At 73.8% G+C, this 53,544-nt stretch carries 62 protein-coding genes and 1 tRNA gene (2 of these 63 running past the window's edge); 19 read left to right on the top strand and 44 right to left on the bottom strand.

Annotation, left to right across the window (positions count from 1 at the left end; translation table 11 throughout):
- Positions 1-577 carry the 5' portion of a LacI family DNA-binding transcriptional regulator gene (locus D1781_RS01435; RefSeq protein WP_119480508.1) on the bottom strand. 467 nt of this gene lie to the left of the window's left edge, so only the first 577 of its 1,044 coding nucleotides appear in the window; its start codon is at positions 575-577; its stop codon lies off the left edge, out of view.
- Between the two features lie 125 nt (positions 578-702).
- On the opposite strand from D1781_RS01435, the gene D1781_RS01430 reads away from it, so the two are divergent.
- Positions 703-1,071, top strand: a complete 369-nt coding sequence (locus D1781_RS01430) for a hypothetical protein (protein ID WP_119480507.1) — start codon at positions 703-705, stop codon at positions 1,069-1,071.
- Positions 1,072-1,177: 106 nt separating this feature from the next.
- Positions 1,178-2,539 (top strand): DUF6421 family protein, encoded by a 1,362-nt coding sequence (locus D1781_RS01425; protein WP_119480506.1) that lies wholly within the window; start codon positions 1,178-1,180, stop codon positions 2,537-2,539.
- Positions 2,540-2,599: 60 nt separating this feature from the next.
- Here D1781_RS01425 and D1781_RS01420 read toward each other — a convergent pair whose 3' ends face one another.
- From D1781_RS01420 to D1781_RS01410, 3 genes are all read right to left on the bottom strand, one after another.
- Positions 2,600-2,890, bottom strand: coding sequence for a DUF1540 domain-containing protein (locus tag D1781_RS01420; protein WP_119481666.1), 291 nt, complete (start codon positions 2,888-2,890; stop codon positions 2,600-2,602).
- Positions 2,891-3,019: 129 nt separating this feature from the next.
- The gene (locus D1781_RS01415; protein WP_119480505.1) at positions 3,020-3,769 is read right to left on the bottom strand and encodes an ABC transporter permease; all 750 of its coding nucleotides are present in this window, start codon (positions 3,767-3,769) and stop codon (positions 3,020-3,022) included.
- Positions 3,769-4,734 (bottom strand): ATP-binding cassette domain-containing protein, encoded by a 966-nt coding sequence (locus tag D1781_RS01410; RefSeq protein ID WP_119480504.1) that lies wholly within the window; start codon positions 4,732-4,734, stop codon positions 3,769-3,771. The genes D1781_RS01415 and D1781_RS01410 overlap by 1 nt, the downstream gene beginning before the upstream one ends.
- Before the next feature lie 105 nt (positions 4,735-4,839).
- Here D1781_RS01410 and D1781_RS01405 point away from each other — a divergent pair, with 105 nt between their 5' ends.
- The 3 genes from D1781_RS01405 to D1781_RS01395 all read left to right on the top strand — a co-directional run bounded on the left by D1781_RS01405 (position 4,840) and on the right by D1781_RS01395 (position 8,230).
- Complete coding sequence (locus D1781_RS01405; RefSeq protein ID WP_119480503.1) at positions 4,840-5,886, top strand: threonine aldolase family protein; 1,047 nt, start codon at positions 4,840-4,842, stop codon at positions 5,884-5,886.
- A 44-nt stretch (positions 5,887-5,930) separates the two neighbouring features.
- Positions 5,931-6,725 (top strand): metal-dependent hydrolase, encoded by a 795-nt coding sequence (locus D1781_RS01400; RefSeq protein WP_119480502.1) that lies wholly within the window; start codon positions 5,931-5,933, stop codon positions 6,723-6,725.
- A 134-nt stretch (positions 6,726-6,859) separates the two neighbouring features.
- The gene (locus D1781_RS01395; protein WP_233550906.1) at positions 6,860-8,230 is read left to right on the top strand and encodes a flavin monoamine oxidase family protein; all 1,371 of its coding nucleotides are present in this window, start codon (positions 6,860-6,862) and stop codon (positions 8,228-8,230) included.
- 21 nt (positions 8,231-8,251) lie between these two features.
- Here D1781_RS01395 and D1781_RS01390 read toward each other — a convergent pair whose 3' ends face one another.
- Positions 8,252-8,731: a GNAT family N-acetyltransferase gene (locus D1781_RS01390; RefSeq protein WP_119480500.1), complete on the bottom strand. Its 480-nt coding sequence runs from the start codon at positions 8,729-8,731 to the stop codon at positions 8,252-8,254.
- A 39-nt stretch (positions 8,732-8,770) separates the two neighbouring features.
- Between D1781_RS01390 and folP the strand changes: the two genes are divergently transcribed.
- The 4 genes from folP (at position 8,771) to D1781_RS01370 (ending at position 11,659) form a co-directional block, all read left to right on the top strand.
- On the top strand, positions 8,771-9,568 hold the full coding sequence (gene folP, locus D1781_RS01385; RefSeq protein ID WP_199706334.1) for a dihydropteroate synthase: 798 nt from the start codon (positions 8,771-8,773) through the stop codon (positions 9,566-9,568).
- Positions 9,565-10,404, top strand: a complete 840-nt coding sequence (folK, locus tag D1781_RS01380; protein WP_119480499.1) for a 2-amino-4-hydroxy-6-hydroxymethyldihydropteridine diphosphokinase — start codon at positions 9,565-9,567, stop codon at positions 10,402-10,404. Before folP ends, folK begins: the two co-directional genes overlap by 4 nt.
- Positions 10,401-10,988: a GTP cyclohydrolase I gene (gene folE, locus D1781_RS01375; RefSeq protein WP_119480498.1), complete on the top strand. Its 588-nt coding sequence runs from the start codon at positions 10,401-10,403 to the stop codon at positions 10,986-10,988. The genes folK and folE overlap by 4 nt, the downstream gene beginning before the upstream one ends.
- A 74-nt stretch (positions 10,989-11,062) precedes the next feature.
- Positions 11,063-11,659: a nitroreductase family protein gene (locus tag D1781_RS01370; protein ID WP_119480497.1), complete on the top strand. Its 597-nt coding sequence runs from the start codon at positions 11,063-11,065 to the stop codon at positions 11,657-11,659.
- A gap of 6 nt (positions 11,660-11,665) precedes the next feature.
- Here D1781_RS01370 and D1781_RS01365 read toward each other — a convergent pair whose 3' ends face one another.
- From D1781_RS01365 to D1781_RS01335, 7 genes are all read right to left on the bottom strand, one after another.
- On the bottom strand, positions 11,666-12,469 hold the full coding sequence (locus tag D1781_RS01365) for an alkaline phosphatase family protein (RefSeq protein WP_119480496.1): 804 nt from the start codon (positions 12,467-12,469) through the stop codon (positions 11,666-11,668).
- Positions 12,470-12,591: 122 nt separating this feature from the next.
- Positions 12,592-14,760, bottom strand: a complete 2,169-nt coding sequence (locus D1781_RS01360) for an ATP-dependent Clp protease ATP-binding subunit (RefSeq protein ID WP_119480495.1) — start codon at positions 14,758-14,760, stop codon at positions 12,592-12,594.
- A 59-nt stretch (positions 14,761-14,819) separates the two neighbouring features.
- On the bottom strand, positions 14,820-15,266 hold the full coding sequence (locus D1781_RS01355; RefSeq protein WP_119480494.1) for a heat shock protein transcriptional repressor HspR: 447 nt from the start codon (positions 15,264-15,266) through the stop codon (positions 14,820-14,822).
- 73 nt (positions 15,267-15,339) lie between these two features.
- Positions 15,340-16,326 carry a DnaJ C-terminal domain-containing protein gene (locus D1781_RS01350; RefSeq protein ID WP_119480493.1) on the bottom strand — a complete coding sequence of 329 codons (987 nt, stop codon included), beginning with the start codon at positions 16,324-16,326 and terminating at the stop codon, positions 15,340-15,342.
- Positions 16,327-16,329: 3 nt separating this feature from the next.
- Entirely contained in the window at positions 16,330-16,935 is a 606-nt protein-coding gene (locus D1781_RS01345; RefSeq protein WP_119480492.1) for a nucleotide exchange factor GrpE, read from the bottom strand.
- Entirely contained in the window at positions 16,932-18,791 is a 1,860-nt protein-coding gene (gene dnaK / locus D1781_RS01340; RefSeq protein ID WP_119480491.1) for a molecular chaperone DnaK, read from the bottom strand. The genes D1781_RS01345 and dnaK overlap by 4 nt, the downstream gene beginning before the upstream one ends.
- A gap of 162 nt (positions 18,792-18,953) precedes the next feature.
- Entirely contained in the window at positions 18,954-19,859 is a 906-nt protein-coding gene (locus D1781_RS01335) for a rhomboid family intramembrane serine protease (protein ID WP_119480490.1), read from the bottom strand.
- Positions 19,860-20,106: 247 nt separating this feature from the next.
- Between D1781_RS01335 and D1781_RS01330 the strand changes: the two genes are divergently transcribed.
- Positions 20,107-21,474, top strand: coding sequence for an MFS transporter (locus D1781_RS01330; RefSeq protein ID WP_119480489.1), 1,368 nt, complete (start codon positions 20,107-20,109; stop codon positions 21,472-21,474).
- On the opposite strand, the gene D1781_RS01325 is transcribed toward D1781_RS01330, so the two are convergent.
- Genes D1781_RS01325 through D1781_RS17390 form a run of 6 tightly spaced genes read right to left on the bottom strand, consistent with a single transcriptional unit; the run spans position 21,424 to position 25,902 of the window.
- Positions 21,424-21,924, bottom strand: a complete 501-nt coding sequence (locus D1781_RS01325; protein ID WP_119480488.1) for a DUF427 domain-containing protein — start codon at positions 21,922-21,924, stop codon at positions 21,424-21,426. The genes D1781_RS01330 and D1781_RS01325 overlap by 51 nt on opposite strands.
- A gap of 17 nt (positions 21,925-21,941) precedes the next feature.
- Positions 21,942-22,805 (bottom strand): prenyltransferase, encoded by an 864-nt coding sequence (locus D1781_RS01320; protein WP_119480487.1) that lies wholly within the window; start codon positions 22,803-22,805, stop codon positions 21,942-21,944.
- Positions 22,802-23,107: a lycopene cyclase domain-containing protein gene (locus tag D1781_RS01315; protein WP_233550905.1), complete on the bottom strand. Its 306-nt coding sequence runs from the start codon at positions 23,105-23,107 to the stop codon at positions 22,802-22,804. The genes D1781_RS01320 and D1781_RS01315 overlap by 4 nt, the downstream gene beginning before the upstream one ends.
- Positions 23,104-23,436 carry a lycopene cyclase domain-containing protein gene (locus D1781_RS01310; protein WP_119480486.1) on the bottom strand — a complete coding sequence of 111 codons (333 nt, stop codon included), beginning with the start codon at positions 23,434-23,436 and terminating at the stop codon, positions 23,104-23,106. Before D1781_RS01310 ends, D1781_RS01315 begins: the two co-directional genes overlap by 4 nt.
- A 13-nt stretch (positions 23,437-23,449) precedes the next feature.
- Positions 23,450-25,027, bottom strand: a complete 1,578-nt coding sequence (crtI, locus tag D1781_RS17395) for a phytoene desaturase family protein (protein ID WP_158589954.1) — start codon at positions 25,025-25,027, stop codon at positions 23,450-23,452.
- The gene (locus D1781_RS17390) at positions 25,024-25,902 is read right to left on the bottom strand and encodes a phytoene/squalene synthase family protein (protein ID WP_158589953.1); all 879 of its coding nucleotides are present in this window, start codon (positions 25,900-25,902) and stop codon (positions 25,024-25,026) included. Before D1781_RS17390 ends, crtI begins: the two co-directional genes overlap by 4 nt.
- 115 nt (positions 25,903-26,017) lie before the next feature.
- On the opposite strand from D1781_RS17390, the gene idi reads away from it, so the two are divergent.
- Complete coding sequence (gene idi / locus D1781_RS01300) at positions 26,018-26,548, top strand: isopentenyl-diphosphate Delta-isomerase (RefSeq protein WP_119480485.1); 531 nt, start codon at positions 26,018-26,020, stop codon at positions 26,546-26,548.
- Between the two features lie 12 nt (positions 26,549-26,560).
- Here the strand turns inward: idi and dcd are convergent, their stop codons facing one another.
- Positions 26,561-27,166: a dCTP deaminase gene (gene dcd, locus D1781_RS01295; RefSeq protein ID WP_119480484.1), complete on the bottom strand. Its 606-nt coding sequence runs from the start codon at positions 27,164-27,166 to the stop codon at positions 26,561-26,563.
- Positions 27,167-27,240: 74 nt separating this feature from the next.
- On the opposite strand from dcd, the gene D1781_RS01290 reads away from it, so the two are divergent.
- Positions 27,241-27,311: transfer RNA gene (locus D1781_RS01290), tRNA-Gly, on the top strand.
- A 51-nt stretch (positions 27,312-27,362) separates the two neighbouring features.
- On the opposite strand, the gene D1781_RS01285 is transcribed toward D1781_RS01290, so the two are convergent.
- A complete protein-coding gene (locus D1781_RS01285; RefSeq protein ID WP_119480483.1) occupies positions 27,363-27,881 on the bottom strand; it encodes a hypothetical protein in 519 nt (172 codons plus the stop codon).
- Positions 27,882-27,972: 91 nt separating this feature from the next.
- Positions 27,973-28,299 carry a DUF3467 domain-containing protein gene (locus tag D1781_RS01280; RefSeq protein ID WP_119480482.1) on the bottom strand — a complete coding sequence of 109 codons (327 nt, stop codon included), beginning with the start codon at positions 28,297-28,299 and terminating at the stop codon, positions 27,973-27,975.
- 35 nt (positions 28,300-28,334) lie between these two features.
- Here D1781_RS01280 and D1781_RS01275 point away from each other — a divergent pair, with 35 nt between their 5' ends.
- The 3 genes from D1781_RS01275 (at position 28,335) to D1781_RS01265 (ending at position 29,816) form a co-directional block, all read left to right on the top strand.
- A complete protein-coding gene (locus tag D1781_RS01275) occupies positions 28,335-28,748 on the top strand; it encodes an SRPBCC family protein (RefSeq protein ID WP_119480481.1) in 414 nt (137 codons plus the stop codon).
- Positions 28,749-28,841: 93 nt separating this feature from the next.
- Complete coding sequence (locus D1781_RS01270; protein ID WP_233550904.1) at positions 28,842-29,330, top strand: DUF4383 domain-containing protein; 489 nt, start codon at positions 28,842-28,844, stop codon at positions 29,328-29,330.
- A gap of 9 nt (positions 29,331-29,339) precedes the next feature.
- Entirely contained in the window at positions 29,340-29,816 is a 477-nt protein-coding gene (locus D1781_RS01265; RefSeq protein ID WP_119480480.1) for a hypothetical protein, read from the top strand.
- 10 nt (positions 29,817-29,826) lie between these two features.
- Here D1781_RS01265 and D1781_RS18105 read toward each other — a convergent pair whose 3' ends face one another.
- From D1781_RS18105 to D1781_RS01200, 13 genes are all read right to left on the bottom strand, one after another.
- Positions 29,827-31,137, bottom strand: coding sequence for an ATP-dependent DNA helicase (locus tag D1781_RS18105; protein ID WP_119480479.1), 1,311 nt, complete (start codon positions 31,135-31,137; stop codon positions 29,827-29,829).
- Positions 31,134-32,813, bottom strand: coding sequence for a cytochrome c oxidase assembly protein (locus tag D1781_RS01255; RefSeq protein ID WP_119480478.1), 1,680 nt, complete (start codon positions 32,811-32,813; stop codon positions 31,134-31,136). Before D1781_RS01255 ends, D1781_RS18105 begins: the two co-directional genes overlap by 4 nt.
- A gap of 107 nt (positions 32,814-32,920) precedes the next feature.
- Complete coding sequence (locus D1781_RS01250) at positions 32,921-33,205, bottom strand: HU family DNA-binding protein (protein ID WP_119480477.1); 285 nt, start codon at positions 33,203-33,205, stop codon at positions 32,921-32,923.
- 106 nt (positions 33,206-33,311) lie between these two features.
- Positions 33,312-33,617 carry a 30S ribosomal protein S14 gene (gene rpsN, locus D1781_RS01245; RefSeq protein ID WP_119480476.1) on the bottom strand — a complete coding sequence of 102 codons (306 nt, stop codon included), beginning with the start codon at positions 33,615-33,617 and terminating at the stop codon, positions 33,312-33,314.
- Between the two features lie 2 nt (positions 33,618-33,619).
- Positions 33,620-33,787 carry a 50S ribosomal protein L33 gene (rpmG, locus tag D1781_RS01240; RefSeq protein WP_119480475.1) on the bottom strand — a complete coding sequence of 56 codons (168 nt, stop codon included), beginning with the start codon at positions 33,785-33,787 and terminating at the stop codon, positions 33,620-33,622.
- A complete protein-coding gene (gene rpmB, locus D1781_RS01235) occupies positions 33,787-34,023 on the bottom strand; it encodes a 50S ribosomal protein L28 (protein WP_119480474.1) in 237 nt (78 codons plus the stop codon). The genes rpmG and rpmB overlap by 1 nt, the downstream gene beginning before the upstream one ends.
- 272 nt (positions 34,024-34,295) lie before the next feature.
- Complete coding sequence (locus D1781_RS01230; RefSeq protein ID WP_119481662.1) at positions 34,296-34,679, bottom strand: Fur family transcriptional regulator; 384 nt, start codon at positions 34,677-34,679, stop codon at positions 34,296-34,298.
- Positions 34,676-35,515 carry a metal ABC transporter permease gene (locus D1781_RS01225; RefSeq protein WP_119480473.1) on the bottom strand — a complete coding sequence of 280 codons (840 nt, stop codon included), beginning with the start codon at positions 35,513-35,515 and terminating at the stop codon, positions 34,676-34,678. The genes D1781_RS01230 and D1781_RS01225 overlap by 4 nt, the downstream gene beginning before the upstream one ends.
- Positions 35,512-36,306, bottom strand: a complete 795-nt coding sequence (locus D1781_RS01220; RefSeq protein WP_119480472.1) for a metal ABC transporter ATP-binding protein — start codon at positions 36,304-36,306, stop codon at positions 35,512-35,514. Before D1781_RS01220 ends, D1781_RS01225 begins: the two co-directional genes overlap by 4 nt.
- On the bottom strand, positions 36,303-37,205 hold the full coding sequence (locus D1781_RS01215; protein ID WP_119480471.1) for a metal ABC transporter solute-binding protein, Zn/Mn family: 903 nt from the start codon (positions 37,203-37,205) through the stop codon (positions 36,303-36,305). Before D1781_RS01215 ends, D1781_RS01220 begins: the two co-directional genes overlap by 4 nt.
- A 55-nt stretch (positions 37,206-37,260) precedes the next feature.
- The gene (locus D1781_RS01210; RefSeq protein WP_119480470.1) at positions 37,261-38,562 is read right to left on the bottom strand and encodes a dihydrolipoamide acetyltransferase family protein; all 1,302 of its coding nucleotides are present in this window, start codon (positions 38,560-38,562) and stop codon (positions 37,261-37,263) included.
- A gap of 7 nt (positions 38,563-38,569) precedes the next feature.
- The gene (locus D1781_RS01205; protein ID WP_119481660.1) at positions 38,570-39,535 is read right to left on the bottom strand and encodes an alpha-ketoacid dehydrogenase subunit beta; all 966 of its coding nucleotides are present in this window, start codon (positions 39,533-39,535) and stop codon (positions 38,570-38,572) included.
- Positions 39,536-39,540: 5 nt separating this feature from the next.
- Positions 39,541-40,656: a thiamine pyrophosphate-dependent dehydrogenase E1 component subunit alpha gene (locus tag D1781_RS01200; RefSeq protein ID WP_233550903.1), complete on the bottom strand. Its 1,116-nt coding sequence runs from the start codon at positions 40,654-40,656 to the stop codon at positions 39,541-39,543.
- Between the two features lie 225 nt (positions 40,657-40,881).
- Here D1781_RS01200 and D1781_RS01195 point away from each other — a divergent pair, with 225 nt between their 5' ends.
- Complete coding sequence (locus D1781_RS01195; protein WP_119480469.1) at positions 40,882-41,301, top strand: phage holin family protein; 420 nt, start codon at positions 40,882-40,884, stop codon at positions 41,299-41,301.
- Positions 41,302-41,376: 75 nt separating this feature from the next.
- On the opposite strand, the gene D1781_RS01190 is transcribed toward D1781_RS01195, so the two are convergent.
- Both D1781_RS01190 and D1781_RS01185 read right to left on the bottom strand, forming a co-directional pair.
- The gene (locus D1781_RS01190; protein ID WP_147392005.1) at positions 41,377-42,708 is read right to left on the bottom strand and encodes an alpha/beta fold hydrolase; all 1,332 of its coding nucleotides are present in this window, start codon (positions 42,706-42,708) and stop codon (positions 41,377-41,379) included.
- Positions 42,705-42,917, bottom strand: a complete 213-nt coding sequence (locus D1781_RS01185; protein WP_119480467.1) for a hypothetical protein — start codon at positions 42,915-42,917, stop codon at positions 42,705-42,707. The genes D1781_RS01190 and D1781_RS01185 overlap by 4 nt, the downstream gene beginning before the upstream one ends.
- Positions 42,918-43,030: 113 nt before the next feature.
- Here D1781_RS01185 and purB point away from each other — a divergent pair, with 113 nt between their 5' ends.
- Both purB and D1781_RS01175 read left to right on the top strand, forming a co-directional pair.
- Complete coding sequence (gene purB / locus D1781_RS01180; protein ID WP_119480466.1) at positions 43,031-44,413, top strand: adenylosuccinate lyase; 1,383 nt, start codon at positions 43,031-43,033, stop codon at positions 44,411-44,413.
- Between the two features lie 104 nt (positions 44,414-44,517).
- Positions 44,518-45,723: a GAF domain-containing protein gene (locus D1781_RS01175; RefSeq protein ID WP_119480465.1), complete on the top strand. Its 1,206-nt coding sequence runs from the start codon at positions 44,518-44,520 to the stop codon at positions 45,721-45,723.
- A gap of 12 nt (positions 45,724-45,735) precedes the next feature.
- On the opposite strand, the gene D1781_RS01170 is transcribed toward D1781_RS01175, so the two are convergent.
- The 8 genes from D1781_RS01170 to D1781_RS01135 all read right to left on the bottom strand — a co-directional run bounded on the left by D1781_RS01170 (position 45,736) and on the right by D1781_RS01135 (position 51,857).
- Entirely contained in the window at positions 45,736-46,011 is a 276-nt protein-coding gene (locus tag D1781_RS01170) for a hypothetical protein (protein WP_119480464.1), read from the bottom strand.
- A complete protein-coding gene (locus D1781_RS01165) occupies positions 46,008-46,568 on the bottom strand; it encodes a hypothetical protein (protein WP_119480463.1) in 561 nt (186 codons plus the stop codon). The genes D1781_RS01170 and D1781_RS01165 overlap by 4 nt, the downstream gene beginning before the upstream one ends.
- Before the next feature lie 142 nt (positions 46,569-46,710).
- The gene (dnaB, locus tag D1781_RS01160; protein ID WP_199706332.1) at positions 46,711-48,090 is read right to left on the bottom strand and encodes a replicative DNA helicase; all 1,380 of its coding nucleotides are present in this window, start codon (positions 48,088-48,090) and stop codon (positions 46,711-46,713) included.
- Positions 48,091-48,543: 453 nt separating this feature from the next.
- On the bottom strand, positions 48,544-49,002 hold the full coding sequence (gene rplI, locus D1781_RS01155) for a 50S ribosomal protein L9 (protein ID WP_119480462.1): 459 nt from the start codon (positions 49,000-49,002) through the stop codon (positions 48,544-48,546).
- 13 nt (positions 49,003-49,015) lie between these two features.
- Positions 49,016-49,273: a 30S ribosomal protein S18 gene (gene rpsR, locus D1781_RS01150; protein ID WP_119480461.1), complete on the bottom strand. Its 258-nt coding sequence runs from the start codon at positions 49,271-49,273 to the stop codon at positions 49,016-49,018.
- Positions 49,274-49,319: 46 nt separating this feature from the next.
- Positions 49,320-49,874 (bottom strand): single-stranded DNA-binding protein, encoded by a 555-nt coding sequence (locus D1781_RS01145; RefSeq protein WP_119480460.1) that lies wholly within the window; start codon positions 49,872-49,874, stop codon positions 49,320-49,322.
- A 6-nt stretch (positions 49,875-49,880) separates the two neighbouring features.
- Positions 49,881-50,288, bottom strand: coding sequence for a 30S ribosomal protein S6 (gene rpsF, locus D1781_RS01140; protein WP_119480459.1), 408 nt, complete (start codon positions 50,286-50,288; stop codon positions 49,881-49,883).
- A gap of 138 nt (positions 50,289-50,426) precedes the next feature.
- Entirely contained in the window at positions 50,427-51,857 is a 1,431-nt protein-coding gene (locus D1781_RS01135) for a CCA tRNA nucleotidyltransferase (protein ID WP_119480458.1), read from the bottom strand.
- Between the two features lie 11 nt (positions 51,858-51,868).
- On the opposite strand from D1781_RS01135, the gene D1781_RS01130 reads away from it, so the two are divergent.
- Positions 51,869-53,544: the 5' portion of a DUF6049 family protein gene (locus D1781_RS01130; protein WP_267899773.1), read on the top strand. The gene runs 436 nt beyond the window's last position; only the first 1,676 of its 2,112 coding nucleotides appear in the window; it begins with the start codon at positions 51,869-51,871; the stop codon falls past the right edge of the window.

Genomic DNA, 53,544 nt, shown 5'->3' with positions numbered 1-53,544 from the left:
GAGGCCCGGCGACGAGCGCGATCCGCCGGTGCCCGAGCTCGACGAGGTGGCGAGCCGTCGCGACGACGCCGGCCGCGTCGTCGAGCAGCACGGCGGGGAAGCGGGGGTCGCCGGTGCGGCCGAGGGTCACGGCCGGCAGACCGAGCTCGGCGAGGAGGTCGAGGCGCGGGTCCTCGGGCCGGAGGTCGCCGACGATGACGCCGTCGACCCGGCGGTCCGCGGCGAGCGCGCGGTAGTGCGCCTCCTCGTCCCGTTCGGGGCCGAGCACCGAGAGGGTGAGGGTGCGCCCGGCGGCGACCAGCACCCGCTCGGCCCCGGCGAGGAACGGCGGGTAGAAGGGTTCCGCGGCGACGAGGTCCGCGTCGCGGGCGATGACGAGACCGATCGAGTAGGCGAGGCGCGTCGAGAGCGAGCGGCCCTGCACGCTGGGCCGCCAGCCGAGCTCGGCGGCGACCTCGAGGATGCGCTGCTTCGTGCCGGGGGCCACGCCGGGCCGGTCGTTGAGGGCGAAGGAGACGAGCCCCTTGCTCACGCCGGCCGCCCTGGCGACGTCGGCGATCGTCGGCTTCGCGGTCATCGTCCACCTCCCGTCGTCACTGAACCGGTTTAGGCAGCGTACTCCTCTCCGGACGACCCATGTCCAGCGGAGCCCTCGAACATCCAGGCGGCGCTCAGGTCCGCGGCTGAAGTACGGTGTGCGCCATGACGGCGCCCGCGGTCCCCGCGCGGTCCGGCGGCACGCGCCGCACCTGGGACCTCGTGCTCGCGATCGTCCTGGCGGTCCTGCTCCTCGCCGCCGCCGCGGTCCTGGGGTTCGCGGGCGCGTTCCTCGTGATGGCGAGCGACTCCTGCGGGGCCTCGGTGACCTGCAGCACAGGACGGCTCACCGTCGGGGTGCTCGTCGCGATGATCGGCCCCGCCGTCGTCGCGGTGGCGACGATCGTCGCGCTCGTCGTGCGGATCGTGCGCGCCCGCCTCGCCTTCTGGGCGCCGCTCGTCGGCCTCGTGGTGGCCGTCCTCGTCTGGGCCGGCGGCGCTGCGCTCGTGTTCGGCTCCGTCCCGTCCTCGTAGGGGCGCCACGCAACGATCGTGCGCGAGCGGCACATCCGTGCACGTCCTGCGCACGGAACCGGCGCGGCGCGCGCCGTAGCTTCGGCGGGTACGAAGGAGGCGCTCCATGTCGCTGCTCGAGACGACCCGCCCGTCCGTGACCGCCGAGTCCGCCGGATGGCGCCGCCTGGAGGCCGCCGTCACCGCGTTCCGGCCGCTGCAGCAGAAGGACGGGGCCCTCGCGGAGGGCGCCGACCGGGACGAGGCGCTGCGCCTCCTCGACGAGGTCCGCGCCGCCGTCCGGGAGCTCGCACCCGCGTTCCCGCACGACGCCGCCTACCTCGCGGCGCTCGACGAGGACCTCGCGGCATGGGCGGCGAGCGGCGTCGACGTGCCCGACTTCCGCGCCTCCCTCGGCGCCTTCCACCCCCAGCGCGACCGGGTCGACGGCCTGCGCCACCTCGTCGTCTTCCCGATGACGACGCAGAACGGCTCGCCGGACCGGCTGCTCGAGGCCCTGCTCGTCGACGTGATCTGGCCGGACTTCATCGCCGACCTCGAGCGCGAGCACTACACGAACGCGCTCTTCGTGCCGATCCGCTTCGTCGACTTCACGGGCGGCTACGACACCGACTCCGCGGTGCTCTTCCCCGAGACGGTCGCGATGAAGGAGCTCATCCCCTTCACCTGGGGCGCGATCCTCCAGGACCGGGAGGCGGCGCGGTTCCGCCGCGTGCTCCGCGAGGCCGCCGCGATCACCAAGCTCGACCTGCCGGAGGACGCGCGGCGCCTGCTCGACGACCAGGCCCTCACCGAGCGCACCTTCGTGCTCTGGGACCTCATCCACGACCGCACCCACATGCGGGGCGACCTGCCGTTCGACCCGTTCATGATCAAGCAGCGGATGCCGTACTTCCTCTACTCGCTGGAGGAGCTGCGCTGCGACCTCACCGCGTTCCGCGAGGCCGTGCGGCTGGTCCGCGCGGAGGACACCGACGCGACGACCCGGGAGCACGCGGCGCTCGCGCAGTACGCGATCCTCTTCGACCGGATCTTCCGCTTCCCGCTGACCGGCTCCCGGGTGCGCAACTACGACGGGCTCGGCGGTCAGCTGCTGTTCGCGTGGCTGCACCAGCACCACGTGCTGCACTGGACCGACACGAGCCTCGCCATCGACTGGGAGCAGCTGCCGGACACGGTCGTCGCGCTGTCGGACGCGATCAACGAGCTCTACTGGGCGTCGATCGACCGGCCGAAGACCGCGCACTGGCTGGCGGCCTACGACCTGGTCCGGGCGACGCTGACCCCGAACCCGGCCTCGCGCTGGGCGCGCGGCCTGCCGGACGAGATCCTCGCCGGCGCGCCGAAGGGGTTCACCGACGCGGTGCTCGACGACGAGTTCCCGCTGTCGATGTTCTACGAGGCCCTGGGCAAGAAGCTCCGCCCCACCATCGAGTCGACGGCGGGCATCACGGGCGCCGACGCCTGACGTTCTTCCGTTCTGAAGGAGTTCTCGCGCGCTCGGTGCGAGAACTCCTTCAGAACGGGATCAGGCGGGGGCGTAGGTGAGGCAGTCGGCCGGGTCGCCGGCCCTCCCGCCCACCTGCACCGCGGAGGCGGCGCACTCGAGGTGGTCGTTGTGGCTGCAGTCGGTGCGGTGGCAGGCGCCCACGACGCCCGTCCGCTCCAGGCCGGCGCGGAACGAGATCTGGACGAACGTGCCGCACTGCGCGTGGTCGCCGCCGATCGTGATGGCACCGGCGTGGCAGCCGGCGTCGTGGTTGTAGGAACAGCCCGTCGCCGAGCAGTCGTGCACCGAGGGGAGCCGCGTGATCGTCATGACGGAACTGTCCTCCTCGACCCGACGCCGCACCAGGTAGGGAAGGCTCTCCTGAGCCCGCCCCTCGCGCGCCGTTCCGGGCATCGGCGCGGTCCTGCGCCCCGAACCGGGAGGGGATCCCCAGGTCCGTCAGGCGTTCTCGCGCCGGAAGACCCGGGTCCCCCAGATCGCGGCGGCGGCGAAGACCACGACCGCCCAGAACGAGCCCCACCACACGGTCGAGTCGAACGTGCCGGTGAAGACGGCGCGGATGCCGTCGACGATGTGCTTCGTCGGCACGACGTCGGCGACCGTCTGCAGCCACTGCGGCTGCGTGATCGGCAGCAGGATGCCGGAGAGCAGCAGCACGGGCAGCGAGACGCTGTTCAGCAGCGGCGCGAGCACGTTCTCGCTCTTCGACAGCAGGCCGACCGCGTCGGAGAAGCAGGCGCACGCGGCGCCGAGCAGCACGGTGAGCGCGATGCCGAACACGATGCCGCCGGCGGAGGCCTGCAGCCCGAACAGGAAGCTGAGCAGGACCAGCACGATCGACTGCACGAGCAGCTGCACCGCGTTCAGCGCGACCCGGCCGAAGAGCAGCGCGGTGCGGGAGGCCGGCGTCACCCGCTCCGCCTCGATCACGCCTGCGCGCCACTCCGCGACGAGGCCGAAGCCGGCGAACAGCGTGCCGAAGAGGCCGAGCTGCACCAGCAGGCCGGGCACGAACAGCGTGTACGCGTTGTCGGCGCCGAACGTGCCGGCGAGCGGCACGAGCAGCGGCCCGAACAGCGCGAGGTAGAGGATCGGCTGGACCAGGCCGATGATGACCCACGCCGGGTTGCGGAGCGCGATCCGCAGCTGGCGCCGGAAGACGATGAAGGTCTGGCGGAGGAAGAGCATCAGGCGTCCTCTCGGAGCGAGCGGCCGGTCACGGTGAGGAAGACGTCGTCGAGGGTGGGGCGTCGCACCTCGACGCCGTCGAGGACCACCCCCTCCTCGTCGAGGCGGCGGATCAGCGCGGGCAGGCGCGCCGCGCTGCCGCGGACTCGGGCGGAGACCCGCGTGCCGTCCACCAGGGGCGCCTCCTCGGGCTCGGCGGCGGCGAGCGCCGCTCGAGCGGCGTCCACGCGGGCCGGGTCGGCGACGACGAGCTCGACGAGGTCGCCCGCGACCTGCCGCTTCAGCGCGTCCGGGGTGTCCGAGGCGACGATGCGCCCGTGGTCGATGACGAGGATGCGGTCGCAGAGCGCGTCGGCCTCGTCGAGGTAGTGCGTCGTGAGGAAGACGGTCATGCCCCGACCGGAGCGCAGGCCGGCGATGTGCTCCCAGAGGTTCGCCCGCGCCTGCGGGTCGAGCCCCGTCGTCGGCTCGTCCAGGAAGACGAGGCGCGGGTCGTGCACGAGGCCCATGGCGATGTCGAGCCGCCGGCGCTGCCCGCCGCTCATCGCCGCCGGCTTCCGCTCCCACAGCCCGTCGAGCTCGAGCTGCGCGAACAGCTCCCGTGCCCGGGCGGTCGCGGCGGCGCGGCTGACGCCGTACAGCTGCCCGTGGTCGACGACCTCCTCCCCCGCCCTGGCCTCCGGGGAGGTGGAGCCGCTCTGCGAGACGTAGCCGATGGAGCGCCGTACGCCCACCGGGTCCGCGGCCACGTCGTGGCCGGCGACCACCGCCCGGCCGGACGTCGGCCGGATCAGCGTCGTCAGCATCCGCAGGGTCGTCGTCTTGCCCGCGCCGTTCGGCCCGAGGAAGCCGACGATCTCCCCCTCGGCGACGGCGAGGTCGACGCCGTCGACCGCCGTCACCTCGACCCGCTCCCGGCCCCGCCGGGACGGGAAGGTCTTCGTCAGCCCCTCGACCTCGATCATGTGCGCTCCTCGCTCGGCGAGCAGTATCGCGGGGACCGGGGACGGTGATCCAGAGGCGGGACGACGGCGGACCGGGGCACCCGCCGCACCCGCGAGGATGGGGGCGTGAGACTGCACGATCCCGACCGCCGCACCTTCGCCTCCGACAACTACGCGGGGGTGCTGCCCGAGGTGCTCGCCGCGATCGCCGACGCGAACGGCGGCCACCAGATCGCGTACGGCGAGGACGCCTACACGGCGCGGCTCGGCGAGGTCGTCAAGCAGGAGTTCGGCGAGCGCGCCGAGGTCTTCCCGGTCTTCAACGGCACCGGCGCGAACGTGACCGCCCTCACGGCGATGCTGCCCCGGTGGGGCGCCGTGATCGCGACGGGCTCCGCCCACATCCACACCGACGAGGGCGGCGCCCCGGAGCGGGTGAGCGGGCTCAAGCTGCTCGTGGTCCCGGCGGAGCACGGCCGCCTCACCCCGGCCGCCGCCGAGACGGAGGCGTGGGGCTGGGGCGACGAGCACCGCCCGCAGCCGCTCGCGGTGTCGATCACGCAGTCGACCGAGCTCGGCACGGTCTACACGCCCGAGCAGGTGAAGGCGGTCGCCGACTTCGCGCACGAGCGCGACATGGCCGTGCACATGGACGGCGCCCGCATCTGGAACGCCGCTGCGGCCCTCGGCGTCCCGTTCGCCGCCTTCACGAAGGACGCCGGCGTGGACGTGCTCAGCCTCGGCGGCACGAAGAACGGGCTGCTCGGCGCGGAGGCGATCGTCGTGCTCGACCCCGAGCGGGTGGCAGGCCTGCACTTCCTCCGGAAGCTGAACATGCAGCTCGCGAGCAAGATGCGCTTCGCGAGCGCGCAGCTGCTCGCGCTGTTCGAGGACGGGCTCGGCGTGCGCACGGCCGCGCATGCGAACGCGATGGCCGCACGCCTCCGGGCCGGGCTCGAGCAGATCGAGGGCGTCGGGTTCAGCCACGCGACCGAGGCGAACGCGGTGTTCGCGGAGCTCGACCTCGACGCGGCCGACCGGGTCCGCGAGCGCTACCGCTTCTACGACTGGGACCGCGCGAACCGGCAGGTCCGGTGGATGTGCGCCTGGGACACCACGGAGGCGGACGTCGACGACTTCGTCGCCACCGTGCGCAGCGCCCTGCACCCCTAGCTCCACGGCGCGGCGCGGGGTCGCGGCCGGGAGCCGGCGGGAGCATGGGCGCCGTGATGGGGGTCAACCACGCGACGAGCGGCGCAGCCGTGTGGTTCGCGGCGACCGCGGCGCTGCCGTCGTTCGGCACCAACGCCTACCCGCTCTCCCCCGCCGGCGTGCTGTCCGGCGCCGTGGTGTGCGCGGGCGCGGCGCTGCTCCCCGACGCCGACCACCACAGCGGGACGATCGCCCACTCGGTGCCCGTCGTCGGCAGGCTCGTGACCGCCGGGATCGGGGACGCCAGCGGCGGCCACCGCCACGGGTTCCACACGATCCTGGCCGGCGCGCTCGTCACCCTGCTCGCCGTGCTCGTCGGGCGCTTCCTGATCGACGTGCCGAGCCTCGGGGCCACCCCGGTCGGTCCCGCGATCGCGACGATCGCGCTGATCGCCTTCGCGGTCAAGGCGCGCGAGCTCGTGCGCACCTGGAGCGCGGCCTGGGGCATCGGCGTCCTCGCGGCGGCCGCGGTGGTCGTCTTCGCGCCGGACAACCCCACCTGGTTCCCGATCGCCGTCGGCCTCGGCTTCCTCACCCACATCGCGGGCGACCTGCTCACCGTGGAGGGCGTCCCCTCCCCCACCTGGCCCGTGCAGATCACGCCGCCGAAGCTCTGGGCGCGGACGCCGGTGCTGAACGCGATCTGGAAGCGGAACGGCTACATCGCCGTGCCGGTGCTCGGCCACGCGGGCAGCTGGCGGGAGACCGCCCTCGGTGCCGCACTCGGCCTGTACTGCATCTACGCGATCGTGATCGTGGTCGCCCGCGCCGCGCACGTCTCGCTCACCGCGCTCGGCTGACCCCGCGATCGGGGGCCTTCGCTCTTCGGATCCGCTCGCCGTGACACGAAATGGGTACGGGATCCGTGCACTTCTCGTCGATCGACCACCGTGATCGGCACGAGCGGGGCGGAGCGCGTCCTTATGCTTCCAGCATGGTCAGGATCGATCGGGACGTCGTCGTCGTCGGGGCCGGCGCCTGCGGGCTCACCGCCGCGAACCGCCTTCGGGAGGCCGGCGCCTCCGTGATCGTGCTGGAGGCGCGCGACCGGGTCGGCGGGCGGCTGCACACCGACGCGTCGTCGGGCGCGCTCCTCGAGCTCGGCGGCCAGTGGGTGTCGCCGGACCAGACCGCGCTCCGCGAGACGCTCGACGAGCTCGGGCTGCCGACGTTCGAGCGCTACCGGGACGGCGAGAGCGTCTACGTGGGCCCGGACGGCACCGCGCACCGCTTCACCGGTGACATCTTCCCGGCGTCGCCAGAGACCCAGGCCGAGATCGAGCGGCTCATCGAGGTGCTCGACGGGCTGACGGCGGAGATCGACCCCGACCGTCCCTGGGCGCATCCGCGCGCCCGCGAGCTCGACGGCATCACCTGGCGCGCGTTCCTCGAGCAGCTCTCCGACGACGACGAGGCCCGGGCGAACGTCGCCATGTTCACCGCGGAGGCGATGCTGACGAAGCCGTCGCACGCGTTCTCCGCGTTGCAGTCCCTGCTGATGGCGGCGTCCGCGGGCAGCTTCTCCCACCTGGTCGACGCCGACTTCATCCTCGACCGCCGCGTCGTCGGCGGTCTCCAGCAGGTGCCGCTCCGGCTCGCGGAGGCGCTCGGCGACGACGTGCGGCTCTCCTCGCCGGTGCGCCGCATCGAGTGGAGCGACGACGGCGTCCTGGTCACGGCCGACGGCGACCTGGAGGTCGCGGCCCGCCGGGTCGTGCTCGCCGTGCCGCCGAACCTGTACGACCGGATCGACTACGCGCCGACCCTGCCGCTGCGCCGCCACGTGCTGCACCAGCACCTGTCGCTCGGGCTCGTCATCAAGATCCACGCCGTCTACGACGAGCCGTTCTGGCGTGCGGACGGCCTCTCCGGCACCGCGTTCAGCCCGTACCGGTCGGTGCACGAGGCCTACGACAACTCGAACCACGGGGACCCGCGCGGCGTGCTGGTCGGCTTCGCGTCGGACGCCCGCGCCGACCGGCTGCTCGCGCTGGAGCCGGAGGCGCGGAAGGCCGCGATCCTCGACGACCTCGCGAGCTACTACGGGGAGCGGGCCAAGCACCCGACGATCTACGTCGAGAGCGACTGGGGCAGCGAGGAGTGGACCCGCGGCGCGTACGCGGCCAGCTTCGACATGGGCGGTCTCGAGCGCTTCGGCGCGGACGTCCGCACGCCCGTCGGGCCGATCCACTGGGCGTCGAGCGACCTCGCGGGCGCCGGGTACCAGCACGTGGACGGCGCGATCCGGATGGGCCGCTGGGTGGCCGCGGAGGTCCTCCAGGCCCTCGCCCCGACCCCGGCCTGAGGCCTCCCCTCCACGTCGTCCCTAGAGGGCTCGGTGCATGACGTGGAGGCCGACGAGGCCGTGCCGGCGGCTGTCGAACGCCTCCGGGACCGTGCCGATGATGCGGAAGCCGAGCGACCGCCACAGCGCCACCGCGGCCGTGTTCGTCTCCACGACCGCGTTGAACTGCACCGCGCGGAAGCCCGCCTCCTTCGACCACGCCAGCACGTGCTCGCCGAGCGCGCGGCCGACGCCCCTGCCGCGGGCGGCGCCGTCGACCATGAAGCTCGCCGTGCCGACGTGCGCGCCGCGACCCGGCCGGTTCGGCCCCATCGTCGCGGAGCCGAGCACGCGGCCGTCGTCCTCCGCCACGACGACGCGGTGCTGCCCCATCCAGAGCGCCCGCGCCTCGTCGGAGGAGAGCCCGGACGGGTACGCGTACGTCTCGCCGTCCTCGACGATCGCGGTGAAGAAGGGGAGGATCGCGGGCCAGTCGGCGTCGGTCGCGGGGCGGATGCGCACGCTCCACGGTAGCGGCGCGCCGATAGCCTGAACGGGCCCATGCCGCAGCCGCAGACCGCTCCCGTCATGTTCGGCGTCCTCAACACGACGCCGGACTCCTTCAGCGACGGCGGCCGCTTCGTCGACCCCGAGCGGGCGATCGCGCACGGCCTCGAGCTCGTGCGCCAGGGCGCCGACGTCGTCGACGTGGGCGGCGAGTCGACGCGCCCCGGGGCGGAGCCCGTGCCGCCGGAGGAAGAGCTGCGCCGGGTCGTCCCCGTCGTGCGCGGCCTCGTGGAGGCGGGCGCCGCGGTGAGCATCGACACCCGGCGCGGGGTCGTGGCCGAGGCGGCGCTCGACGCGGGCGCCCGGACCGTCAACGACGTCGACGGCGGCCGGGACCCCGAGCTCCTCCGCGTCGCGGCGGCGTCCGGCGCGGACCTCGTGCTGATGCACTCCCGCGGCCCGGCGGCGTCCTCCGGCGGGTACGGCGACGTGGTCGCCGACGTCGCCGTCGACCTGCGCCGGCGGGTGGACGCGGCGCTCGCGGCGGGCGTCGCGCCGGAGCGGGTCGTGCTCGACCCGGGCATCGGCTTCAGCAAGACCGCGGCGGAGAACTGGTCGCTGCTCGCCGCGATCGAGGCCCTGCGGGTGGACGACCTCCGGATGCTGGTCGGCGTCTCGCGCAAGCGCTTCCTCGGGGAGCTCGTGCCGGGCGCTCCGGAGACGCGGGACGGCGTCACCGCCGTCCTCTCGGCCCTCCTCGCCGAGCGGGGCGTCTGGGGCCTGCGCGTGCACGACCCGGCGTCGACGCGCGCCGCGCTCGAGGTCGCGCAGCGCATGCGGGTGGCGGCATGAACGATCGGATCGTGCTCACCGGCGTCCGCGCCTTCGGCCGGCACGGCGTGCTGCCCGAGGAGCGGGAGGCGGGGCAGGAGTTCGTCGCCGACCTCGAGCTGACCCTCGACCTCGGCGTCGCCGCCGCGACCGACCGCGTCGCGGCGACCGTCCACTACGGCGAGCTGGCGGAGCGGGTCGTCGCGGAGATCGCTGGCGAGCCCGTCGACCTGATCGAGACGCTCGCGCAGCGCATCGCCGACGCGGCGCTCGAGCACGACCTCGTGGAGCGCGTGGTCGTCACCGTGCACAAGCCGTCCGCGCCGATCCCCGTGCCGTTCGCCGACGTCGCCGTCCGTCTCGAGCGCGCGCGGAGCCGGCCCGCGGAGCACGTCGTCGTCGCGCTCGGCACGAACCTCGGCGACCGCGCGACGACGCTCGCGCATGCCGTGGCCGCGCTCCGCCGCCTCCCGGGGCTCGAGGTCGACGCGGTGTCCGGCGTGCACGAGACCGTCGCCGTGACCCTCGCGGGCCCCGACCCCGACCGGCCGCGCTACGGCAACCAGGTCGTCGTCGGCCGCACCGACCTGCCGCCGCACGCGCTGCTCGACGCCCTGCTGCGGATCGAGCGGGCGTTCGGCCGCGTGCGGACCGAGCGCTGGGGCGACCGCACGCTCGACCTCGACCTCGTCGCGCAGGGCGACCGCGTGCTCGAGGAGCCGGAGCTCGTGCTCCCCCACCCGAGGGCGCACGAGCGGGACTTCGTGCTGCGCCCGTGGCTCGAGGCGGAGCCCGACGCCGTGCTGCCGGGCCGCGGCCGGGTCCGACACCTCCTCGCCGCGCTGGAGGGCTCGTGACCCCGGACCTGGAGCGCGCCCGGCGGGCCGTCGAGGAGTACCTGCGCGCCTACGGCCTCGACCCGGAGGACCCGACCCTCGAGCGGACGCCGGACCGGGTGGCCCGGCTCGGCGGCGAGCTCTTCGGCGGCGTCGGGGTGGATCCCCTGCCCGCGCTCGCCGCGTCGGCGGTGGCCGAGGTCGCGGCCCGCGGCCCCGTCGCCTTCCTCGACGTGCCGTTCCGCTCGATCTGCGAGCACCACCTGCTGAAGTTCGCCGGCACCGTCTCGGTCGTCTACCTGCCGGGTCGCGCCGTCGCGGGGCTCGGCGCGATCGTCGGCCTCATCGAGACCGTCTCCTCCCGGCCCCAGGTGCAGGAGCGGCTCACCGACGAGATCGCCCTCGCGCTCGAGCAGGCCCTCGGCGCGACCGGGGTGCTCGTCTCGGCGACCGCGGAGCACGACTGCGTCGCGATGCGGGGGCCGCGCATCCGCGGCGCCGCCGTGCGCACCCTCGCCGCCCGCGGCGCGTACGCCGTCGAGCCTGCAGCGGCCGAGGCGCGGGCCCTCCTCCGGCTCGGCCCGACCGGCGTCCCGGGGGAATAGTGCCGTCGGGGCGAGCGCTGCACACTCCGGCCCGAGGACGTGCCGCAGCTCACGCCGCCCGCCAGGAGGACCCCATGCCCGCCGTCGCCACCGACCGTCGCGCCGTCACCGAGGCGCCCATCGAGGAGTTCCTCGCCGAGCGCTGGTCCCCCCGGTCGTTCGACCCGGAGGCGGTGGTGACGGACGAGCAGGTCGCGTCGCTGCTCGAGGCCGCCCGCTGGGCCGCGTCCGCGTCGAACGTGCAGGCCCGCCGCTTCGTCGTCGGCCGCCGGGATACGGAGACGTTCGCCCGCATCGAGCGGCACCTCATGGGCTTCAACCGCATCTGGGCGCCGAACGCCTCCCTCCTGGTCCTCGCGATCGCGGTCGTCGAGCCGGAGGGCGAGCACCCGCAGGGCGCGCACCGCTGGGCCGAGTACGACACCGGCCAGGCGATCGCGAACCTCTCCAGCCAGGCCCACGCGCTCGGCCTGCACACCCATCAGATGGGCGGCATCGAGGTCGACGCGATGCGCCAGGAGTTCGACCTGCCCGAGCGCTTCGTGCCGATCACCGTCACCGCGATCGGCACCGTCGCCTCTCCCGACCTGCTGCCGGAGAAGTACCGCCTGCGGGAGACCGCCGAGCGCTCGCGCCTCCCGATCTCCGAGCTGGTGCTCGCGCAGGACTGACCCCGCTCAGCCGAGCGCGGCGAGCAGCCTCGGCGTGAGCTCGGTCGGGTCGATGACGTCCGGCCACTCGTCGAGCTCCGCGTTCCACGCGGCACGGGCCACGAAGGACGCCGACACCTGCGGCTCCTCCCCGCCGTGGCCGCCGCCGTCGAGGTGCCCGTGGTCCGTCGTGACCGCGACGAGCCACCGCTCGCCCCACAGCGTCCGCTGGTCGATCACGGCGAGCATGCGGCCGAGATGGGCGTCCGCCCGCTGGATCGCCTCCACGTACTGGCGGCTGACCGCGCCGTAGACGTGCCCCGCCTCGTCGACGCCGGAGCAGTAGACGAAGGAGACGTCCGGCCCCGCCCCCGCCAGGGCGGCGACCGCCACGTCGACGACCTCGGCGTCGCTCGTGCGGTAGCCGTACGTCTCGCCGTCGCGCACGATCACCCGGTGCCGCTCGGCCCGGCGCTGCTCGTCCCGCGCGTGGATCACCGGCCCGACGCCCGCGGGGTCGACGAGCGGCGGCCAGGCCGCGGCGGCGAAGGTGGTGCGGGCCGGGTCGGCGTAGTAGGCGCGACTGAGCAGGTCGGGCAGCGCCGTGAGCCGGCTGCCGACGAACGTGTTGTCGTGCACGCCGTGCTCCTCCACCGACGCACCGGTGAGCAGGGTCGCCCAGCAGGGCCCCGAGATCGTCGGCGCGGGCATCGTCATCCGCGAGGAGGCGCCGCGGGCGATGAGGCCCCGGAGGTGCGGCGCCCGGTCGGAGGTCGCGAGGTCGAGCCGGAGCCCGTCGATGCCGACGAGGAGCAGGTGCAGGCGGTCCATCCGTCGTCTGTACCGACGGCAGGTGGCCGGGAGGTGTCCAAGCGCTCGACCCTCGAACCTCCCGCTGATCGAGGTGCGAGCGGAGCGCTCGGACCTCGACCGACGGGTGGTGGGTCGAAGGGCTACCCGACCGGGACCTCGAAGCGGCCCACCGCGAGGCCGTCGCTCTCGAGGTCGACGTCGACCCGCACGGTGTCGCCGTCCTTGACCTCGCCCGCGAGCAGCGCCCGCGCGAGGCGGTCGTCGATCTCGCGCTGCATGAGCCGGCGGAGCGGCCGGGCGCCGTACAGCGGGTCGTAGCCGCGCTCGGCGAGCCAGCTGCGCGCCGCCGGCGTGACCGCGAGCTGCAGCCGACGGTCCGCGAGGCGCTTGCCGAGCCGGTCGATGTAGAGCTCCACGATCTGGCCGAGGTCCTCCTCGGTCAGCGCCTGGAACACGACGATGTCGTCGAGGCGGTTCACGAACTCCGGCTTGAAGGCCTGGCGGACGAGCGCCTGGACGGCCTCCTCCTTCTGCTCGGCCGTCGTCGACGGGTCGACCAGGTACTGGCTGCCGAGGTTCGACGTGAGGATGAGGATCGTGTTGCGGAAGTCGACCGTGCGGCCCTGCCCGTCGGTCAGGCGGCCGTCGTCGAGCACCTGCAGCAGGATGTCGAAGACCTCGGGGTGCGCCTTCTCGACCTCGTCGAGCAGGATCACCGAGTACGGCCGGCGGCGGACCGCCTCCGTCAGCTGGCCGCCCTGCTCGTAGCCGACGTACCCCGGAGGGGCGCCGACGAGGCGGGAGACGGAGAACTTCTCGCCGTACTCGCTCATGTCGATCCGGACCATGGCGCGCTCGTCGTCGAAGAGGAACTCCGCGAGCGCCCGGGCCAGCTCGGTCTTGCCGACGCCGGTCGGGCCGAGGAACAGGAAGGAGCCGGTCGGCCGGCTGCCGTCGGCGATGCCGGCACGCGTGCGGCGCACCGCGTCCGCGACCGCGCGCACGGCGGCGCGCTGGCCGATGAGGCGCTTGCCGAGCTCGCTCTCGAGCCGCAGCAGCTTCTGCGTCTCGCCCTGGAGCAGGCGGCCCATCGGGATGCCGGTCCACTGCGCGACGACCGCCGCGATGTCCTCGTCCGTCACCTGGTCGTTCACCATGCGCGGCTCGTCCGAGTGCTCCTCCGCCTGCTCGGCGGCGGCGAGCTCGCGCTCGATGACCGGGATCTCGCCGTAGAGCAGCCGCGAGGCCTCCTCGAGGTTGCCCTCGCGCTGGGCCCGCTCCGCGCGCATGCGCAGGGCGTCGACCTTCTCCTTCAGGTTCCCGACGCGGTTGAGGTCGGCGCGCTCGCGCTCCCACCGGGCCTGGAGCTCCTGCAGCTTCGCCTCGCGGTTCGCGAGGTCGGTGCGCAGCTTCTCCAGCCGGTCGCGGGAGGCGTCGTCCTTCTCGCGCTTGAGGGCGAGCTCCTCGAGCTTCAACCGGTCGACGGACCGGCGCAGCTCGTCGATCTCGACGGGCGCGGAGTCGATCTCCATGCGCAGCCGGCTCGCGGCCTCGTCGATGAGGTCGATCGCCTTGTCCGGCAGCTGCCGGGAGGAGATGTACCGGTTCGACAGCGAGGCGGCGGCGACGAGCGCGGAGTCCGCGATGGCGACCTTGTGGTGCGCCTCGTAGCGCTCCTTCAGGCCGCGGAGGATCGCGACGGAGTCCTCGACGGAGGGCTCGCCGACGAAGACCTGCTGGAAGCGGCGCTCGAGCGCCGCGTCCTTCTCGATGTACTCGCGGTACTCGTTGAGGGTCGTCGCGCCGATCATCCGCAGCTCGCCGCGGGCGAGCATCGGCTTCAGCATGTTCGACGCCGCGACGCTGCCCTCGCCGCCGCCGGCGCCCATGAGGGTGTGGAGCTCGTCGATGAAGGTGATGATCCGGCCGTCGGAGTCGTTGATCTCCTTCAGCACGGCCTTCAACCGCTCCTCGAACTCGCCCCGGTACTTCGCGCCGGCCACGAGGGCGGCGAGGTCGAGGGAGACCAGCTGCTTGTTCTTCAGCGAGTCGGCGACGTCGCCGGCGACGATCCGCTGGGCGAGCCCCTCGACGACGGCGGTCTTGCCGACGCCGGGTTCGCCGATGAGGACAGGGTTGTTCTTCGTGCGCCGGGTCAGCACCTGGCTGACGCGGCGGATCTCGGCGTCGCGGCCGATGACGGGGTCGAGCTTGCCCGCACGGGCGATCTCGGTGAGGTTGATGCCGTACTGCTCGAGGGCGCTCTTCGCGTTCTCCTGAGGAGCGGCCGCACCACGCATGTTGGCCATGGAACCTGCCTTCGGAGGAAGTGGGTGGAGGAAGTCCTACAGGGTTGAGCGCACCGGGCTCAGGGGTATTCCGCGTCCTCGATCTCGTCCGGGTCGAGCGGCCGCGGGCGCCAGACGACGAGCTCGGTGCGGCGGGCGGCCCGGGTGCCGTGCCGGAGCGGCACGACGTCGCCCTGCGGCGTCGACGCGAAGACGCGGGCGCCGGGCCGGGTCAGCAGCTCGTTGGCGAGCGCCGCCTCCAGCTGCCGGACGCGGTCGCGGAGGGAGACCACCTCGTTCTCGAGCTCGAGCACGCGCTTGATGCCCTCGAGCGAGACGCCCTCGCCGGAGAGGCGCTGCACCTCCCGCAGCTGCGCGACCTCGCGCAGGGAGTAGCGGCGCGACTTGCCGGCGGTGCGCCGCGGCACCACCAGTCCGAGGCGGTCGTACTGGCGGAGGGTCTGCGGGTGCATGCCCGCGAGCTCCGCGGCCGCGGCGATGGGGAAGATCGGGTCGTCGGCGTCCATCACTGCTCCTGCATTCCGTTTTGAAGGAGTTCTCGGCGCCGAACGCCGAGAACTCCTTCAAAACGGAAAGGGGTCATCCGCGGGACTTCGCCAGGAGGTCGTCGCGGGGGTTCTCGTCGCCGGAGGCGGCGGCGAAGGCCTCGAGGGCCTCCTGCTGCGCCGCGGTGAGGTGACCCGGGACGGCCACCTCCACGCGGGCGAGGAGGTCGCCCGCGCCCTTCGGGGTCTCGACGCCCCGGCCCTTCACGCGGAGGACGCGGCCGCTGGAGGTGCCGGCCGGCACCTTCATGCGGACGGGCTCGCCGCCGAGGGTCGGGACCTCGATCGTCGCGCCGAGGGCCGCCTCCGTGAAGGTCACGGGGACGTTCACCCTCAGGTTGAGACCGTCGCGCTCGAACACCGGGTGCTTGTCGACGTGGACCGTGAGGACCAGGTCGCCCGCCTCCCCGCCGTCCGGGCTCGGCTCGCCCTTGCCGCGCAGCTTGAGCTTCTGCCCGTCCGTCACCCCGGCGGGGATCCGGACGGTGATCGGCTTGCCGTTGCCGCCCGAGAGGGTGACCGTGTCGCCCTTCGTCGCGGTGACGAAGTCGATGCTCGTCGTCGCCGTGACGTCCCGGCCCGGGGTCGGTCCCCCGAACCCGCGGAAGCCGCCCGACGTCTGGCCGAAGCCGCCGCCGTTGCCGAACATCCCGCCGAGGATGTCCTCGAACCCGCCGCCCCGGGTCGTGGTGCGGGTCCTGGCGCCCTGACCGAACAGGCCGCCGAACACGTCCTCGAAGCCGCCGCCCTGGCCGCCGGCGCCGCCCGCGGTGAAGCGGGCGCCCGAGCCCATGGCGCGGATCTGGTCGTACTCCTGCCGCTGCTCCTCGTCGGAGAGGACGCTGTAGGCCTCGGAGATCTCCTTGAACCGCGCCTCCGCCTTCGCGTCGCCGGGGTTGGAATCGGGGTGGTACTGCCGCGCGAGCCTGCGGTACGCCTTCTTCAGATCGGCCTGCGAGACGGACTTGTCGACGCCGAGGACCGCGTAGAAGTCCTTCTCGAACCAGTCCTGACTCGCCACGGCTCAGCTCCCGGAAGGGGTGTCGACGACGACCTTCGCGACGCGGAGGGTCGTGTCACCGATGCGGTAGCCGCGCTCCACGACGTCGGACACGGTCGGGGCCTGCACGTCCGGGCTCTCCCGCTGGAAGATCGCGTCGTGCTGGTGGGGGTCGAAGAGCTCGCCCTTCTCCCCGTACGGCGTGATCCCGAGCTTCGTCACGGCGCCGCGCAGCTTCTGCGCGATCGCGGTGAGCGGGCCGCCCTCGGCGAGGTCGCCGTGGGACTCCGCCCGATCGAGGTCGTCGAGCACGGGCAGGATCGCCCGCGCCGCGTCACCCGTCGCGCGGTCCTTGATGGCCTCGCGCTCCCGCTCCGTGCGGCGACGGTAGTTGGCGTACTCCGCCGTCACCCGCCGCAGGTCGGCGAGGTGCTCGCTCTCCGGCTGCGGGGTGCCGTCGGGCCCGTCGGGCAGCTCGCCCTCGCCGTTCAGGAACGCCTGGTCGGCGTCCGTCAGCGAGGTCTCGACGTCCGGGCCCTCGGCCTGGATCCAGCTCTCGTCGTTCCCGGCCCCGCCCCGGGGGGCGCCCTCCTCGGGCGCCCCCTCCGGCTGGTTCTTGTCGTCCGTCATCGCTTCGGCTCGTCCTCGTCCACGACCTCGGCGTCCACCACGTCCTCGTCGTCGGACGAGGAGGAGGACCCGGTCGCGTCCGCGGTCGGTGCCGCCTGCTCGTTCTGCGAGCTCGCGTAGATCGCCTGGCCGAGCTTGGTCTGGCTCTCGTTCAGCTTGTCGAACGCGGTCTTCACCGCGTCGTCGTCGTCTCCGGCGAGCGCGCTCTTCAGCGCGTCGACGTCGCCCTGCACCTCGTCCTTGACGTCCGCGGGCAGCTTGTCGTCGTTCTCCTTGATGAGCTTCTCGATCGAGTAGACGAGCTGCTCGCCGGAGTTGCGGACCTCGGCGGCCTCGCGGCGCCGCTTGTCCTCGGCGGCGTGCTCCTCCGCCTCGCGGACCATGCGCTCGATGTCCTCCTTCGGGAGGCTCGAGCCGCCCGTGATGGTCATCGACTGCTCCTTGCCGGTGCCCTTGTCCTTGGCGGACACGTGCACGATGCCGTTCGCGTCGATGTCGAAGGTGACCTCGACCTGCGGGATGCCGCGGGGCGCCGGCGCGATGCCGGTCAGCTCGAAGGTGCCCAGGTTCTTGTTGTCCCGGGTGAACTCGCGCTCGCCCTGGAAGACCTGGATCGCGACGGACGGCTGGTTGTCGTCCGCGGTGGTGAACGTCTCGCTGCGCTTGGTGGGGATGGCCGTGTTGCGCTCGATGAGCTTGGTCATGATCCCGCCCTTGGTCTCGATGCCGAGGGACAGCGGGGTGACGTCGATGAGGAGGACGTCCTTGCGCTCGCCCTTCAGGACACCGGCCTGCAGCGCGGCGCCGACGGCGACGACCTCGTCCGGGTTGACGCCCTTGTTGGGCTCCTTGCCGCCGGTGAGCTTCTTCACGAGCTCGGACACGGCGGGCATGCGGGTCGAACCGCCGACGAGCACGACGTGCGCGATGTCGGCGACCTTGACGCCCGCCTCCTTGATGACGTCCTCGAACGGCTTGCGGGTGCGCTCGAGCAGGTCGCTCGTCAGGTTCTCGAACTGGGCGCGGGTCAGCGTCTCGTCGAGGTTCGCGGGGCCGTTCTCCGTCAGGGAGAGGTACGGGAGGGTGATCGAGGTCGAGGTGGAGCTCGAGAGCTCCTTCTTCGCCTGCTCCGCGGCCTCCTTGAGGCGCTGGAGGGCGATCTTGTCCTTCGAGACGTCGACGCCGGTCGAGTCCTTGAAGCGCTTGATGAGGTGGTCGACGATCCGCTGGTCCCAGTCGTCGCCGCCGAGGCGGTTGTCGCCCGCGGTCGAGCGGACCTGGATGGTCGAGAAGCCCTCGTCCTTGCCCACCTCGAGGAGGGACACGTCGAAGGTGCCGCCGCCGAGGTCGAAGACGAGGATGAGCTCGTCCTCCTTGCCCTTGTCGAGGCCGTAGGCGAGCGCGGCCGCGGTGGGCTCGTTGATGATGCGCAGCACGTTGAGGCCGGCGATCTCGCCGGCGTCCTTCGTCGCCTGGCGCTCGGCGTCGTTGAAGTACGCCGGGACGGTGATGACGGCGTCCGTGACGGTGTCGCCGAGGTACTGCTCCGCGTCGCGCTTCAGCTTGCCGAGGATGCGGGCCGAGATCTCCTGCGGCGTGTACTTCTTGCCGTCGATCTCGGTCGTCCACGAGGTGCCCATGTGGCGCTTGACGGAGGAGATGGTGCGGTCGACGTTCGTGACGGCCTGGCGCTTCGCGGTCTCGCCGACGAGGACGTCGCCGTCCTTCGTGAACGCGACGACCGACGGGGTGGTCCGGAAGCCCTCCGCGTTGGCGATGACCGTGGGGTCGCCGCCCTCGAGGACCGCGACCACCGAGTTCGTGGTGCCGAGGTCGATTCCGACGGCACGAGCCATGGGGTTACTCCTTGCGTTGTTCGCAGTGCTGATGTCTGTGGTCACGACTTGCGTCGTGATGACTCAACCCTAGGAACCCGTCGCGGCGATGTCCAATCGCGCGGAGCGGAGTTGAGTCGTTGATGCTCAACTCTCAGGAGCGCCGGGCATTCCCGGCCCGGCTCACATCAGGATGCCGAAGCGCACCACCGACAGCACGATCAGGAGGGCGCACACCCCGGCGACGATGAGCACCGGCGTGCGCGGCTTCCAGCCGCGGTCCGGGCCGACGCGGAGCAGGTACATCGTCCCGGCGCCGCCGATCATCCCGCCGACGAGCGCGGGCAGGCCGGCGCCGCCCATCGTCAGCGAGAGCAGCAGGTTGATGCCCGTGATGATCAGGATCTGGCTGCGCAGCCGCGGGTCGCCCCACACCTCCACGAGCAGCGCGGCGAAGAGGCCGAACAGCAGCGAGGTGAGCCCGTACGCGGTCGTGCCGGACAGCATCGTGCCGGCCGTGCCGACGATCGAGGACGCGAGCAGCACGCCGATGAAGCGGTGGGTGCCGAGCATCCGCTCCAGCTGCGGGGCGGTGAGCCAGAAGAAGACGCCGGAGAGCAGCGCGAAGAGGATCGAGAGGTCCGGCGTCGCGTAGTAGGAGACCGGCGCGGTGACGAAGCGCCAGACCTGCCAGCCGTACCCGCGCGCGCCCGCGAGCCACTGGAACGGCAGGTTCTGGGTCAGCAGGCCCACGAGGAACAGCGCGGCGTAGACGACGAGGACGCCCTGCGACACCGGCGAGCCGCCGCTGCCGCCCGCGCCGGCGAGCATCGAGCGCACGCGGCCGGGCTGCCGGGTGCGGCGCCGCTTCGGCTTCTCGAGCGGCACGACGTTGTTCGCGGGCCGCCAGGAGACGCCGCCGGAGGTCTCGGCCACGCAGTCGGGGCAGTGCACGCCGACCGGCGCGAGGATCTGGCACTCGGGGCAGACGGTCCGCCCGCAGCGCTGGCAGAGGACCCAGCTCTGCCGCCCCGGGTGCCGGTAGCAGACGGAGGGGTCGGTCTCGATGGCGCGCGTCCCGTCGGTCACGAACAGGGATTCTCCCTGATCGCGGGCCTCCCGCCGCGTGCATCGCGTACCCCGTCCGGGCGCGGGCGCGCTTCCGCCGCCGCGGGGAGCTCCGCGGATCCGCACTTCCGTCGCGGATCCGCAGCTCCGAGGCGACACGCCGCGCGCGCAGTGCAGGTGGACGGCGTGTCGCCGGAGAACTGCGGATCCGCGCACCGGCGCGAAGGGGGGATGCGTGCCGGACACCGCGCCCGCCTATGCTCCGCGCATGACCGCTGTGGCAGCGCCGCCCCCGGCCCGGCTGCTCTCGCGCCCGGTGCTCGCCTGGACCGCATGGGACTGGGGCAGCGCCTCGTTCAACGCGGTCATCACGACCTTCGTCTTCACCGTCTACCTCACCGGCGACGCCTTCACCGGGCTGCAGGAGGGGGACCCCGGGTTCGCCGCCGCGAAGGCGGGCCTCTCGAGCGGCCTCGGCTGGGGCATCGCGGTCGCCGGCGTCGTCGTCGCGCTGCTCGCGCCGGTGCTCGGCAAGCGGGCGGACGCGACCGGACGACGACGCGTGCCGATGGCGATCGCGACGGGCGTCGTGGTCGCGTCGATGTTCGGCATGTTCGCGATCACGCCGGTTCCCGGCGCGTTCTGGGCCGGCGTCGCCCTCGTCGGCCTCGGGACGGTCGCCTACGAGATCGGGGCGGTCAACTACAACTCGATGCTGCTGTCGATCTCGACGCCGCGATCGATCGGTCGGGTCAGCGCGTTCGGCTGGGCCGCCGGCTACGTCGGCGGCATCGTGCTGCTCGTCGTGCTCTACGCGACGCTGATCCCCGGCGGCCCCGAGCTGCTCGGCGACCTCCGCGCCGACGGGCTCGGCATCCGGCTCTGCGCCGTGGTCTGCGCCGTCTGGTTCCTCGTCTTCGGGCTCCCCGTGCTCCTGACCGTGCGCGACGAGCCCGGCCGCGGCGCCGCGCCGAACGGGGTGCTCGCGACCTACCGGCAGCTGTTCCGCGACATCGCCGAGCTAGGGCGGCAGGACCGCAACCTGCTGTTCTTCCTGATCGCGAGCGCCGTCTTCCGCGACGGCCTGACCGGCGTCTTCACCTTCGGCGCCGTCATCGCGTCGACCGTCTTCGGCTTCACGTTCGGCCAGGTGCTGATCTTCGCGGTCGCCGCGAACCTCGTCGCCGGCGTCAGCACCCTCGTCTCCGGCCGGTTCGACGACCGCTTCGGCCCGAAGCCGGTGATCCTCGTCTCCCTGGTCGGCCTCGTGGTCACGGGCACCGGGGTGTTCCTGGCGCGCGACGGCGGCACCGCCGCCTTCTGGGTCGGCGGCCTGCTGCTGTGCCTCTTCGTCGGCCCCGCGCAGACGTCGAGCCGCTCGCTGCTCGGGCGGCTCTCGCCGCCGGAGCGCGCCGGCGAGCTGTTCGGCCTCTACGCCACGACCGGCAGGGCGGCGAGCTTCATCGCACCCGCGGCCTTCGCGGTGCTCACGACGGTCGCGCAGGACCAGGGCTTCGGCATCCTCGGGATCGTGCTCGTCCTCGCGGTCGGGCTGGTCCTCATGCTCCCCGTCCGGGGCGCCGGGTCACCAGCCGAGGGTGCCGGGCGCGCCCTTGAAGGGTCCGACCACCCGTGAGGTGATCCAGCCGCCGTAGAAGTCGCCCTCCTGCGCCGTCACGACCTCGCCGTCGACCTCGCAGCGGTCCATGCGCGACGGGTAGACCGCGACCCGGCCGGCGAGCGCCTCGTAGCCCGGCCAGGGCTCGGGGTACGACCACGCGGAGCGGACGGCGATCCGGTCCCCCGCGACGATCGTCAGGTAGTGCGCCATCCCCTTGAACTCGCACATGCTGAGCCCGCCGGCCTCGTGCACGGGCACGAGGAAGGCGTCAGGGGCGAAGTAGTAGACCGGCGGGTGGCTCGTCTCGAGCACGCGGAGGGAGTCCGTGGTGTCCAGCACGAGCGCGCCGCCCAGCTCGATGCGGATCCGCTCGGAGCTCTCCTCCACCGCCGGCGGCCGCGGGTAGTCCCACACCGACTCCTGGCCGGGCCCCGGCTCGATCCGCTTCACGCGCTTCCCCCGCACCCCAGCAGTGTGCCCGGTCAGGCCCGCAGCGCGGCCGCGAGGATGGCCAGGATCGTCACGCAGAAGCCGACGCCGAAGTTGATCGCGAGGAAGCGGCGCCAACCCCGGTTCGCCCGCTCCGCGGTCGCGTCCGTGATCGTCGCGAACGGCAGCACCATCGCGAGGTACGGCAGCGCGAGCAGCCCGGCGAGCGCGGTCGGCCAGCCCGAGAGGGCCGCGAGCACGCCGGCGACCAGGTACAGCGCGGCGGCGCCCAGCACCGTCGGCCGCGCGCCGAGCACGGTCGCGACCGACCCGATGCCCGCCTCCCGGTCGGCCGGCACGTCCTGCACGGCCCCGAAGGCGTGGCTGGCCATCCCCCAGCCGAAGAACGCGGCGAGGAGGAGCAGGCTGCGGGCGTCGGGCGCCACCCCGGCGAGGGCGAGGCCGTAGACGGCGGGGCTCACGAAGTGCGTGCTCGACGTGATCGAGTCGAGCACCGGCCGCTCCTTGAACCGGAGCACGGGAGCGCTGTACGCGACGACGGCGAAGACGCTGATCGCGAGGACGACCCACGAGGCGGGCCCGCCGAGCAGCACCAGCGCGACGAGGAACGGCACGTTCGCCACGAGCGCGGCGAGCAGGGTCGGCCGGTGGTACCGGGGTGCGAGGACCGCGCCCTCGACGCCGCCCTTGCGCGGGTTGCGGAGGTCCGACTCGTAGTCGAAGACGTCGTTGATCCCGTACATCGCGAGGTTGTACGGGACGAGGAAGTAGACCGTGCCGACCACGAGCGCGAGCGGGTCGACCGGGCGCGCGAGCAGCAGGTAGGCGAGCGCGAACGGGTAGGCCGTGTTGATCCAGGACAGCGGCCGGGACGCCACGAACAGGTGCCGGATCACCGGGCCCGCCTCGGGCGGAGCAGCACCCAGAGCGCGGGCAGCGCGAGGGCGGCGACGATCGCGTACGAGAAGTCCTCCACGGGCGCGACGCCGAGGCGCACGCCGAGGATCCGGGACTCGTCGTACGCGACGATCCCGCTCCCCACGATCACGTTGTCGAACACCGCGGTGAGCGCGACGAGCGCGACGAGACCGGCAAGCGCCGCGAGCAGCACGCGGCGGCCGTGCAGGGCGAGCACCACGAGCGCGACGACGGACACGGGCACGGCGACGCCGGCCGCGAGCCACAGGTAGGTCGTCACCGCTCGGCGCCCCGCGCCCGCCGCGCGAGGGCGCGCTCCATGAGCGCGAAGGCCTCCATCGCCGACAGGCACAGCAGGATCAGGAAGAACAGCTCCTCGAGCGGCACGTCGCGCGCGAGGTCGAGCCCCACGAGGAGGGTGCTGCGCCCCTCGAAGAAGATCCCGAGCCCGACGCCGGCCACGTCCCACGCGAGGAAGCCGGCGACCCCGACGGCGAGGACGATCGCCGCCCGCAGGGGTGCGGCGCCGAGGAACAGCCTCCACCTGAGGTCGAGGGTCACGAGCCCGGCGATGGAGACGAGCAGGCCGACGAGGTAGAGCCCAGTCACGGGCGCGAGCCCGTCACGGGCGCACCAGGGGCTCGGGCAGCGGGCCGGCGGAGGTGTCGCCGCGCAGGCGCTTCACCACGAGCTCGGCGCTGATGAGGCACATCGGCAGCCCGATCCCGGGGATCGTCGAGCCGCCGGCGAAGAGCAGCCCGTCGACCTTCTTCGACACGTCGCCCGCGCGGAACAGCGCGGACTGCGCGAGCGTGTGCGCCGGCCCGAGCGCGGTGCCCTGCCAGGCGGCGAGGTCCTCCGCGAAGTCGGCCGGGCCGATCGTGCGGCGCACCTCGACGCGGTCCCGGAGGTCGTCGACGCCGGTCCAGCGCGCGATCTGGTCGATCGCCCGGTCCGCGATCGCCTCGACGCCGGGGTCGCCCGCGCCGTCGACCCCGCCGTGCCCGATGGCGGTGTCCGCGGTCACGGGGACGAGGACGAAGAGGTTCTCGCGGCCCTCGGGCGCGACGTCGTCGGTGGCGCTCGGGCGGCACACGTAGAGGGAGAGCTCGTCCGGCAGCGGCGGAGCGGGCCGGCGCTTCGGCATGACGGCGGCGAAGTTGGTCCGCCAGTCCTCGGTGAAGAGCAGCGTGTGGTGGAGCAGCTCGGGCAGCTCGCCGCGGACGCCGAGCAGCGCGAGCACCGCGGACGGCCCCGGGGTGCGCTTCGCCCACCAGCGGGCGCCGTAGGTGCGCAGGGCGGGCGGCAGCAGCGTGCGCTCCGCCGCCTCGAGGTCCATCGTGCTCACGACGACGTCCGCGGGCAGGACCTCCCCGGACGCCGTGCGCACGCCGGTCACGCGCGGTCGCCCGCCCGCGGTGCCCTCGGTGAGGATGCGCGCGGCGGGCGCGCCGGTGCGGATCTCGACGCCGCGGGCCTCCGCCTGCCGGCGCACGGCGTCGATGACCGCGCTGATGCCGCCCTTGGGGTAGAGCACGCCGCCTTCGAGGTCGAGCGTGCTCATCAGGTGGTACATGCCGGGCGTCGAGTACGGCGAGCTGCCGAGGAACACCGCGGGGTACTGCAGGATCTGCGCGAGCCGCGGGTCGTGGAACCGGCGCGTGACGTAGCGGTGCAGCGACTCGGTGAGCATCGGCACGAGCTTCGGCAGCCCGCGGACGACGTCGCGCACGAGGAGCGGCCGCAGGTCCTGGAACGTCGTGTAGAGGAAGTGGCGCTTCGCGGTCTCGTAGACCCAGCGGGCGGAGTCGAGGTAGCGGTCGAGCACCCGCCCGGCACCGGGCTCGAGCCGTTCGGCGAGCGCGAGGTTCGCCTCGCGCGACGCCGCGATGTCGACGACCTCCGCCCCCTCGCCGTCCTTCGGCTCGAACACGACGCGGTAGCCCGGGTCGAGCTGCTGCAGCTCCAGCTCCGCGTCCGCGCTCGACCCGAGCAGCTTGAAGAAGTGGTCGAAGACCTCGGGCATGAGGTACCAGGAGGGGCCGGTCTCGAAGCGGTAGTCGCCGGTCCGCCACTCCCCCGCACGGCCCCCGACGGCGTCGCGGGCCTCGAGCAGCACGACCTCGTGCCCCTCCTCCGCGAGCAGGGCGGCCGCGGCGAGACCGGAGATCCCGCCGCCGATGACGACCGCGCGGCTCATCGCCGCCTCGGCAGCCGGCCGGCGACGGCGAGCGCCGCGAGGCGCGCCTTCGCGGGGTCGGGCACGCGGATGCGCGTGGTGCGGAGGGTCTCCGCCGGGGTCGCGCGGATGCGGTCGGCCAGCTCGGCGAACAGCCCGTGGGCGAGCGCGACCGCGCGGCGCGGCCCCGGTTCGAGCAGCGGCAGCGCCGCGGCGGCGGCCGCGAGGTCCTCGTCGATGTCGGCCAGGAGCCGCTCCTTCGTCGCCTCGTCGATGCGGGTCACGTCGACCCCCGGGAAGTAGGCGCGGCCGAGCCCGTCGGCGTCCGCCGCCAGGTCGCGCAGGAAGTTCACCTTCTGGAACGCGGCGCCGAGCCGTCGGGCGCCGCGCTCGAGCACGTCGAGCTGCTCGGACGTCCGAACGGGGCCGGCGGCGACGAAGGCGCGGAGGCACATCAGGCCGACCACCTCGGCCGATCCGTCGACGTACTCCGCGAAGGAGGCGTCGGTGTGGGAGGTGCGCTGCAGGTCCATCCGCATCGACGTGAAGAAGGGGGTGACGATCTCCCGCTCGATCCCGACGGCCCGGGCGGAGGAGGCGAACGCGTGCACGACGAGGTTCGTCGAGTACCCGGTCGCCATCGCCCGGTAGGTGTCCGCCTCGAGCTCGTCGAGCGCCTCGGCGATGCGGTCCGCCGTCACGCCGGCGGCCTCGGCGACGCCGTCGACGACCTCGTCGGCGAGGCGGACGAGTGCGTAGACGTTGCGGATGTGCGCCCGCGTCGGCGCCGGCAGCAGCCGCACGGCAAGGCCGAACGACGTGGAGTACTCCCCGATCACCACGGCGGAGGACCGGGCGGCGGCGCGGTCGTAGCGCTCGAGCGGACCGACGGCCATCAGGCGCGGCCCGCGCCCGGGACGGTCCGGGCACGCCCTAGGCTGCTGCCCGGCCGACGCCCCCGAACGGGGGCGTCTGAGTTGGGCACGAGGGCAAGGGTACAGCGCGACGAACATGACGGATCCCGACGAGCTCGTGGTGCTCCTGGACGACGACGGCACGCCGATCGGCACTGCTCCGAAGGCCACCGTGCACACGGAGGAGACCCCCCTCCACCTCGCCTTCAGCTGCCACCTGCGCGATCCGGAGGGCCGGCTGCTGGTCACCCGGCGCGCGCTCTCCAAGCGGACGTGGCCCGGGGTCTGGACGAACTCGTTCTGCGGCCACCCCGCCCCCGGCGAGGACATGGAGGGCGCGATCGCCCGCCGCGCGAACGACGAGCTCGGCGTGACGGTCACGGACCTGCGGCTCGTGCTGCCCGGCTTCCGCTACCGCGCGGTCGACGCGAGCGGGATCGTCGAGAACGAGATCTGCCCCGTCTACGAGGCCGTGACCCTCGATCCCGTGCAGCCGGACCCCGACGAGGTCGCGGAGCACCGCTGGATCGACGGCGGCGACCTCGAGGTCGCGGTGAGCATGGCGCCGTGGGCGTTCAGCCCGTGGTTGAACCTGCAGCTCGTCGAGCTCGCGAGCGCCCGGGCCTGAGCCCGGCCGGATTCACGTCCGGGCGGCGCCGGCGTCCGCGGCGCTCACGTCCGCCTTCGTGAAGTTCAGGTACGACCTCGACGCGGTCGGACCGCGCTGCCCCTGGTACCGGGAGGCGTACTCCCCCGAGCCGTAGGGCTTCTCCGCGGGCGAGCTGAGGCGGAAGAAGCAGAGCTGCCCGATCTTCATGCCCGGCCAGAGCTTGATCGGCAGCGTCGCCACGTTGCTCAGCTCGAGGGTGATGTGGCCCGTGAAGCCCGGGTCGACGAAGCCCGCCGTGGAGTGGGTGAGCAGCCCCAGCCGGCCGAGCGAGCTCTTGCCCTCGAGCCGGGCGGCGATGTCGTCGGGCAGCGTGACGGCCTCGTACGTCGCCCCGAGCACGAACTCCCCCGGGTGCAGGATGAACGGCTGGTCCGGCTTGGTCTCGACGAGCCGCGTCAGCTCGGGCTGGTGCTCCGCGGGGTCGATCACCGCGTACTTGTGGTTGTCGAACAGGCGGAACGAGCGGTCCAGCCGCACGTCGAAGCTCGACGGCTGCAGCAGGCCGGGCTCGTAGGGGTCCAGCACCACCCGTCCCGACGAGAGCTCGGCGGCGATGTCCCGATCCGACAGCAGCACGCGTCGAACCTACCGGGGGCCGCGCGCGCCGCGCAGCCGTTGCTACACTCGCCGGGCGCGGTCCGCCGCGCGTCGCGGGCGTAGTTCAATGGCAGAACTCCAGCTTCCCAAGCTGGTAGCGCGGGTTCGATTCCCGTCGCCCGCTCCGACTCGAAGCGCCCCGGTCCGCGGACCGGGGCGCTTCGTCGTCCCGGCCTCAGCCCGCTCGGACCACGCGCGCCGTGTAGGCGGTCTCGGAGGTGAAGGCGAGGTCGATCCGCACGGGGCCGATGCCCGCCGCCTGTCCGGTGCAGACCAGCGTCGTGCCCGTGCGAGGAGCGGGCGAGGTCGGGCACGCCACGTCGGTCAGGGTCGTGCCCTGCTGCGCCATCCCTCGCACGATCCCGGACTCGAGGCCCTGGTGCGCCGCCGCGGCGCCGAGGAAGCCGATGAGGAACCCGACGACGACCGCGAGCACGATCAGGACGATGCCCGCGATGCCGGTCGCGATGCCGGCGATCGCCCGTCCCCGCAGCGCGGTGCCGGCACGGAGGGCCCTCCGGCCGGAGACGATGCCGATGATCGACGCGATCAGCAGCGGGTTCACGACGAGGGAGACGATGCCGGCGACCATCGCGGTCGTCGCCGTGCGGTCGGCGTCGGTCCCGGGGCGCTTCGCGTCCCAGCCGGGCGGCGGCGGGTCGATGCGGACGGGACGGGCGGTGCTGACGGTCACGGCGCTCCTCGGTCGGGCGAGCGGGTACCCGTCGATGGTGGGCTCCCGCGGCGCCGACGCCCAGACCCCGGACCAGGGGTCGCGGCGGTCCCTACCGGTGGGGGAGCCAGGACTCGGGCGGCTCCGAGCGGCCGGTCTCCTCGAGCCACTGGTCCGCCTGCTGCTGCAGCGCCGCGATCAGCTGGAACACCTGCTCGGCCGGCACGCGCACCCGGGCCGCGACCCGGGCGGGCATGGCGCCGACGACGTCCCCGTCCTCGTCGAGCTGCTGCTGCGGCCCGGGCGAGGTGAGGGAGAGGAAGTCGAGCACGAACGTGTTCGGCGTGTGCCAGATGCCGGCGAAGTCGGCGAAGGAGCCGACCTCCTGCTTCGGCGGCACGGTCACGGCGATGGGGGGCGCCCCGGCCTCATCGGTCATGGCCCCACGCTAGGGCCCGCTGCCGGCATGGGCGCATGGCGGACGCCCGGCACGACGAGTCCACCGTCCGGATCGCGGTGGAGGCACCGCCGCCGCGGGTGCTGGCGGCGTTCGTCGAGCCGGAGCGGCGCCGCCGGTGGATCCGCATGCCCGGCTCGGGCGCGCGCTACGAGGACGACGTCCGGGTCGGCGGCACCGATGTCGCGACCAGGACGTTCCGGCTGCCGACGGGGGACCAGCGGCTCGAGAACCGCACGACCCACCTCCTCGTCTCCGAGCGGCGGCTGGTCCACGCCGTCGCGGCGCTCGTCGACGACGCGACCGAGGTGCGCTGGACCGAGCAGGTGTCCTTCCTCGTCCCGTCCGAGCGTCCGGAGGACGACCTCGCGCACGTGCGCGGCGGCACCCGACTCCGCCTGAACGGGCTCGCGGCGGCCGTCGCGCCCTGAGCCCTCCCCCGACCGCGGAGTGGCGAACTCTCGGCGACGCCTGCCATCGTTGAGGCGCCGCCGCGGGCGGTGAGAATCGAGGAGGCACCCGTCGTGCAGATCAACCAGATCAACCCCGGAACCGCGTTCCACCGATCCCCGAACCGGATCATCGCGACGCTGTTCGGCGCGGTCTACGTGCTGGTCGGCCTGCTCGGCTTCTTCTGGGTCAACGGCGTCCCGTTCGCGGGACCGGGCGACGGCTCGAACGCGATCCTCGGGATCTTCGAGGTGAACCCGCTGCACAACATCGCGCACCTGCTGATCGGTTCCGCGCTGCTCATCGCCGGAGCCGGGACGGCCGCCTCGGCGCGCGCCGCGAACAGCACGGTCGGCGCCCTCTACCTGCTGCTCGGCATCGTCGGCTTCTTCCTCACGGCGCCCGACGGCGGCCGCTCGCCGATCAACTTCCTGTCGCTCAACGTGCCGGACCACATCCTCCACCTCGCCTCGGCGCTGCTGCTGCTCGCGACCGGCCTCGGCGCCGACCGCGGCGCGACCCGCGCCCGGGAGCAGCCGGAGCCGGAGCCGCTGCACGTCTGATCGGCCCCCGTGCGCACCTGGCCGGGGCTGGCCGCGATCGGCGCCGGCCTGATCCACCTCGGGAGCGCGTCCGGCGCCCCGATCGCCGTGCTCGTCCCGCTCTCCGCGGTCGGTGCGGCGGAGGTCCTCTTCGGGATCCTCGCCCTGGCGCGGGACGAGCCGCCGGCCGCGCGGATCGGCACCGGGGCCCTCGCCGTCGTGCTCGTGCTGTCCGTCGTGGCCCTGCTGCTGCCCGGATCGGCCGCCCGTCACGGCTCGGTCGTCGACCTCGGCGTCCCCGCGATCGCGTTCGCCGGCGCCGCGGTCCTCGACCTGGTGCTCGGCGTCCTCCTCGCGCTGCAGGCCGCGGGCCTGCGCCGACCGGCGGGCGGCGGACCCGTGCGGTTCCTCCTGGCCGCCGCGCTGGGCGCCGGCGTCGTCGCCGTGGTCACCACGCAGAGCCTCGCGGCGACGTCGGTGGGCGGCTCGATGCCGATGATGCACTGACCCCCGGGTTTCACGCCTCCGGGGCCGCGGCGGCCGCCGCTGCCCGACGCCGCTCCTCGACCCAGCGCCGCACGTCCGGGTCGACGATGACGTCGCCGGGGATCAGCGGACGGTTCAGGTAGAGCCCGTCGAGGGTCGTCAGGCGGCTCAGCGCGACGTAGGTCTGGCCGGGCGAGAACGCCTTGCGCCCGAGATCGATGCGCGCCGCCTCGAGCGTCGCGCCCTGCGCCTTGTGGATCGTGACCGCCCAGCCGAGCCGGACGGGCAGCTGGCGGAACTGCGCGACGACCTCGCGCTGCAGCTCGCCGCCGTCGGGGGAGACGGTGTAGCGGTGCCGCTCCCAGGTGACCGGCTCGACCTCGTGCCGCACGCCGTTCAGCTCGACGAGGAGCCCGCCGCGACCGAGCTCTGCGACGGTGCCCATGGACCCGTTCACCCATCGACCGTCGGCGTCGTTGCGCAGCATCATGACGTGGGCGCCGACCTTGAGCCGCAGCTCCTCGTCCGCGGGGAACGTGCGGCCGCCGAAGTCGCCGTCGACCTCCGCCAGCGCGGTCGCCTCGCGCCCGGGCAGGTCGGCCAGCGCGCGGCGGTTGATGGTCGCCACCGCGGCGTTCGTGCTGGCGAGGGTGAGCGGGGGATCGGCGGGCAGCGGTCGTGCGCCGACCTCGTTGAGGCGCTGCGCCATCTCGCGCGTAACGGCGCCGTGGCGGACCGCGGTCAGCAGCCGGCGGAACTCCTCGTCCTGCTGCCGGTGGATCAGGTCGAGGTGGAGGGTCCGCAGCCCGATCGCGTCCCACACGTGCGCGTCGAAGAACCAGAGCGACCGGTACATCTCCGCGTACCAGACCCGCTCCTCCGCGCCGCCCGGCACCGGCGCGAGCTGGAAGGGGTCGCCGAACAGCACGACGCGGACGCCGCCGAACGGGTCCGGCCGCCCCCGCGCCTCGCGCAGCGCCCGGTCGATGCCGTCCATGAGGTCGGCGCTGACCATGGAGATCTCGTCGACGATCAGCACGTCGAGCGCCTGCAGCAGCCGCCGCAGCTCCCGGTCCTGGTACAGGCGGGAGTTGCCGATCAGGCCGACCGGCAGCCGGAGGAAGGAGTGGATCGTCTGGCCGCCCACGTTCAGCGCCGCGACGCCGGTCGGAGCGACGACCGCGGTCTTGCGCTGTTCCACGGCGACGAGCCGGTGGAGCACCGTCGACTTGCCGGTGCCCGCCCGGCCGGTCACGAGCAGGGGCGTCGGGTCGTCCCCGGCGACGGCGTCCAGCACCGCCTGCTGCGCCGGGGTGAGCGCGACCTCGAGGGCGGCGTTCACGCGGTCGCCCCCGCCGTGGTCGCGGTCCGCGACGGAGCGGCCGGAACGCTCGAGCGGCGCTCCCGGCGCACGAGGAGCAGCAGCGGGAGGAGCGCCAGGACCGCGACGACCAGCAGGCCGGCGCGCTGGTCGACCCGCGCGTCCGTGCCCCAGCCGACCGCGCCGAACCAGTCCGCCAGCAGCAGGCCGCCGGAGGAGGCGGCCCAGAGGGCGGTCACGACGCCCGCGGCGACCACGACCGAGGCCCCGACGAGGGCCTGGCGCCGAGGGCCGCTGCGGACCGCGTGCGCGAGGAGCGCCCCGGTCAGCAGGCACTGCAGCACCGACCACTCGGTGCCGACGGGATCGGCGACCGTCCACCGCAGCACCGGCGGGACGACGAGTAGGAGCAGGCCGCCGACCGCGACCAACGCGGCCGGCACCGGCGGCACGGCACGGCCCGGGCGGGCGTCCACGCGTCGCACGGGTGCGCCGACGACGAGGAGGGCGGGGACCACGACGACCAGGGCGACGTGCTGCACCAGCCAGGCGCTCGTGAGGAGCGGTGCGTAGACCGCCGGGGAGCCGCAGGTCAGCCAGACGAGCAGGAGGACGCCCGCCGCCCAGGCGGCGACGCGGAGCCGGGGCCAGGGCGTCGGGCTGCGGCGGACGACCGCCGCGCCGACGACCAGCGCCACCGCGATGGTCAGCCACAGCGGGTCCGGCGACCACGCGGTGAGCAGCCGCGCCGGATCGAGCGGGGCCGGCAGGGGTGACCCCGTGAGGATCTCGGCGGGCGTCGAGCGACCCGCGGGCGACCCGGCAGGACGGAGCACCGTGCTCGCGGCGGAGAGGCCGACCACGGCGCCGAGGAGCACGCCGGCGGTGCGCGGCAGCGACGGACCGGAGCGGACGAGCGCGCCGCCGGCGCACCCGAGGGCGAGCAGCAGGAGGACGACCCGGAGCGCCAGCAGCGGCGTCGTGCCGCCCGCGGGCGCCAGCGCGGCGACGGCGAGCGACGTCGCCGTCGCGGCCGCACCGAGCGCCGCCCAGCCCGCGACCGCTCGGCGTCCGGGTCTGCGACGTCCGGTCGCGGCGACGGCATCGAGCCCGATCCACAGGGCGGTCGCGACGAGCCGCACCAGCTCGGTGCCGATCACGACGCGCGCCGCGGTCAGCGACGAGCCGGGCGCGGGGCTCTGGACGACGATCGGCAGCACGACGAGCACCGCCGCGACGAGGGCGATGCGGGCGCCGGCCGCGGACCGCGCGCCGACGAGCAGCGCGGTCAGGACTGCGGCGCCGACGGCGGAGGCGAGCCAGGCGCGGCCGACCGGCACCTCGCCGACGAAGGCGACGAGACCGGGGCCGAAGGAGGGCGACGAGGGATCGGGCGCCTGCGTGAGGAAGAGCAGGAACGCCGTGCCCGCGGCCGCGACGGCCCACAGGGCCGCGGCGACCGCCGCGGCGTCGAGCAGCCGGGCCCGACGCGCGGCGGGGATCGCGGTCGTGGCGAGGAGGACCGGGGCGAGCACGCCCGCGACGGCGAGCTCCAGCACGGCGCGCAGCACCACGCGGGCGATGGGGAGGTCCCCGGTGCCGGCGACCGCGGACGCGGCCAGCACCGCGGTCGCGAGGGCCGTCGCGGCGATCACCGCGGGCCAGACGACGCGGGCGGCGGGGCGTGCGAGGACCATCCCGTTCAGGGTAGGCGGGCCGAGCGCGGCGCGCGGTCGCCCGGGAACGCGAACGGCGCCCGCCCTCCCGGAAGGAGGAGCGGGCGCCGCCCGGTCAGGAGGTCGTCCTACTTGACGGCCGCCTTGAGCTTGCTGCCGGCGCTGATCTTCACCGACTTGCTCGCGGCGATCTCGATCGGCTCGCCCGTCTGCGGGTTGCGGCCCGTGCGGGCGGCGCGCGAGGTCTGCTCCACGGCGAGCCAGCCCGGGATCGTCACCTTGGTGCCGTCGGCGACGGACTTCGCGAGCTGCGAGAACAGCGCGTCGAGGACACCGTTGACGGTGCTCTGCGACTGGTTGCTCTCGGCCGCGACGGCCTGCACGAGCTCGGTGCGGTTCAGGGTGTCTGCCATGTGCGTCGTTCTCCTCGAGTCGGACGGTCGGGCCGCTCGACGGCGGCGGGTGGGCGGGTCGAAGTCCCGTGGTGATCCGGCGTGTCGGCCGGAACCACGCGGAAACCTACCAGGAAGACTTCGTGATCCCGGGGAGTTCGCCGCGATGCGCCATCTCGCGGAAGCGGACGCGCGAGATCCCGAACTTGGAGAGGTTGCCGCGGGGGCGACCGTCGACGGCGTCGCGGTTGCGGAGCCGGACCGGCGACGCGTCGCGCGGCAGCTTCTGCAGCGCGACCCGGGCCTCCTCGCGGGACTCGTCGGTGCCGTTCGGGTCCACGAGCTGCTTCTTCAGCTCGAGCCGCTTGGTGCGGTACCGCTCGACGACGATCGCGCGCTGGTCGTTCTTCGCGATCTTGCTCTTCTTGGCCATGCTTAGCGCTCCTCGCGGAAGTCGACGTGCTTGCGGACCACCGGGTCGTACTTCTTGAGCACGATGCGGTCGGGGTTGTTGCGGCGGTTCTTGCGGGTCACGTACGTGTACCCGGTCCCGGCGGTCGACTTCAGCTTGATGATCGGCCGGACGTCCTGCTGGCGGGCCATCAGATCTTCTCCCCGCGGGCGATGATGCTCGCCACGACGCTCTCGATGCCGCGGGCGTCGATGACCTTCATGCCCTTGGCCGAGACGGTCAGCGTGACGTTCCGCTTGAGGGACGGCACGTAGTACGTCTTCTTCTGGATGTTGACGTCGAACCGGCGACGGTTGCGCCGGTGCGAGTGCGAGATGGTGTTGCCGAAGCCGGGGCCGGCTCCGGTCACCTGGCAGACTGCTGCCACGATTCCTCCTCGGTACCGTGCACACGCTTCAGCGTGCGCACCCAAGATCACTTGTCTGCGGGACCCCCGGGTGCGGAGGCCCCACTGCCGCGACGCGGCCGGTCGGAGAGCCTAGCAGAGCCGGAGCCGTGCCCTTCCGCCGCGAGGTCCGGCGGTCGCAGGACGGCGTCGGGGAGTGCGTTCCCGGGCCCCCGCCGACCACGTGCAACACGAGGACACGTGAATCGCCGAGGTTCGAACACCTGATTGCGTTTCAGAGGGCGATCGACCCCTCAGCGGCGCGCGCAGGCCTCGCAAGTTCCGAACACGTCGACGACGTGCTGGGGGTCGCGGAAGCCGTGCTGCGCGGCCACGCCAGCGGCCCACGACTCGATGTCGTCCGCCTCGATCTCCACCGTCCGCCCGCAGGAGCGGCAGATCAGATGGTGGTGGTGCCCGGCGGAGACGCAGGCGCGGTAGAGGCTCTCGCCCTCGGCCTGCAGCGAGTCCGCGTCGCCCTCCTCGGCCAGGTCGGCGAGGGCCCGGTAGACGGTGGCGAGACCGATGGGGGAGCCGCCCTCGCGGAGCGCGGCGTGCAGCGTCTGGGCGCTGACGAAGTCGTCGCGGGACGCGAGCGCCTCCTGCACCGCCGTGCGCTGCCAGGTGCGCCGCTTCATGCGGCCGAGCGTACGCGCGAGGCCCTGCCGCTCCCGACGATCCGGCACACCGCGTAGATGAGGAACGAGATGGTCGTGACGAACGGGCTGATCGGGATCGCCGAGCCGAGGGCGATCAGGATGCCGCCGACCACCGCGACGGTCGCGAACAGCATCGAGAGCAGGCTGACGGCGAGCGGGCCGGACGCGACCCGCAGGGCTGCGGCGGCCGGGGTCACGAGCAGCGCGAGCACGAGCAGCGCGCCGACGGTCTGCACGGCGACGGAGACGGTCAGCGCCAGCAGCACCATGAAGAGCATCGACAGCCCCCTGGTCGGCACGCCCCGCGCGATCGCCACGTCCTCGTCGACGCTCGCGAACAGCAGCGGGCGCCAGACGAGCAGCAGCGTGACCAGCACGACGAGGGAGACCGCGATCAGCACGAGCACCTGCGGGCCGTCGACGGACACGACCTGACCGGTGAGCAGCCCGAACCGGTTCGCGGACCGGCCGGGGTAGAGGGCGAGGAAGAGGATCCCGAGCCCGAGGCCGAACGGCATGAGCACGCCGATGACGGAGTTCCGTTCCCGCGCCCGGGCGCCGAGGAGCCCGATGAGCAGCGCCGCGACGACCGAGCCGACGACGGAGCCCGCGACGACGTCGGCGCCGAGCAGCAGCGCGCCTGCCGCGCCGGCGAAGGAGAGCTCGCTGATCCCGTGGACGGCGAAGGGCAGGTCCCGCGCCATCACGAAGAACCCCACGAGGCCGCCGACGATCCCGAGCAGCGCCCCGGCGATCAGCGAGTTCGTCACGAGCCCGAGCAGGGCGCCGTAGTCGCTGAAGTCGAAGAGGGTCACGGCGCCGTCTCCACGTGCACGTCCGCGGGGTGGCCGGCGCCCACGACCACGATGCGGTCGTGCACCCGCACGACGTCGACGTGCGTCCGGTAGAGCTCGCTCAGCACGGGCGACGTGAGCACCTCCTCCGGGGCGCCGATGCGCACGCGGCCGTCGACGAGGTAGACGACGCGGTCGACGTGCTCGAGCACGGGGTTCACATCGTGGGTGACGAAGAGCACGGCCGTGCCGTGCTCGCGCCGGCGGCGGTCGATCAGCTCGCTCACGGCCGCCTGGTTCGCGAGGTCGAGGGAGATGAGGGGCTCGTCGCACAGCAGGAGCGCCGGTTCGGCCGCGACCGCCTGGCCCACCCGGAGCCGCTGCTGCTCGCCGCCGGACAGGCGCCACGCGGCCCGGCCCGCGAAGGCGCCGGCCCCGACCTCGTCGACGAGGCGACCGATGCGCTCCCGGTCCGCCCTGCGGCGGAAGGGCGGTCCGAAGCGGCCCCCGTCGACGCCGAAGCCGACGAGGTCCGCGCCGCGCACCGGGGTCGACGAGTCGAGGAGGCGCTGCTGCGGGATGTAGCCGATGCGGCGGTCGCCGCGCGCAGGCGGGCGGCCGAGCACCCGGAGGGAGCCGGCCGACAGGCGCTGGATCCCGAGCACCGCCTTCAGCAGGGTCGTCTTGCCCGACCCGTTCGGGCCGAGGACGGCGACGAACTCCCCCGGTTCCACCGCGAGGTCGAGGTCCTGCCAGAGCGTCCTGCCGCCGAAGGCGAGCCGGGCACCCTCCAGCTCGAGCACGGGCGTCATCGGGAGAGCCCCGTCCGGAACGCCTCGAGGTCGTGCTGCATCCACCGCAGGTAGTCCTGGCCGTCCGGCAGGGTCTCGCGCACGCCGACGACGGGGACGCCCTCGCGCTTCGCCGCCGCGAGCACCTGCTCGGTCGTCGGTCCCGTCGTCTGCTCGTTGTAGGCGAGGACGGCGACCCGGTGCTCGCTGAACAGCGCGAGCTGCTCCTTCAGCACGGCGGGCGCCACGTCGTCGCCCTCCTCGATCGCCTCGCTGAAGGCGGGAGGCGTGCGGTTCACGAGCCCCAGCGCGTCGGTCAGGTACAGCGGCACGGGTTCGGTGATCGCGACGCCCTCCCCTTTCGCGGTCCGCTCGATCGACGCCGCCGTCGCCTCGAGCTCCGCGAGCGAGGCGCGGAAGGCCTTCAACCTCGAGCGGAAGGTCGAGGCACGAGCCGGATCCACCTTCGTCAGCTCCTCCGCGACCGTCCCGGCGACCTCCGACACCGCGGGGAAGTCGTACCAGAGGTGCTCGTTGAACTCGCCGCCGGCGGGGTGCCGGTCGAGCCCCGAGGCGTCGGCCGCGTCGACGACCTCCGTCGACGACGGCGCGTTCTTCAGCAGCTGCGACAGGAAGTCGTCGTACCCGCCGCCGTTCACGACGACGAGCTGCGCCCGCGAGACCGCCAGCTGGTCGCGCGGGTCCGCCTGGTACTCGTGCGGGTCGCGGTCCGGGTCGGTGATGATCGAGTCCACCGAGACCGCGGAGCCGCCCACCTGGCGCACCACGTCGCCCCAGACGTCGGTCGACGCGACGACGCGGATCCTGCCGCCGCTCGCCGCACCGGCGTCCACCTCGGCGGCGGAGCATCCCGCGAGCACGAGGACCGGCGCGAGCACGAGGGGGAGCAGTCGCTTCACCCTCGCAGGCTAGGCGCTAACGACAATCATTCTCAAGTCGAGCAGCCGGAGCGGCTCAGTCGAGCAGGAGCGCCGGCTCCTCCACGACCGCCGCGACGTCCGCCAGGAAGCGGCTCGCGACGTCGCCGTCGACGATGCGGTGGTCGAAGCTGGCGCCGATCGTCGTCACGTACCGCGGCACGACCTCGCCGTCCACCACCCACGGCTTCTGCCGGATGGTGCCGAGCGCCACGATCGCCACCTCGCCCGGGTTCAGGATCGGCGTACCGGTGTCCATGCCGAAGCTGCCGAGGTTCGTGATGGTGATCGTGCCCTGCGCCATGTCGGCGGGGGTGGTCTTGCCGTCGCGCGCGGTGATGACCAGCTGCTCGAGCGCGCCCGCGAGGTTCCGCATGGACAGCGACTGCGCGTCCTTCACGTTCGGCACGATGAGCCCGCGCGGCGTCGCGGCGGCGATCCCGAGGTTCACGTAGTGGTGGACCACGATCTCCGCGTCGGTCCACGTCGAGTTGACCGTGGGGTTCCGGCGCACCGCCCAGATCACGGCCTTCGCCATGACGAGCAGCGGCGAGATCTTCACCGAGGAGAAGTCGGGCGACGCCTTCAGCCGCTTGACGTACTCCATGGTGCGGGTGGCGTCGACGTCGACGAACACGCTCACGTGGGGCGCGGTGAACGCGCTCTTCACCATCGCGCTCGCGATCGCCTTGCGCACGCCCTTGACCGGGATGCGCTCCTCGCGGCTGTCCGGCCATGCCGGCGTCTCGACGTTGCGGAACACGCTCTCCTGCTGCTTCGTGCGCAGCACGTCGTCGCGGGTCACCTCGCCGGAGGGGCCGCTCGGGGCGACCCGCGCGAGGTCGACGCCGAGGTCCTTCGCGAGCTTGCGGATCGGCGGCTTCACCGGCGCCGCGACCTGCGGCCTGGGCGGCACCGGGCTGGAGACGGGCCCCCGCCGCTGACCGCGACGGCTCTTGGCGTGCGCGTCGACGCCGTAGCCGACGAGGACCGCGCCGGAGCCCTCCTCCACCTGCTCGGCGGGCTCGCGCACCTGCACCTCGACGGGCGACGCGGCCTGGGCCGGGGTCTGCAGCGGCGCGGCGAGCTGCTCGGCGGCGCCGGACGCGACCGCGACGATCGGCGTGCCGACCGCGACCGTGTCGCCCTCCGCGACGAGCAGCTCGGCCACGGTCCCCGCGTAGGGCGACGGCAGCTCGACCAGGGACTTCGCCGTCTCGATCTCGACGATGACCTGGTTCACCTCCACCTCGTCGCCGGGGCCGACCTTCCAGGAGACGATCTCCGCCTCCGTGAGGCCCTCGCCGACGTCGGGCAGGGCGAAGTGGGACGTGGTCACGGGTCTCCTAGTACGCGAAGGCGCGGTCGACGGCTTCCAGGACACGGTCGGCGTCGGGCAGGTGGAGCTTCTCGAGTCTCGCAGCCGGGAACGGGATGTCGAAGCCCGTCACGCGGAGCACGGGGGCCTCGAGCGAGTAGAAGGCGCGCTCCGTGAGCTGCGCCGCGATCTCGGCCCCCATGCCGAGGAAGCCGGAGGCCTCGTGGGCGACGATCGCGCGCCCGGTCTTCTCGACGCTCGCGACGATCGGGTCCCAGTCGACGGGGGAGAGCGAGCGCACGTCGACGACCTCGAGGCTGCGTCCCTCCTCGGCGGCGACGCCGGCCGCGGCGAGCAGCACGCTGACCATCGGGCCGTACCCGATGAGCGTCGCGTCGGTGCCCGCGCGGACCACGCGCGAGTCGTGCAGGCCGACGGCGGGCGCGTCGAGGTCGACCTCGCCCTTCGGCCAGTAGCGGCCCTTCGGCTCGAAGAACATCACGGGGTCGTTCGACGCGACGGCCTGCTGGATCATCCAGTAGGCGTCGTTCGGCGTGGACGGGCTCACGACCCGCAGGCCCGCCGTGTGGGCGAACAGCGTCTCGGGGCTCTCCTGGTGGTGCTCGACGGCGCCGATGTGGCCGCCGTAGGGCACGCGGATGACGACGGGCATCGCCTGCGCGCCGCGGTGCCGGTTCGTGATCTTGGCGAGCTGCGAGGTGATCTGGTCGAAGCCCGGGTAGATGAAGCCGTCGAACTGGATCTCGCAGATCGGCCGGTAGCCGCGCATCGCGAGGCCGATCGCCGTGCCGACGATGCCGGACTCGGCGAGCGGGGTGTCGAGCACGCGCTTCGGCCCGAACTCCGTCTTCAGCCCCTCCGTCACGCGGAAGACGCCGCCGAGCGTGCCCACGTCCTCCCCCATCAGGAGGACCTTCGGGTCGTCGGCCATGGCCTTCTTGAGGCCCGCGTTCAGCGCGCGGACCATCGGCATCGTCGTCACTGCTCGCTCCCGTAGGACGCCTCGTAGTCCCGGAGCCAGGCGTGCTGCGCCTCCGTCACGGGGTGCGGGTCCGTGTACACGAACTCGAACATCTCGCTCATGGGCGGGTCCGGCATCTCGATCGTCCGGCGGCGGACGTCCGCGGCGAGGTCGGCGCCCTCCGCGTCGATCGACTCGAAGACCTCCGCGCCCACGCCCTCGCCCTCGAGGTGCCGGCGGAGGCGCAGCAGCGGGTCGCGCCCGCTCCACCACTCGAGCTCCTCCTGCGTGCGGTACTTCGTCGGGTCGTCGGAGGACGAGTGGCCGCCGATCCGGTACGTGAGCGCCTCGATGAGCGCGGGCCCGCGGCCGGCGCGCGCGTCGTCGAGCAGCGCGGCCGTCACGGCGTAGGAGGCGAGCACGTCGTTGCCGTCCAGCCGCACCCCCGGCAGGCCGAACCCGGTGGCGCGCTGCGCGAGCGGGACCCGGGACTGCCGCTCCACCGGGACCGAGATGGCCCAGTGGTTGTTCTGGATGAAGAAGACCTGCGGCGTCTGGTAGCTCGCCGCGAACACGAGCGCCTCGTTCGAGTCGCCCTGGGAGGTGGCGCCGTCGCCGAAGTAGACGATGACCGCCTCGTCGCGCTCGGGGTCCCCCGTCGCGGTCGTGCCGTCGAACTGCACGCCCATCGCGTAGCCGGTCGCGTGCAGCGTCTGGGAACCGATCACGAGGCAGTACTGGTGGAAGTTGCCGTTGGCGGCCGGGTCCCACGCGCCGTGCACGGTGCCCCGGTACATGCGGATGATCTCGATCGGGTCGAGGCCGCGGATCATGCCGACGGCGTGCTCCCGGTAGGCCGGGAACACCGAGTCCTGGGGACGGGTGGCCCGGGCGGAGCCGACCTGCGCGGCCTCCTGCCCGTAGCTCGGCACCCAGAGGGCGAGGTGCCCCTGCCGCTGGAGGTTCGCCGCACCGACGTCGAACGCGCGCGTCCGGACCATGTCCCGGAGGAACCCGACGCGCTCGTCGAGCGTCAGCGCGAGCGCGCGGTCGGCGTACTGCTCCGCGGCCGGCGACGGCCGGAAGGCGCCGTGCTCGTCGAGCACGCTCACGGTCTCGGAGGCTTCCGCCACCTGCGCTCCTCACGTGGTGCTGCAGCGCCGCCGCGACAGGGCGGGCCCTGGGCCGAGCGGCCCGGCGATCACTGTATCCGTGGACAGTACCGAGCCAGCGGAGCCCCACCGCTGGAGGATGTCCACAAAGCGGACCCGGATCTCATGCACGACAGCGACGAGAGCGAGGCGGCTGCAGCGGAACGGCGTCCGCGGTGCACGGGTCCCGGCTGCCATAGTGGTCGAATGCGCCGGTTCGTCGTGCGGGCCATCGTGAACGCGATCGCCCTGTGGCTCACGACGCTGCTCTTCTCGGCCCTGGGCCAGGGGGACGGCGTCCGCGTGGTGCCCTACCGCGCCGACGACCCGGTCGCGTCCGTGCTGACCTACCTGCTCCTCGGCCTCATCTTCGGGCTCGTGAACGGCGTGCTGGGCACCGCCATCCGCATCGTCGCATTCCCGCTCTACCTCCTCACGCTCGGCCTGATCTCGCTGGTCGTGAACGGCCTGCTGTTCCTGCTGGTCGCCTGGATCAGCGGGGCGATCGGGTTCGGCCTCGTCGTCGACGGCTTCTGGTGGGGCGTCCTCGGGGCCCTGGTCCTCGGGATCATCGGCTGGGTCGTGGGGCTGATCCTGCGGCCGCTGTCGGGCCGGGACCCGGACTGACGCGCCGCGCCCGCCACCGGGTCGCGACGCCGGGCGCTCCGGAGAGGAACGGCTCGATGCGGGAGCGGAAGGCCGTCACGCGCGCATCGCCCGACGCCTCGGCCGCGGCGGTCGTGCGCCGGTAGGCGCCCAGGTCGTGCGCCGGTAGGCGCCCAGGTCGTGCGCCGGGAACGCGGCGGTCGCCGGCGAGGTCGGCACGCCGAAGCCGCCGTCCGGCAGCGACCGGCGGACCACGAGCCGCCGCAGCCCGGCCGAGCCGGAGGCCGGGACGCCGCCGAGCACCGGCACGAGGTCCTCGTCGTGCTCGACCGCGAGGACGGGCACGTCGTCCGGGAGCACCATCTGCCCGGTCGGGCCCCCGAACCCGACGACGCCGCCGATCCGGTAGCCGCCGTCCTGCGCGACGCGCACGGCGTCGAGCGCGCCCTGGGAGTGCCCGACCAGCAGCACCGGGTCCTCCGGCCCCACCCCCGCCTCCGCCATCGCCTGCAGCACCGCGCGCTCCGAGTCGCTCGGGCGGTGCGCGACCCCGAGCACGTCGGACGCGAGGTCGAAGGGCTCGTCGCCGCTGTCCCGCGCGAAGGTCACGGTGCCCGCGATGTAGACGATCCATCGCGCACCGTCCGGGCCGTCGTACCGCTCGATGCGAACCTGCCCCGCGGGCTCGCCGCCGTCGGGCAGCCGGTCGGCCAGCTCGGCGACGCTCGCGGGCGGCCGGGCGGCGGTCCGCCGCGTGCACGTGATTGTCAGGGCCGCTCCGGCGGGGTGCAGCACCAGCGCGGCGAGGACCGCGGCGATGCGCTCGCTGCCGATCGGCGCGGCGGGGTCGTCCTCGAGCAGGTCCTGGGGGCGCTCGAGCACCAGGGCGCCCCGGATCCCGTCGTCGAGCGAGCCGATCACGAGGGCGGCGGCGCGCCGCAGGACCGGGTCCGACTGCGGCGCGAGCCGGCCGGTCTCGAGCGTGCGCTGCGCGGTCCGGAGCACGACGAGGGTCGCGGCGATCCCGACCAGCCCGACGGCGACGAAGCCGGTGCCGATCGGGCCGAGCACCGGCAGCAGCGTGCGCAGCAGCCCGCCCGTGGCCGCGGCGGCGCCGGCCGCGACGACGCGCTGGCCGTCCTGCACGAGGTGCTCGACGGCTCCGTAGCGCTCGGCGGCCACGCGCAGCCCCGACTCCGCCCGTTCCGCGAGGTCGACGGCGCGGCGGAGGAGGCCGACCGCCTCCTCGACCCTCGACCGGGCCGCGGGCGCCGCGGGCGCGCAGCCCGCGCCCTGCGCGGCCGCCGATCGGAGGCCGTCGACCGCGACGGCGAGCGCCCTCGCCGCCTGGAGCATCGCGTCCGTGTCGATCGCGATCGCTCCGCCGCCGCCGACGGAGGGCCCCGGCGCGTCCACGGCTCCGCTCATGCCGCGGCCCTGGCCGCGGCGAGCGCCGTCGCGACCGTGCCGAGGAGCCCGGACAGCTCGTGGACCGCCGCCGCGTACTCGAGCGCGGTGAGCGACTGCCATCCGGGCAGCAGCGGGGACGGCAGGCGCACGGCGGCGACGAGCCCTTCGAGCCGCGCGAGCTCGGCGGCGTCGGCGGGGTCCTGGGCGGGAGCGGCGGCGGGGAGCACGCAGGGATCCTGCGCCCCGCCCCGCCCCGTCGGACGGGCCTGCGGGGGATCCGGGCTGGGGAGGGAGGGACGGCCGCTCGGGACCGGAAGAATGGAGGGGACAAGGAGGCCCGATGACCGACCAGGCCGACCAGCCGCTCTCCCCGCTCGACGGGCGCTACCGCGCCGCGACCGCCCCCCTCGCCGCGCACCTCTCCGAGGCCGGGCTCAACCGCGCCCGTGTGCGGGTGGAGGTCGAGTGGCTGCTCGCGCTCACCGACGCGGGCGTGGCCGGCACCGCGCCGCTCCCCGAGGAGCAGCGCGAGGCCCTGCGCGCGGTCGTCCGGGACTTCGGCCCCGCCGACGTCGAGCGGCTCGCGGCCCACGAGGCGGTCACCCGGCACGACGTGAAGGCGGTCGAGTACTACCTCCGCGACCGGCTCGCCGAGCTCGGCCTGGAGCGGCTGTCGGAGCTGGTCCACTTCGCCTGCACCAGCGAGGACATCAACAACCTCGCGGTCGCCACCACCGTGCGCACCGCCGTGCAGGAGGTGTGGGTGCCCGCGCTCGACGCGGTGGTCGAGCGCCTCCGGGGGCTCGCGCTCCGCTGGGCCGACGCGCCGATGCTCGCCCGCACGCACGGGCAGCCGGCGACGCCGACGACCATGGGCAAGGAGCTCGCGGTGTTCGTGCACCGCCTCCAGCGGCTCCGCGAGCGGGTGCTCGAGGTCGAGGTGCTCGGCAAGGCCAACGGGGCGAGCGGCGACTTCGCCGCGCACGTCGCGGCGGCTCCCGAGGTCGACTGGCAGGCCCTGACCCGGCGGTTCGTGGAGGGCCTCGACCTCGTGTGGAACCCCCTCACGACGCAGATCGAGTCGCACGACTGGCAGGTCGAGCTCTACGGGCGGATCGAGCACGTCGGCGGCGTGCTGCACAACCTCTGCACCGACGTCTGGATGTACATCGCCGAGGGCTACCTGATCCAGGTGCCGCAGGCGGGCGCCACGGGCAGCTCGACCATGCCCCACAAGGTGAACCCGATCCGCTTCGAGAACGCGGAGGCGAACCTCGAGCTCGCGGAGGGCGTGCTCGGCACCCTGCGCCGCACGCTCGTGACGTCGCGCTGGCAGCGGGACCTCACGGACTCGACGACCCAGCGCAACATCGGCGTCGGGCTCGGCCACGGCCTCGTCGCGCTCGACAACATCGCGCGGGGGCTGCAGGAGATCGAGCTCGACCGGCAGCGGCTGCTCGACGACCTCGACGCGAACCAGGAGGTGCTCGGCGAGGCGGTGCAGACGGTGGTCCGGGCGGAGATCGTCGCCGGGCGCAGCGCCGCGACCAACCCGTACGAGCTCGTCAAGGCGCTCACCCGAGGCCGCCGGGTGACCGCGGAGCGGATGCGGGAGTTCGTCGGGGAGCTCGACCTGGACCCCGCGGCCGCGTCGCGGCTCGCGGCTCTGACGCCTGCGACGTACACGGGTCTGGCCGAGGAGCTCGTCGACCACGTCCGCTGAGTCGTGACGCATCCCGTGCACGGCCCGCGGGGGCGGGCTGCACGGGAGGTTCCCCGTGCACTGGGGGCCGCGTGAACCGATCGGGTCAAGCCAGGCTGGTCCCCGTGAACCACCTCCCTCCGTCCGCCTCCCGCACCCGCTCGGCAGCGCCGGTGACGACGGCGGCCCGCGCGCGGCGCGGCGGGGGCATCCGCGTGGGCGGGTCCTCGTGGACGCGGTCCTGGAGCGACGGCGCGCTGCGCCTGCTCCTCGTCGGCGACGGTCTCGCGTTCTCCTCCCGGCACGCCCGCCGCCGGCTCGCGCCGGCCGCGGAGCTCGCGCGGAGCGTGCGGGCGATCACGGGCGTCGACTGCGCGGTGCAGCACACCCCGTCGACGCACGAGGCCGCCGCCCTCGTCGACCTGCCGGAGCCGGCGACCCCGTTCTCCGCGGCGATCGTCGCCGTGGGCACCGAGGACGCGCTGCGGCTCACCCCCGTGGCCGAGTGGGGCGCCCGGCTCGTCGACCTGCTGAACGCCGTGCAGGCGATGCTCCCGGAGGGCGCGCCCGTGCTGCTCGTGGGCGTCGGCGACGTGCACGTCCCGGACCGCGTGCGGTCGCTGAGCGCGCCGGCCCTCCGGCACGCGCAGCGCCTCGACCGGGTCGCCCGGCGACTCGCCTCCCTCCGGCCCGGCGTCGTGCACCTGGCCGCGCCCCGGCTCGGCAGCCTCGCCGGTCGACGACCGACCGGGGAGCTCGTGTCGGCGTTCGCGCTGCCGCTCGCCGCGGCGCTCGCGTCGGCGCTCCGCGACGCCGGCGTCGCGCGGACCGGCGTCCTCGAGGACCGCTTCGACCGCGACGAGGTGCGCGGCGTCGTGGAGGCCGCCGACGAGTCGGACCGCTTCGCGATCCAGGTGCTCGTCGAGCGCACCGCGGCCGAGTTCGGCGTGCCCGAGGCCCTGGTCTCGCTGTTCGACGGCGAGCGGCGCTGGCGCGTCACGAGCACCGGGCTGGAGCGCGTCGAGGCGGAACGGGCCTTGACGTGCTGCGAGACCGTCGTCGCCACGGGCGAGGAGCTGGTCGTGGAGGACGCGGGCGCCGACCCGCGCTTCATCGAGCGCGCCTACCTGCACCTGGCGGGCGCCGAGTTCTACGCGGGCGTCCCGCTGCACGGGGAGGACGGCACCGCGATCGGGGCGCTCTGCCTGCTCGACCGCGGGCCGCGCGACGCGGACTCCGTGGACCTGGATCGTCTGCGGGAGCGCGCCCACGCGGTCGAGGCGATCGTCATCGGCACGGCGGGACGCCGCGAGACGCTGCCGGTCGGCTGAGGGCGGCGCCCGTCAGCCGCGGCGCGAGCGCCGGGAGCGTCGAGGCGCCTTCTCCCGCTCGAGGACCGGCCGCTCCTCCCCCTCGGGAGGCGTCGGGTCACCGGCCGCCAGCGCGAGCATGGCGAGCACCAGCAGCGCCGCGATGAACGCGACGCCCGCGAGCACGCCCGCGACCTCGATCGACCGGCTGCCCACGAGGGCGATGACCCCGGCGAACGCGCCGAGGACCGCCGCCATCGCCACGAGCTCGAGCGGCTTGAGGCGCTCCCGCAGGGACGGCCGGGTCACGCGCGCACGCCCCGGCGACGGAGGTTGACCGCGGAGATGCCGAGGTAGACCGCGACGAGCGCGCCCCAGGCGGAGAGCACGCCGACGGCGAAGAGCGCGTCGGGGTTGAGCACGACGAGCAGCACGCCGACGAGCACCTGCAGCCCGCCGACGACGACCGCGTCGCCGCTCAGCTCGGCGCGCTCGGCGCGCAGCAGTCCGCCGACGATCTCGAGCGCGCCGAGCGCGAGGAAGACGAGCGCCTCGAGCGGACGCAGGAGGTCGAGCCCCGCGCCGGAGCCCGCGAGGGCGACGACGCCACCGGCCAGCGACACCAGGGCGCGCACCAGGACGAGCCCGCGCCCGGCGCGGGTGCGCGCGAGCCCGGGGCTGCAGGCCGCCAGGACGACCGCCTGCAGGACCAGGTAGCCGCCGAGCACGATCAGCCCGAAGGCCGCCGGAGCGCCGTGGTCGAGCGCGAACGTCACGACCGCCGCGAGGACCGCCGCCGCGACGGCCCGTGCGGCCACCGCCGTCGGGATCGCCGGCCGCGGCCGGTCTCCTCGGATCGTCGTCACGTCAGGTCCCTCTCCTGCACCGCGCCCCGCGTCGCCGACGGGCGGGAAGGGGAGGCACGGCTCGCCGCGGACCGGAGCCGGCCGCGGACCCGGCTCGCGTTCTACAAGCCGTAGGACAAGCGTACGGCCGCCCGCTGCGCGTTCAGACCGCGGCGATGTCCGCGAACCGGGAGTACCGGCCGTGGAACGCCACCGTGATCGTGTCGGTGGGGCCGGCGCGGTGCTTCGCCACGATCAGGTCCGCGTCGGGGTTCGGCTGGTCACGGTCGTAGGCGCTCTCGCGGTGCAGCAGGATCACGATGTCCGCGTCCTGCTCGATCGAGCCGGACTCGCGCAGGTCGGAGATCGCCGGCCGCTTGTCGGCGCGCTGCTCGGACCCGCGGTTCAGCTGCGAGAGCGCGATGACCGGCACGCCCAGCTCCTTCGCGAGCAGCTTCAGCGCTCGCGAGAACTCGCTGATCTCCTGCTGCCGGCTCTCGACGCGCTTCCCGCTCGACATCAGCTGCAGGTAGTCGATGACGATGAGCTTCAGCCCGACCTTCTGCTTGAGCCGGCGGCACTTGGCCCGGATCTCGACCAGGGTCATGTTCGGGCTGTCGTCGATGTACAGGGGGGCGTCGTTGATGCGGCCGCGCGTCGCGGCGATCTTCGTCCAGTCGTCGGTGCTGAGCCGCCCCTTGCGCATGTCCTGCATGGAGATGGTCGCCTCGGCGGCCATGAGCCGCATGGCGATCTCGCTGCGCCCCATCTCGAGCGAGAAGAAGATCGTCGGCATGTTCGCCTTGACGCTCGCGTGCCGGGCGAAGTCGAGCGCGAGCGTCGACTTCCCCATCGCGGGTCGAGCGCCGATGATGATCATCTGGCCCGGGTGCAGCCCGTTCGTGAGCTCGTCGAGGCCTTTGAAGCCGGTGGGGACGCCCGTCAGCTCGCCGTCCCGGCCGGTCGCCGCCTCCATCTCGTCGATGGCGATCGTGACCGCCTCCGACAGGGGCGCGTAGTCCTCGGTCGCCGACTCGCGGGCGATGGCGAAGACCTCGGCCTGGGCCTGGTTCAGCAGGTCCATCGCGTCGCCCTCGGCCGCGTAGCCCATCTGCGCGATGTGCGTGCCGGCCTCGGTCAGCCGTCGCAGCACGGCCTGCTCGGCGACGATCTGCGCGTAGTAGCCCGCGTTCGCCGCGGTGGGGACGATGTTCGTGAGGGTGTGGAGGTACGCCTCGCCGCCCGCGCGCTGCACGTCGCCCGTGCGGGCGAGCTCGTCGCCGACGGTGATCGCGTCGGTCGGCTCACCGCGGGAGTAGAGGCTCAGGATCGCCTGGAAGATGACCTCGTGCTTCGGCACGTAGAAGTCCGCGCCGACGACGACCTCGAGCACGTCCGCGACGGCGTCCGTCGACAGCAGCATGCCGCCGAGCGCGCTCTGCTCCGCCAGCAGGTTGTGCGGCGGGGTGCGCTCCTTGCGGGTGCTCTGCTCGTCCCACGGCCCGCTCTCGGGCGCAGCGGTGTCCCAATCGGTCATCGACATGCCGGTCCGCTCCTCCTCCCGCACGTGCGCCCGGGGATCCACTCCGCCGCCCCGCGCACTCCCTGTGGTCTAGCACCGGGCCCGGACACGCCCTGCGCCGCGCCGGTCAGGAGACCGTACGCGAGGGCCTGTGCACGGCCTTGTGGACGACGCGCGCGCGAACGGCCTCTCCCCATGTGGAGCACCTGTGGAGAACTGCGGTCTCCGAACCCTGCGAGCAGGCCGAGAAGACCGTCTGACCAGGGGCGCAGAAGTGCACAGGCGCGCCTGGGGATAAGTCGCGTCGAGAAAGATCGCACCACGCGCGGTGGGCGTGTCGGCGTCGAGCGGGTGTCCTGCCGATGACGGTACGGCGAGCCTCCGACACCGTTCGGGGACCGATCCGACCGGGGCGGGAAGGCCGAACGGCGCCGGCCCCCGCGGGGACCGGCGCCGTTCGATGCGGAGCGCTGCTCAGCGCTTCGCGACGACCTCCAGCGTGAGGGACGCCGTGACGTCCTCGCGCAGGCGGACGGTGGCCTCGTGCGTGCCGACCGCGCGGACCGGCGCCGAGAACTCCACCGTGCGGCGGTCGATCGAGCCGAGGCCCGCCTCCGACACCGCGTCGGCGACGTCGGCGGTGGACACCGAGCCGAACAGGCGGCCGGCCTGACCGGTCCGCACCGAGATGCGGATCGGCTGCGCCTCGAGCCGCGCCTTGATGGCCTGGGCCTCCTCGAGGGACGCGGCGGCGCGCGCACGGCGCGCCTTCGCGATCTGGTCGACCTGCTTCTGGCCGCCGCGGGTCCACGCCGTGGCGAGGCCCTGGGGGACGAGGTAGTTGCGGGCGTAGCCGCCCTTCACCTCGACGATGTCGCCCGCGCTGCCGAGGCCGGAGACCTCGTGCGTGAGGATCAGCTTCGTGGTTGCCATTGCGACCCTCCGATCAGCGGCCGGAGCCGGAGTAGGGGAGCAGCGCCATCTCGCGCGCGTTCTTGACGGCGCGGGCGATGAGCCGCTGCTCCTGCACGGAGACGCCCGTGATGCGGCGGGCGCGGATCTTGCCGCGCTCCGAGATGAACTTGCGCAGGGTGGCGACGTCCTTGTAGTCGATCACCCCGACCTTGATGCGCTTCGCGGGAGCGACGGGCTTGCCGCCCTTCGTCCGCGGCTTGCGGCTGTCGCCGCGCGACTTGCCAGCCATTTCGTTTCCTTACGTCAGAAGAAGATGTTGTGAGGGGACGCGGGACTCAGAACGGGGTCTCGTCGTCGTAGGCGCCGGGGGTGCTCCAGCCGTCGTTGCCGCCGCCACCGCCGGAACCGCCCGAGGAGCCGCCCGACGGGGCGCCCCACGGGTCGTCCTGCTGCTGCGCCTGCGGACGACCGCCGCCACCGCCGCTGCCACCACCGACCTGGCCGCGACCTCCGCCGCCGCCGCCGCCGCTCGCGCGGGTGACCTGCGCCGTCGCGTACCGGAGCGAGGGGCCGATCTCGTCGACCTCGAGCTCGATCGCGGTGCGGTTCTGGCCCTCGCGGTCCTGGTAGCTGCGCTGCTTGAGGCGCCCGGTCGCGATGACGCGGGAGCCCTTCGTCAGCGAGCCGGCCACGTGCTCGGCGAAGTCGCGCCACACGCTCGCGCGGAGGAACAGCGCCTCGCCGTCCTTCCACTCGTTCGACTGGCGGTCGAACGTGCGCGGCGTCGACGCGATCGTGAAGTTCGCCACCGCGAGCCCGTTCTGCGTGTACCGCAGCTCCGGGTCGCTGGTCAGGTTGCCGACGACCGTGATGATGGTCTCGCCCGCCACGGCCGACTACCTCGCGGAGGCGGGACGGGGCGCGCGGGGACCGCGCGAACCGCGGTCGGGGCGCTCGGAGCGCTCCGGGCGGGGCTCGCCGGCGTTGTCGTTGGGCTTGCCGATGCGGGCGACCGCCTCGTCGGCGCGCAGCACCTTCGTGCGCAGCACCGCCTCGGACAGGCCCAGCTGACGGTTCAGCTCCTGCGTGGACTCGCTCGTCGCGGTGAGCTGCACGACGGCGTAGATGCCCTCGGTGTGCTTCGCGATCTCGTACGCCAGTCGGCGCCGGCCCCAGATGTCGACGTTGTCGACCGTGCCACCGTCGTTGCGGATGACACCGAGGAACCGGTCCAGACTGGGCGCGACGGTCCGCTCGTCGATGCTCGGGTCCAGGATGACCATGAGCTCGTACTTCTGCGTCACTACCCCACCTCCTCTGGTCTGAACGGCCGCGGACGATCCGCGGCAGGAGGGTGTGAACCTGCGCTCGGGCATGCTGACGCAGCCCGGGCAACCGCAACAGCGTACCCGACGCGGGCGACGCTCCGCTCGGGCCCGAGGTCAGGCCTGGCGCTGCTCCCACCAGGCGCGGAGGCGGCGGACCGCCTCCTCCTCGCCGAGGGGGCCCTCCTCCATCCGCACGTCGAGCAGGTACCGGTAGGCGGCGCCGACGTCGGGCCCCGGCCGCAGGCCGAGCTCGCGCATGATCGCCTCGCCGTCGAGGTCCGGCCGGATGGAGTCGAGCTCCTCCTGCTCCTGCAGGCGCTCGATGCGCTCCTCCAGCTCGTCGTACGCGGCCGCGAGGCGCCGCGCCTTCCGCTCGTTCCGCGTGGTGACGTCGGCCCGGGTGAGGATGTGCAGCTGCGGCAGGAGGTCGCCCGCGTCCCGCACGTAGCGGCGGACGGCCGAGTCCGTCCACGCGCCCTCGCCGTACCCGAAGAACCGCTGGTGCAGCTCGATGAGCTTCGCGATCCGGTCGACCTCCGCGTTCGGGAACCGCAGGGCCTTCAGCCGCTTCCGCGCCATCTTCGCGCCGACCACGTCGTGGTGGTGGAAGGTCACGACGCCGCCCTGCTCGAACCGCCGGGTCGACGGCTTCCCGATGTCGTGCAGCAGCGCCGCGAACCGGAGCACCACGTCGGGCACCGCTCCGGGGAACCGCTCGTGCTCGAGGTCGATCGCCTGCTGCAGCACCTGGAGGCTGTGCTGATAGACGTCCTTGTGCCGGTGCTCGCCGTCGCTGGTGAGGCGCAGCGCCGGCAGCTCCGGCAGCACGAGGTCCGCGAGGCCCGTGTCGACGAGCAGCTCGAGCCCGTGCCCGGGCCGGTCCGTGGAGACGAGCTTCACGAGTTCCTCCCGCACGCGCTCGGCGGACACCACCTCGATCCGGGGCGCGAGCGCCGTCATGGCGCGGACGCCCTCGTCGTCGAGCACGAAGCCGAGCTGGGCGGTGAAGCGGGCGGCGCGCAGCATGCGCAGCGGGTCCTCGTCGAACGACTCGACGGCGGGGGAGGGCGTCGTCAGCCGGCGGTCGAGGATCGCGGCGATGCCGTCGGAGGGGTCGACGATCGCGAGCGAGGGGAGGCGCACCGCGATCGCGTTCGACGTGAAGTCGCGGCGGCGGAGGTCGCCGTCGAGTGTGTCGCCGAACACGACCTCCGGCTTGCGCGAGGACGGCGTGTAGGCGTCCTGGCGGTACGTCGTGACCTCCACCGAGTCGCCGGCGACCCGCGCGGCGACGGTGCCGAAGGCGCGGCCGACGTCCCACATCGCGGAGGCGACGGGCTTCAGGATCGCGGCGGACTCGTCCGGGCGCGCGGAGGTCGTCAGATCGAGGTCGGTGACCGGCCGATCGAGCAGGGCGTCGCGGACGGGCCCGCCGACCAGGGCGATCTCGTGCCCGGCGGCGGTGAAGGCGTCGACCACGCGCCGGACGGACTCGCGTTCCGCGAGCGCCGTCAGCCGCGGCACGGCGGCGGCCACCGGATGCATGGCTCCAGCCTATGGAACGGGCGCGGCGTCCCCCGGTCGGGGGAGGCGTTCCGTACACTCGCCCGCATGTCGGAGCCCCTCTCGCGCGCGCCCGGCACGGGTCGGTGAGGGGCCGGCGCCTCCTCGCGGCAGCGCTCGTGGCCGTCACCGCGACGGTCGGCCTCGCCGCGCAGCCGGCGGCCGCCGCGACCGAGGACGCCTCCCTCGTGGTCGCCCCCGACGGCGGGGGGATCATCCGCAAGGACAAGGCGCTGGGTGTCGGCGTCACCGTGACGAACACGGGCCGGGACATGTTGAAGGCGGGCCGGCTGACCTTCTCGCTCGACCCGGCACCGGTCGCGAGCACGGCCGCCCTGCTGAACTCGATCCGCACGCCGCCGGAGCAGCTCCAGGGCTACCGCGCCGAGGCGACCGCCGCCGTCCCCGCGATCCCGGTCGGCGGCAGCCGGACCGTCCGCGCGACGCTGTCGAAGGAGGACCTCACCACCCTCCTGACGTCCGCGAGCGGCGCCCGCCGCCTGTACGTGCAGTTCCGCGAGCAGAACGGCGCGACCCGCGTGATCGCCGCCGCCGCCGTCGTGAAGATGGCCGGGGGCACGACGGCGTCCGTCGGCTTCGGGACGGTCCTGCCGCTGCTCGCGCCGGAGGGGACCACAGGCCTCGTCGACGCCGCCACGCAGCAGCAGCTGGCCGCCCCCGGGGGCGCCTGGTCCCGGGTGCTCGACGCCGCGCGCGCCGACCCGACCGCGACGATCGCGCTCGATCCCGCCGTCCTCGCGTCCGTCCGCCTCGCAGGCGACGCCGCGCCGCAGGACGCCCTGGACCTGCTCGCGCAGCTGGACGGGCTCCCGAACCGGTTCGTCGAGCTCCCCTACGCCGACCAGGACCTGACGCTCGAGCGCGCCGCGGGCGCGACGGCTCCGATGGGCCCCTCCGGGTTCGCCGGCGTCTCCTTCGCCGCGGCGGACCAGGCCGCCGCGACGCCCGCCCCGACGGCGACCACGGGCGCCGAGGGGCCGTCGACGGGGTCCGTCACCGCCTGGCGGTGGTCGGACGAGGAGGTCGCGTGGCCCGTGCCGGGCACGGTGCGGTCGGCCGACCTCGGCCCGCTCGGCGGGGACGGCGCCGTCCTCCTCTCCTCCGACGACGTCGCGGACACGACCGCGCGGCGCACCGCCGGTCCGCTCGCCCGGATCGGCTCGACCCGGGTGCTCGTCGCCGACAGCACCGCGTCCGCCCTGCTCGCCACGGCGAGCGCCGGCGGCACCCCCGGCGACGCCGCGCTGTCGACGCTGGTCGGCGTGCTGGCCGCTGCGGCCGTGAGCGGCGAGACCGACGCCTACCTCGCCGCGGTGGGGCGAGGCAGCGACACCGCGCAGCTCGCGCGGGTGCTGTCGCTGCTCGGCGATCAGCCGTGGATCCGCGGCCGGGACCTGCCGGCCCTGCTGGGCGCCGACGACCCGCAGGGCGTCCGCCTGAAGGGCGGCTCGGTCGCGCCGTCCCGCGTCGCGACCGCGAAGGAGCTCCTGGGCGGCGAGCGCGAGGTGCGGCAGCTCGGCAAGGCGATCACCGGCGACGCCGGCCAGGTCGTGGACCCGCAGCGGCTCGCGCTGCTCGGCGTGCTCTCGTCGTCGTGGCGGAGCGACGACACGGGGTGGCGCGCCGCGGCGCAGACCGCGGAGCAGGC

This window comes from Amnibacterium setariae (assembly GCF_003581425.1).
Classification (GTDB): Bacteria; Actinomycetota; Actinomycetes; order Actinomycetales; family Microbacteriaceae; genus Amnibacterium; species Amnibacterium setariae.
This window is presented reverse-complemented; position numbering and strand designations above follow the sequence as displayed.

What these genes read in the sequence shown, in the direction of transcription:
- folP (WP_199706334.1), top strand. Translation starts at nt 8,771, where the DNA reads ATGCCGCAGCCGCAGACCGCTCCCGTCATGTTCGGCGTCCTCAACACG.
- D1781_RS01410 (WP_119480504.1), bottom strand. Translation starts at nt 4,734, where the DNA reads ATGATCGAGGTCGAGGGGCTGACGAAGACCTTCCCGTCCCGGCGGGGC.
- purB (WP_119480466.1), top strand. Translation starts at nt 43,031, where the DNA reads ATGACCGACCAGGCCGACCAGCCGCTCTCCCCGCTCGACGGGCGCTAC.
- D1781_RS01135 (WP_119480458.1), bottom strand. Translation starts at nt 51,857, where the DNA reads ATGCATCCGGTGGCCGCCGCCGTGCCGCGGCTGACGGCGCTCGCGGAA.
- D1781_RS01345 (WP_119480492.1), bottom strand. Translation starts at nt 16,935, where the DNA reads ATGACGGACGACAAGAACCAGCCGGAGGGGGCGCCCGAGGAGGGCGCC.
- D1781_RS01205 (WP_119481660.1), bottom strand. Translation starts at nt 39,535, where the DNA reads ATGCCGATGGTCCGCGCGCTGAACGCGGGCCTCAAGAAGGCCATGGCC.
- D1781_RS01255 (WP_119480478.1), bottom strand. Translation starts at nt 32,813, where the DNA reads ATGGTCCTCGCACGCCCCGCCGCCCGCGTCGTCTGGCCCGCGGTGATC.
- D1781_RS01400 (WP_119480502.1), top strand. Translation starts at nt 5,931, where the DNA reads ATGGGCGCCGTGATGGGGGTCAACCACGCGACGAGCGGCGCAGCCGTG.
- rpsN (WP_119480476.1), bottom strand. Translation starts at nt 33,617, where the DNA reads ATGGCCAAGAAGAGCAAGATCGCGAAGAACGACCAGCGCGCGATCGTC.
- D1781_RS01360 (WP_119480495.1), bottom strand. Translation starts at nt 14,760, where the DNA reads ATGGCCAACATGCGTGGTGCGGCCGCTCCTCAGGAGAACGCGAAGAGC.
- D1781_RS01195 (WP_119480469.1), top strand. Translation starts at nt 40,882, where the DNA reads ATGCGCCGGTTCGTCGTGCGGGCCATCGTGAACGCGATCGCCCTGTGG.
- crtI (WP_158589954.1), bottom strand. Translation starts at nt 25,027, where the DNA reads ATGAGCCGCGCGGTCGTCATCGGCGGCGGGATCTCCGGTCTCGCCGCG.
- folK (WP_119480499.1), top strand. Translation starts at nt 9,565, where the DNA reads ATGAACGATCGGATCGTGCTCACCGGCGTCCGCGCCTTCGGCCGGCAC.
- D1781_RS01365 (WP_119480496.1), bottom strand. Translation starts at nt 12,469, where the DNA reads ATGGACCGCCTGCACCTGCTCCTCGTCGGCATCGACGGGCTCCGGCTC.
- D1781_RS01395 (WP_233550906.1), top strand. Translation starts at nt 6,860, where the DNA reads ATGGTCAGGATCGATCGGGACGTCGTCGTCGTCGGGGCCGGCGCCTGC.
- D1781_RS01190 (WP_147392005.1), bottom strand. Translation starts at nt 42,708, where the DNA reads ATGAGCGGAGCCGTGGACGCGCCGGGGCCCTCCGTCGGCGGCGGCGGA.
- D1781_RS01250 (WP_119480477.1), bottom strand. Translation starts at nt 33,205, where the DNA reads ATGGCAGACACCCTGAACCGCACCGAGCTCGTGCAGGCCGTCGCGGCC.
- D1781_RS01420 (WP_119481666.1), bottom strand. Translation starts at nt 2,890, where the DNA reads ATGACGATCACGCGGCTCCCCTCGGTGCACGACTGCTCGGCGACGGGC.
- D1781_RS01280 (WP_119480482.1), bottom strand. Translation starts at nt 28,299, where the DNA reads ATGACCGATGAGGCCGGGGCGCCCCCCATCGCCGTGACCGTGCCGCCG.
- D1781_RS01330 (WP_119480489.1), top strand. Translation starts at nt 20,107, where the DNA reads ATGACCGCTGTGGCAGCGCCGCCCCCGGCCCGGCTGCTCTCGCGCCCG.
- rpmG (WP_119480475.1), bottom strand. Translation starts at nt 33,787, where the DNA reads ATGGCCCGCCAGCAGGACGTCCGGCCGATCATCAAGCTGAAGTCGACC.
- D1781_RS01275 (WP_119480481.1), top strand. Translation starts at nt 28,335, where the DNA reads ATGGCGGACGCCCGGCACGACGAGTCCACCGTCCGGATCGCGGTGGAG.
- dnaK (WP_119480491.1), bottom strand. Translation starts at nt 18,791, where the DNA reads ATGGCTCGTGCCGTCGGAATCGACCTCGGCACCACGAACTCGGTGGTC.
- D1781_RS01230 (WP_119481662.1), bottom strand. Translation starts at nt 34,679, where the DNA reads ATGAAGCGGCGCACCTGGCAGCGCACGGCGGTGCAGGAGGCGCTCGCG.
- D1781_RS17390 (WP_158589953.1), bottom strand. Translation starts at nt 25,902, where the DNA reads ATGGCCGTCGGTCCGCTCGAGCGCTACGACCGCGCCGCCGCCCGGTCC.
- D1781_RS01415 (WP_119480505.1), bottom strand. Translation starts at nt 3,769, where the DNA reads ATGCTCTTCCTCCGCCAGACCTTCATCGTCTTCCGGCGCCAGCTGCGG.
- D1781_RS01370 (WP_119480497.1), top strand. Translation starts at nt 11,063, where the DNA reads ATGCCCGCCGTCGCCACCGACCGTCGCGCCGTCACCGAGGCGCCCATC.
- idi (WP_119480485.1), top strand. Translation starts at nt 26,018, where the DNA reads ATGACGGATCCCGACGAGCTCGTGGTGCTCCTGGACGACGACGGCACG.
- D1781_RS01430 (WP_119480507.1), top strand. Translation starts at nt 703, where the DNA reads ATGACGGCGCCCGCGGTCCCCGCGCGGTCCGGCGGCACGCGCCGCACC.
- D1781_RS01355 (WP_119480494.1), bottom strand. Translation starts at nt 15,266, where the DNA reads ATGGACGCCGACGACCCGATCTTCCCCATCGCCGCGGCCGCGGAGCTC.
- rplI (WP_119480462.1), bottom strand. Translation starts at nt 49,002, where the DNA reads ATGGCAACCACGAAGCTGATCCTCACGCACGAGGTCTCCGGCCTCGGC.
- dnaB (WP_199706332.1), bottom strand. Translation starts at nt 48,090, where the DNA reads ATGTCGATGACCGATTGGGACACCGCTGCGCCCGAGAGCGGGCCGTGG.
- rpsR (WP_119480461.1), bottom strand. Translation starts at nt 49,273, where the DNA reads ATGGCTGGCAAGTCGCGCGGCGACAGCCGCAAGCCGCGGACGAAGGGC.
- D1781_RS01220 (WP_119480472.1), bottom strand. Translation starts at nt 36,306, where the DNA reads ATGACGCCCGTGCTCGAGCTGGAGGGTGCCCGGCTCGCCTTCGGCGGC.
- D1781_RS01425 (WP_119480506.1), top strand. Translation starts at nt 1,178, where the DNA reads ATGTCGCTGCTCGAGACGACCCGCCCGTCCGTGACCGCCGAGTCCGCC.